This is a genomic window from Streptomyces sp. MBT53, assembly GCF_016654115.1.
In the GTDB taxonomy this organism is placed as follows: Bacteria; Actinomycetota; Actinomycetes; order Streptomycetales; family Streptomycetaceae; genus Streptomyces.
The window spans coordinates 1-56049 of the sequence record NZ_JAEQAZ010000056.1 but is presented as its reverse complement, the minus strand read 5'-3'; the positions used below and the strand labels follow the sequence as shown (position 1 = coordinate 56049).

Annotated in this window: 58 protein-coding genes, 1 tRNA gene and 1 pseudogene (1 of these 60 only partly in view); 18 read left to right on the top strand and 42 right to left on the bottom strand. The window is 68.3% G+C overall.

What is annotated here, in order from left to right:
* A protein-coding gene (locus JHN45_RS21950; RefSeq protein WP_201050145.1) for a hypothetical protein crosses the window boundary here: on the top strand, positions 1-431 show its 3' portion. It extends 271 nt beyond the left edge of the window; 431 of the gene's 702 nt are visible here — the last part of the coding sequence; its start codon lies beyond the left edge, outside the window; its stop codon occupies positions 429-431.
* A 639-nt stretch (positions 432-1070) separates the two neighbouring features.
* Here the strand turns inward: JHN45_RS21950 and JHN45_RS21945 are convergent.
* The 6 genes from JHN45_RS21945 to JHN45_RS21920 all read right to left on the bottom strand — a co-directional run bounded on the left by JHN45_RS21945 (position 1071) and on the right by JHN45_RS21920 (position 6948).
* Complete coding sequence (locus JHN45_RS21945; RefSeq protein WP_201050144.1) at positions 1071-2768, bottom strand: relaxase/mobilization nuclease domain-containing protein; 1698 nt, start codon at positions 2766-2768, stop codon at positions 1071-1073.
* 1 nt (position 2769) lies between these two features.
* Positions 2770-3411: a MobC family plasmid mobilization relaxosome protein gene (locus tag JHN45_RS21940; protein ID WP_201050143.1), complete on the bottom strand. Its 642-nt coding sequence runs from the start codon at positions 3409-3411 to the stop codon at positions 2770-2772.
* A gap of 40 nt (positions 3412-3451) precedes the next feature.
* Positions 3452-3898, bottom strand: a complete 447-nt coding sequence (locus JHN45_RS21935; protein WP_201050142.1) for a hypothetical protein — start codon at positions 3896-3898, stop codon at positions 3452-3454.
* 48 nt (positions 3899-3946) lie between these two features.
* Entirely contained in the window at positions 3947-5248 is a 1302-nt protein-coding gene (locus JHN45_RS21930) for a hypothetical protein (RefSeq protein ID WP_201050141.1), read from the bottom strand.
* Between the two features lie 84 nt (positions 5249-5332).
* Positions 5333-6031 carry an ATP-binding protein gene (locus JHN45_RS21925; RefSeq protein ID WP_201050168.1) on the bottom strand — a complete coding sequence of 233 codons (699 nt, stop codon included), beginning with the start codon at positions 6029-6031 and terminating at the stop codon, positions 5333-5335.
* Positions 6028-6948 carry a hypothetical protein gene (locus tag JHN45_RS21920; RefSeq protein ID WP_201050140.1) on the bottom strand — a complete coding sequence of 307 codons (921 nt, stop codon included), beginning with the start codon at positions 6946-6948 and terminating at the stop codon, positions 6028-6030. The genes JHN45_RS21925 and JHN45_RS21920 overlap by 4 nt, the downstream gene beginning before the upstream one ends.
* A 483-nt stretch (positions 6949-7431) precedes the next feature.
* Between JHN45_RS21920 and JHN45_RS21915 the strand changes: the two genes are divergently transcribed.
* The 6 genes from JHN45_RS21915 to JHN45_RS21890 all read left to right on the top strand — a co-directional run bounded on the left by JHN45_RS21915 (position 7432) and on the right by JHN45_RS21890 (position 12649).
* On the top strand, positions 7432-7689 hold the full coding sequence (locus JHN45_RS21915; protein ID WP_201050139.1) for a helix-turn-helix domain-containing protein: 258 nt from the start codon (positions 7432-7434) through the stop codon (positions 7687-7689).
* Between the two features lie 74 nt (positions 7690-7763).
* On the top strand, positions 7764-8141 hold the full coding sequence (locus JHN45_RS21910; RefSeq protein WP_374195633.1) for a helix-turn-helix domain-containing protein: 378 nt from the start codon (positions 7764-7766) through the stop codon (positions 8139-8141).
* Between the two features lie 48 nt (positions 8142-8189).
* Positions 8190-9707 carry a LacI family DNA-binding transcriptional regulator gene (locus JHN45_RS21905; RefSeq protein ID WP_201050137.1) on the top strand — a complete coding sequence of 506 codons (1518 nt, stop codon included), beginning with the start codon at positions 8190-8192 and terminating at the stop codon, positions 9705-9707.
* Between the two features lie 367 nt (positions 9708-10074).
* Positions 10075-11727, top strand: a complete 1653-nt coding sequence (locus JHN45_RS21900; RefSeq protein WP_307783158.1) for a hypothetical protein — start codon at positions 10075-10077, stop codon at positions 11725-11727.
* Complete coding sequence (locus tag JHN45_RS21895) at positions 11727-12125, top strand: hypothetical protein (protein ID WP_201050135.1); 399 nt, start codon at positions 11727-11729, stop codon at positions 12123-12125. The genes JHN45_RS21900 and JHN45_RS21895 overlap by 1 nt, the downstream gene beginning before the upstream one ends.
* A gap of 104 nt (positions 12126-12229) precedes the next feature.
* The gene (locus tag JHN45_RS21890; RefSeq protein WP_201050134.1) at positions 12230-12649 is read left to right on the top strand and encodes a hypothetical protein; all 420 of its coding nucleotides are present in this window, start codon (positions 12230-12232) and stop codon (positions 12647-12649) included.
* 438 nt (positions 12650-13087) lie between these two features.
* Here the strand turns inward: JHN45_RS21890 and JHN45_RS21885 are convergent, their stop codons facing one another.
* The 5 genes from JHN45_RS21885 to JHN45_RS21865 form a co-directional block, all read right to left on the bottom strand.
* Positions 13088-13654, bottom strand: a complete 567-nt coding sequence (locus tag JHN45_RS21885; protein ID WP_201050133.1) for a DUF2290 domain-containing protein — start codon at positions 13652-13654, stop codon at positions 13088-13090.
* A gap of 79 nt (positions 13655-13733) precedes the next feature.
* Positions 13734-15680 carry a DEAD/DEAH box helicase gene (locus JHN45_RS21880; RefSeq protein WP_201050132.1) on the bottom strand — a complete coding sequence of 649 codons (1947 nt, stop codon included), beginning with the start codon at positions 15678-15680 and terminating at the stop codon, positions 13734-13736.
* A 1195-nt stretch (positions 15681-16875) separates the two neighbouring features.
* A tRNA-Pro gene (locus JHN45_RS21875) sits at positions 16876-16949 on the bottom strand.
* Between the two features lie 54 nt (positions 16950-17003).
* Entirely contained in the window at positions 17004-17789 is a 786-nt protein-coding gene (locus JHN45_RS21870) for a Pr6Pr family membrane protein (RefSeq protein WP_200717542.1), read from the bottom strand.
* A 124-nt stretch (positions 17790-17913) separates the two neighbouring features.
* Entirely contained in the window at positions 17914-18840 is a 927-nt protein-coding gene (locus JHN45_RS21865; RefSeq protein WP_200714409.1) for a metallophosphoesterase, read from the bottom strand.
* A 103-nt stretch (positions 18841-18943) separates the two neighbouring features.
* Here JHN45_RS21865 and JHN45_RS21860 point away from each other — a divergent pair, with 103 nt between their 5' ends.
* On the top strand, positions 18944-19411 hold the full coding sequence (locus JHN45_RS21860) for a GatB/YqeY domain-containing protein (protein WP_200714408.1): 468 nt from the start codon (positions 18944-18946) through the stop codon (positions 19409-19411).
* 101 nt (positions 19412-19512) lie between these two features.
* Here the strand turns inward: JHN45_RS21860 and JHN45_RS21855 are convergent, their stop codons facing one another.
* On the bottom strand, positions 19513-21774 hold the full coding sequence (locus JHN45_RS21855) for a transglycosylase domain-containing protein (protein WP_200714407.1): 2262 nt from the start codon (positions 21772-21774) through the stop codon (positions 19513-19515).
* Positions 21775-22358: 584 nt separating this feature from the next.
* Between JHN45_RS21855 and wblA the strand changes: the two genes are divergently transcribed.
* Positions 22359-22697, top strand: a complete 339-nt coding sequence (wblA, locus tag JHN45_RS21850; RefSeq protein ID WP_019063745.1) for a transcriptional regulator WblA — start codon at positions 22359-22361, stop codon at positions 22695-22697.
* 71 nt (positions 22698-22768) lie between these two features.
* Here wblA and JHN45_RS21845 read toward each other — a convergent pair whose 3' ends face one another.
* Positions 22769-24157, bottom strand: coding sequence for an ArsA family ATPase (locus JHN45_RS21845; protein WP_201050131.1), 1389 nt, complete (start codon positions 24155-24157; stop codon positions 22769-22771).
* A complete protein-coding gene (locus JHN45_RS21840; RefSeq protein ID WP_200714405.1) occupies positions 24154-25131 on the bottom strand; it encodes an ArsA-related P-loop ATPase in 978 nt (325 codons plus the stop codon). The genes JHN45_RS21845 and JHN45_RS21840 overlap by 4 nt, the downstream gene beginning before the upstream one ends.
* A gap of 95 nt (positions 25132-25226) precedes the next feature.
* Here JHN45_RS21840 and JHN45_RS21835 point away from each other — a divergent pair, with 95 nt between their 5' ends.
* The 4 genes from JHN45_RS21835 to JHN45_RS21820 all read left to right on the top strand — a co-directional run bounded on the left by JHN45_RS21835 (position 25227) and on the right by JHN45_RS21820 (position 27635).
* Positions 25227-25385: a DUF4177 domain-containing protein gene (locus JHN45_RS21835; RefSeq protein ID WP_019063748.1), complete on the top strand. Its 159-nt coding sequence runs from the start codon at positions 25227-25229 to the stop codon at positions 25383-25385.
* On the top strand, positions 25382-25852 hold the full coding sequence (locus JHN45_RS21830; RefSeq protein ID WP_201050130.1) for a RidA family protein: 471 nt from the start codon (positions 25382-25384) through the stop codon (positions 25850-25852). Before JHN45_RS21835 ends, JHN45_RS21830 begins: the two co-directional genes overlap by 4 nt.
* Before the next feature lie 74 nt (positions 25853-25926).
* Positions 25927-26808: an NUDIX hydrolase gene (locus JHN45_RS21825; RefSeq protein ID WP_201050129.1), complete on the top strand. Its 882-nt coding sequence runs from the start codon at positions 25927-25929 to the stop codon at positions 26806-26808.
* Positions 26805-27635: an MBL fold metallo-hydrolase gene (locus tag JHN45_RS21820; RefSeq protein WP_200714402.1), complete on the top strand. Its 831-nt coding sequence runs from the start codon at positions 26805-26807 to the stop codon at positions 27633-27635. Before JHN45_RS21825 ends, JHN45_RS21820 begins: the two co-directional genes overlap by 4 nt.
* A gap of 22 nt (positions 27636-27657) precedes the next feature.
* On the opposite strand, the gene JHN45_RS21815 is transcribed toward JHN45_RS21820, so the two are convergent.
* The 3 genes from JHN45_RS21815 to JHN45_RS21805 all read right to left on the bottom strand — a co-directional run bounded on the left by JHN45_RS21815 (position 27658) and on the right by JHN45_RS21805 (position 30418).
* The gene (locus JHN45_RS21815) at positions 27658-28488 is read right to left on the bottom strand and encodes a nucleotidyltransferase domain-containing protein (protein ID WP_201050128.1); all 831 of its coding nucleotides are present in this window, start codon (positions 28486-28488) and stop codon (positions 27658-27660) included.
* 59 nt (positions 28489-28547) lie between these two features.
* Positions 28548-29612, bottom strand: a complete 1065-nt coding sequence (locus JHN45_RS21810; RefSeq protein WP_201050127.1) for a PQQ-binding-like beta-propeller repeat protein — start codon at positions 29610-29612, stop codon at positions 28548-28550.
* Positions 29613-29743: 131 nt separating this feature from the next.
* Positions 29744-30418: a Crp/Fnr family transcriptional regulator gene (locus JHN45_RS21805; protein ID WP_019063754.1), complete on the bottom strand. Its 675-nt coding sequence runs from the start codon at positions 30416-30418 to the stop codon at positions 29744-29746.
* 252 nt (positions 30419-30670) lie between these two features.
* Between JHN45_RS21805 and nth the strand changes: the two genes are divergently transcribed.
* From nth to JHN45_RS21790, 3 genes are all read left to right on the top strand, one after another.
* Positions 30671-31537, top strand: a complete 867-nt coding sequence (gene nth / locus JHN45_RS21800) for an endonuclease III (protein ID WP_374192792.1) — start codon at positions 30671-30673, stop codon at positions 31535-31537.
* A 75-nt stretch (positions 31538-31612) separates the two neighbouring features.
* Positions 31613-32302, top strand: a complete 690-nt coding sequence (locus JHN45_RS21795) for a CoA pyrophosphatase (RefSeq protein ID WP_200714399.1) — start codon at positions 31613-31615, stop codon at positions 32300-32302.
* Between the two features lie 13 nt (positions 32303-32315).
* Positions 32316-33515: a MarP family serine protease gene (locus JHN45_RS21790; protein WP_200714398.1), complete on the top strand. Its 1200-nt coding sequence runs from the start codon at positions 32316-32318 to the stop codon at positions 33513-33515.
* A 26-nt stretch (positions 33516-33541) separates the two neighbouring features.
* Here JHN45_RS21790 and JHN45_RS53100 read toward each other — a convergent pair whose 3' ends face one another.
* The 9 genes from JHN45_RS53100 to JHN45_RS21750 form a co-directional block, all read right to left on the bottom strand.
* On the bottom strand, positions 33542-33721 hold the full coding sequence (locus JHN45_RS53100; protein WP_078532502.1) for a hypothetical protein: 180 nt from the start codon (positions 33719-33721) through the stop codon (positions 33542-33544).
* Between the two features lie 152 nt (positions 33722-33873).
* Complete coding sequence (locus tag JHN45_RS21785; protein ID WP_200714397.1) at positions 33874-34824, bottom strand: alpha/beta fold hydrolase; 951 nt, start codon at positions 34822-34824, stop codon at positions 33874-33876.
* Complete coding sequence (locus tag JHN45_RS21780; RefSeq protein ID WP_200714396.1) at positions 34821-35306, bottom strand: phage holin family protein; 486 nt, start codon at positions 35304-35306, stop codon at positions 34821-34823. Before JHN45_RS21780 ends, JHN45_RS21785 begins: the two co-directional genes overlap by 4 nt.
* Before the next feature lie 59 nt (positions 35307-35365).
* Positions 35366-36805, bottom strand: a complete 1440-nt coding sequence (gene nhaA, locus JHN45_RS21775) for a Na+/H+ antiporter NhaA (RefSeq protein WP_201050126.1) — start codon at positions 36803-36805, stop codon at positions 35366-35368.
* 161 nt (positions 36806-36966) lie between these two features.
* On the bottom strand, positions 36967-38937 hold the full coding sequence (gene acs / locus JHN45_RS21770) for an acetate--CoA ligase (RefSeq protein ID WP_236583917.1): 1971 nt from the start codon (positions 38935-38937) through the stop codon (positions 36967-36969).
* Positions 38938-39298: 361 nt separating this feature from the next.
* Positions 39299-40339: a methyltransferase domain-containing protein gene (locus JHN45_RS21765; protein ID WP_307783161.1), complete on the bottom strand. Its 1041-nt coding sequence runs from the start codon at positions 40337-40339 to the stop codon at positions 39299-39301.
* A 95-nt stretch (positions 40340-40434) separates the two neighbouring features.
* Positions 40435-41319, bottom strand: a complete 885-nt coding sequence (locus tag JHN45_RS21760) for a radical SAM protein (RefSeq protein ID WP_201050124.1) — start codon at positions 41317-41319, stop codon at positions 40435-40437.
* Between the two features lie 139 nt (positions 41320-41458).
* Positions 41459-41923, bottom strand: a complete 465-nt coding sequence (locus JHN45_RS21755; RefSeq protein WP_307783157.1) for a hypothetical protein — start codon at positions 41921-41923, stop codon at positions 41459-41461.
* Positions 41920-42363 carry an ATP-binding protein gene (locus tag JHN45_RS21750; protein WP_201050122.1) on the bottom strand — a complete coding sequence of 148 codons (444 nt, stop codon included), beginning with the start codon at positions 42361-42363 and terminating at the stop codon, positions 41920-41922. Before JHN45_RS21750 ends, JHN45_RS21755 begins: the two co-directional genes overlap by 4 nt.
* 243 nt (positions 42364-42606) lie before the next feature.
* On the opposite strand from JHN45_RS21750, the gene JHN45_RS21745 reads away from it, so the two are divergent.
* Positions 42607-43470: a DUF5753 domain-containing protein gene (locus JHN45_RS21745; RefSeq protein WP_201050121.1), complete on the top strand. Its 864-nt coding sequence runs from the start codon at positions 42607-42609 to the stop codon at positions 43468-43470.
* A complete protein-coding gene (locus JHN45_RS21740) occupies positions 43467-43688 on the top strand; it encodes a DUF397 domain-containing protein (RefSeq protein ID WP_201050120.1) in 222 nt (73 codons plus the stop codon). Before JHN45_RS21745 ends, JHN45_RS21740 begins: the two co-directional genes overlap by 4 nt.
* A gap of 152 nt (positions 43689-43840) precedes the next feature.
* On the opposite strand, the gene JHN45_RS21735 is transcribed toward JHN45_RS21740, so the two are convergent.
* The 16 genes and pseudogenes from JHN45_RS21735 to JHN45_RS21665 all read right to left on the bottom strand — a co-directional run.
* Entirely contained in the window at positions 43841-44104 is a 264-nt protein-coding gene (locus JHN45_RS21735) for a hypothetical protein (protein WP_374195632.1), read from the bottom strand.
* On the bottom strand, positions 44101-44337 hold the full coding sequence (locus JHN45_RS21730; RefSeq protein ID WP_201050119.1) for a hypothetical protein: 237 nt from the start codon (positions 44335-44337) through the stop codon (positions 44101-44103). Before JHN45_RS21730 ends, JHN45_RS21735 begins: the two co-directional genes overlap by 4 nt.
* A 74-nt stretch (positions 44338-44411) precedes the next feature.
* Positions 44412-45323, bottom strand: coding sequence for a glycoside hydrolase family 25 protein (locus tag JHN45_RS21725; protein ID WP_201050118.1), 912 nt, complete (start codon positions 45321-45323; stop codon positions 44412-44414).
* Between the two features lie 77 nt (positions 45324-45400).
* The gene (locus JHN45_RS21720) at positions 45401-45826 is read right to left on the bottom strand and encodes a hypothetical protein (protein ID WP_201050117.1); all 426 of its coding nucleotides are present in this window, start codon (positions 45824-45826) and stop codon (positions 45401-45403) included.
* A 15-nt stretch (positions 45827-45841) separates the two neighbouring features.
* Positions 45842-49663, bottom strand: a complete 3822-nt coding sequence (locus JHN45_RS21715) for a hypothetical protein (RefSeq protein ID WP_201050116.1) — start codon at positions 49661-49663, stop codon at positions 45842-45844.
* 2 nt (positions 49664-49665) lie between these two features.
* Entirely contained in the window at positions 49666-51879 is a 2214-nt protein-coding gene (locus JHN45_RS21710; protein WP_201050115.1) for a phage tail tape measure protein, read from the bottom strand.
* A 42-nt stretch (positions 51880-51921) separates the two neighbouring features.
* Positions 51922-52131: a hypothetical protein gene (locus JHN45_RS21705; RefSeq protein WP_201050114.1), complete on the bottom strand. Its 210-nt coding sequence runs from the start codon at positions 52129-52131 to the stop codon at positions 51922-51924.
* Complete coding sequence (locus JHN45_RS21700) at positions 52128-52619, bottom strand: hypothetical protein (protein WP_201050113.1); 492 nt, start codon at positions 52617-52619, stop codon at positions 52128-52130. Before JHN45_RS21700 ends, JHN45_RS21705 begins: the two co-directional genes overlap by 4 nt.
* Positions 52619-53113, bottom strand: a complete 495-nt coding sequence (locus tag JHN45_RS21695; protein WP_201050112.1) for a phage tail tube protein — start codon at positions 53111-53113, stop codon at positions 52619-52621. The genes JHN45_RS21700 and JHN45_RS21695 overlap by 1 nt, the downstream gene beginning before the upstream one ends.
* 12 nt (positions 53114-53125) lie before the next feature.
* Positions 53126-53557, bottom strand: coding sequence for a minor capsid protein (locus JHN45_RS21690; RefSeq protein WP_201050111.1), 432 nt, complete (start codon positions 53555-53557; stop codon positions 53126-53128).
* Complete coding sequence (locus tag JHN45_RS21685; protein ID WP_201050110.1) at positions 53554-53904, bottom strand: hypothetical protein; 351 nt, start codon at positions 53902-53904, stop codon at positions 53554-53556. Before JHN45_RS21685 ends, JHN45_RS21690 begins: the two co-directional genes overlap by 4 nt.
* Positions 53901-54218, bottom strand: a complete 318-nt coding sequence (locus JHN45_RS21680; protein ID WP_201050109.1) for a hypothetical protein — start codon at positions 54216-54218, stop codon at positions 53901-53903. The genes JHN45_RS21685 and JHN45_RS21680 overlap by 4 nt, the downstream gene beginning before the upstream one ends.
* On the bottom strand, positions 54215-54604 hold the full coding sequence (locus tag JHN45_RS21675) for a hypothetical protein (protein ID WP_201050108.1): 390 nt from the start codon (positions 54602-54604) through the stop codon (positions 54215-54217). Before JHN45_RS21675 ends, JHN45_RS21680 begins: the two co-directional genes overlap by 4 nt.
* A 4-nt stretch (positions 54605-54608) precedes the next feature.
* Positions 54609-54737 (bottom strand): hypothetical protein, encoded by a 129-nt coding sequence (locus JHN45_RS54075; RefSeq protein ID WP_268982292.1) that lies wholly within the window; start codon positions 54735-54737, stop codon positions 54609-54611.
* Positions 54738-54755: 18 nt separating this feature from the next.
* Positions 54756-55613 carry a phage head protein gene (locus JHN45_RS21670; protein WP_201050107.1) on the bottom strand — a complete coding sequence of 286 codons (858 nt, stop codon included), beginning with the start codon at positions 55611-55613 and terminating at the stop codon, positions 54756-54758.
* Positions 55614-55653: 40 nt separating this feature from the next.
* Positions 55654-56049 (bottom strand): annotated as a pseudogene (locus JHN45_RS21665) (hypothetical protein); the annotation flags it as partial.

The following is a 56049-nucleotide window of genomic DNA, read 5'->3' as shown; positions in this document are numbered from 1 at the left end:
GCCCGGCGCTGGAGGAGCTCGGCGGTGACGCCGCTGTCGGCGACAGCCTCGACTTCCCCCGCAAGGCGAAGGCGTCCTTCACCTATACGGGCGGCAGCGACTCGGAGGTGGCCGAGGAGCTGTACAGCGACACCGCCGCGAAGCTGTCCAGGGGCGTGAGCCGGATCTTCGACGCGATGATCTCCTGCCCCACGTACCAGATCCTCGTCGGCAGTACCTCTGTCGACATGGGCACGGAGCAGATGGCCGCGCCGCCTCTCGGCGACGAGCAGTGGAGCCAGCTGCTCACCTACTCCGTCGGCCCGCAGCGCAGCGTTGTCCAGCAGACGGCGATCCGCATCGCCAACGTGCTGGTGATCGTTTCCGGCTCGCCGGGCCTTGTTGACGCGCACCTGGCGCAGGCCGTTGACAAAGTACAGCGCACACGGTGACTACGGGAGACGTGAAGGGGGCCGGTGACCGGGATGTCTTCCCGGTCACCGGCCCCCTTCCTCATCTGGGGATGCGGTCGGTGCCGCCGTTTGTCAGAAGGTGTACGGGGTGAACGGACGGACGGGTTCGGCCGCCGCGTTGACCAGCCGCTGGAGCTTCAACCGCTCGTTCTTGTTCATGATGTCGATGGCGTTGCCGAAGGACTTCTCGTCGAGCTGGTCCAGGAAGGGGGTGAGGAAGCGGTCCAGGGCCTCGGGGGCTTCGAGCCAGGTCTGCAGGTACTCGTGGTACCGGTCTATCTCCTCCTTCGCCTCTTTGACCTCGTCGATGGTGGGCGCGAGGGCGGCGGCCTGTTCCGCCTTGGTGAAGGGGCCTCCATCGTGGTGGGACCAGGTCTTGGTGCCGAAGTAGTGCTTGAAGTACGCGCCGCACAGCTGGGCGACGACGTGCCGGCGGGGTTCGATGAGGGGAATGTGGGTGCTCCTTGTCGAGGGGCGGGGCGGTGGGGCAACACATAGGGTCCGGAGAATCCCCGGTTTCGGTAACCGGGGATGTACAGCTACGACCCGTCGGCTTCGTATCGGTTCGTGGCTGCGCGTGGTGTCGTTCCTCGTCGCCTCCGCTTCAGGGGGTCCTGCTCAGCGGGACTGTCCTGGGCGGGATGCGGGCGGCGTGTACGCGCCAGGGAGCCCGGAATCGGTCTGAGTGCGAAGGCGGCGAGCCTGCGCGGTTCGTGCGCCGGGGCCGGGTACGTGCCGGTCGCCGAGGCGTTGGATGCGCCAGACGAGGACTTCGGATGCTGACTTCGCGTCGTCCAAGGGGCGGTGCTGGGCGGCCTGCTGGAGAACGGTGGCCGGGTTGTGGCCAGCGGCTTCGGCGGCGGCGAGGGTGGCGGTGAGTGCGGTCCAGGCGTTTTCGGTGAGGATCTGTTCGGCGTGGCGGGGCAGGACCTCGTGCAGGGTGAGGGCGTACCAGTGCACCGTGCTGTCCGAGGGATAGTGCCTGGCGAGTTCGGCGAGGCTGGTGGGGGCTATCTGGTCGTAGGCGGCTTGCAGGTGGGTGAGCGTCTGACGGGCGGCGGCCACCTGCTGGTCGTGGTGGTGCAGTGCGCTGTGGCGCTGGACTGCGAGGACGACGAGGATCGCGGCGTCCAAGAGCATGGCCAGCCCGGTGTGGTCCGCGGGCTGGTAGCGCATGGCCTTCAGCGCGCCCCTTAGTGCGCGGGCGTGCTGGTGGTCGGCGCGGGCGCGGGTGTGGGCGGCGTGTTCGAATGTGGCAGCCGCACGGTGGAGTTCGGCCTGGAGCCGGACAGGAGCATGGGCGGGCAGCGCGTAGAGGACTTCGCCGAGGACGGTCAGGTGGGCCTGGACGGCCCGGTCGTCGGCGTGGGCGAGGTGGTGGGGGATGCGTTCGGCGGCAGCGGTGGCCACGTGCCACGGGCTGGGGCAGTGCTGGCGGGCTGATGAGGCTGCGGTGGGCTGTGCCTCGGTGGCGGCCAGGCGCTGTCGGATCTGGGGGAGGGACAGGTCGGTGGCGAGGCTGGAGCCGGAGAACCAGATGGGCGTGCCGGCATCGGGCAGGGCTACCTTGTAGCCCTGGAGGTCACCGGAGGGCAGGGTGCGGGTCTCGACCTGTAGGCCGGCATCGGCGAGCAGGTTGAAGAACTCATTCAGATCCTTCGCGTGGGACAGCGCGGTACGCACGGTGTGCCGCAGCCGCTCACGCGCGGTCTTGTCGTGGCCCAGGCGCTTGGCCTTCTCCTCCTCGGCCCGGGTGGAGCGCTTCACCGCCGAGGTGCCGGCAGCAGCTTCGGGACCACGTGCAACCCGGGTGAGGCCGAAGTCTTCCTCGACGGCTCTGAGTTCGTTCATGGCGCGGTGGTAGTCGTTCCAGTTCCGCGGAGGGCGCAGATCACCGCGCACCTTGGTGGCGACGATGTGGATGTGGTCCTCCGCGTGACGTACAGCAACCCAGCGGCAGCCGTCCGGGTCGCCGTCGGGTGCGATGCCGGTCGCGTGCAGCACGCGCCGGGCGATGGTGGCCCACTCGGCGTCGGTGAGGATGTGGTCCTGGGGCGCGGCGCGGATCGAGCAGTGCCACACGTGCCCCTCAGGTGCCTTGTTGCCGGCTTGCTTGACCCGCAGATCCAGGGCCTGGGTGAGCTGGCCGAGCCTTTGCTTGTGGCCAGGGCTGTCCCAGGGGCCGGGGTCGGGGATGAAGTCGTCCCAGGAGGCGACGATGTGCTGGTCGGTGTGTTCGTTGGCGCGGCCTTTGTCGAAGAGGTAGGCCAGCACGCCGTAGGTGTGGTTGCCGGGCTTGACGATGTTCGCGATCACGTCAGACCGCCCACTTCTGCCCGGCTGCCCGGAAGGCGGCGTCGTCGATCGCCCGGACTGTGTCGTGGGCGGTGGTGAGCAGGCGGTCCGCCCGGTGGAGGATCGCGGCGTCCACAGGGTGTGGATCGCCGTCCGCATTGAGGCGGCGGGCGATCTGGTTGACGTTGTTGCCGATCCGGGCGATCTGCGCCCGCATAGCGGCGAGCTCGTCGACCACATCGTCGTAGACCGTACGCTCGGCAGCGACGGTGATCTCACCACGGACGCGGGCCATGGTGGCGTCGGCAATGTAGCGGGCCATGGTCACGTGAGCGGCCTTCGCCGACGACTGGATGTCGTGCTTCTCGTGCGGCGCGAAGCGCGCGGTGACGTGCTCGGAGCGCTGCGCATCGAGGTTCGCGCGGCGGTACGGCGCACGCTGCATGGCCCCAACGGAGGGATCGCGCGGCTGCTCGCCGGCGCCCACCCGTTCCTGCTCCGGCACGCCCTCGTGCCGGAGCTCCTCCTCCGCCACCCCCGGGGCGGAGGCGTCCGTGATGGACCGGCCTATGGACGGTCCATCGCCATTGCTTGCTGCGCGTGTGACGGGAGTGGTGACCATCTGCTCTTGGGAGATGGGGAGTTCGGGGTAGTGGTCGCGCACGACGCGATGTCCTTGTGTCGGGGTTGCGGGGGTGGTGGGTTCAGGCGGCACGCGGTTGCGTGTTGAGCTCGGCGAACTGCTCGGCTGCGAGGTCGAGCAGATCCACCAGGCGCCGCTCTGGGAGGCGAGCCGCGGAGGCCAGGACGCCGTCGATGCGCGGGTCAAGGGTGCTCACGGCATCCAGTCCGGCGGCGCGGGCGACAACCAGGCGCAGCTCGGCCTCGAGCCAAGTCCACTGCTCGATGGCGGGCACCGGGGTGTCGTCATCGATCTGGCCCAGGGGGCCGATCCTGAGTCGGCTCAGGTAGTGGCCGCAGCCAGAGAGGATGTCGGGAAGGGAGATCTCGTCCTGGGCCATCCATCGTCCGTGTTCCAGCAGAGTGAGGATGGCGCAGCGCAGCAGGGTCATCTCGTCGCGCCCAGGCGCGGTGCAGATGGGGCAGGACCAGTTGTGGCAGTCCCAGGCGGGCGTGGTCGAGCGGGACATGGCGGAAGGGCCTTTCAGCGATGTGTGGTTAGCGGTGCGGGGGAGAGTTCAGTGGGGGTGGCCGGTACGGGCTGAGTCCTGGTGCTCGGCCTTGACCGCGTTGACGATGCTCTGGGCCAGGTTGGTGCCGACCTGGTGGCCGTCGGCACGGACAGCAGCCTTGAGCGAGTCACGCGAGAGGCGACCCGTCTCGCGGTAGATGCCCTTCGCGTACGCGATGAGGGCATCCCGCGGCAGGTCGGGCTTGCGACCCGGGCGCTTCGGTTCCGGCTTCTCGCCAGGCTCGGCACCCACATCTCTGCCCGTACTTACCTCCGCGCCTGCATCAGTAGCGGATTGAGGGCGGACGATGGATTCCGGGCGGTGCGAGCGGTGTACGCCTTCCTCGCCCGGATTCAGTACGGCTTCCGGGCGCTCGGGCCTTGCCCGCTTCGCCGCGGCAGTGCGGGGCTGGCTGACTCGGTCTCCGGGCGTCTCCCACCGTTCGGGCAGCGGGAGCGAGGCCAGCCGTGTGGCCTGCTTTCGGGTACCGAGCTTCCGCAGCAGCAGTTCGTCCTGGTGAAGATCACCGTCGACGTCGGCCTTCTCCAGCGCTTCGTGCAGGCGCCGAGTCGCACGCCAGCCACGGCGCTTGTTGCGCTTCGTCTCGGGCATCGCTTCGATGCGGAGGATCAACGTGACGGCCCGGCTCAGGGCGCGTTCGCGGATGAGTCGTGCGGCATCGGCGTCCTGGTCGTGGATGCCCAGGCGTGCCAGCAGTCGCTCGCGTGCCTGCCGGCCGAGGATCGCGAGCAGGCTGCGTGAGGCGGCCTCGGGGGTGTGGTTGCGTAGCTCGATTCCCATGGCCAGGTGCCAGAGGACTGCGGCCATGACCGGGCCGATCAGGGCGCGGACCGTGCCACCGACGGGACCGGACTCGGCGTAGGCGGGGATGATCTGGCCTCCGGTGATCACCCATACCAGGACGCCGGGCGGCCCCGGCGCCTGCCTGGGGCCCTTCAGGTTCTGGCGTGCCATCAACGCCATTGCGAACAAGGCCAGTTCAGCGATGGAGAACATGAAGGCGCGCTCGACGGTGCTGCCCATGCCGAGGTAGTCGGCGGCGAAGCGCCAGCTGGTGTCCGCGCTGTAGGCGGTGCAGCCGATCGCGGCGACAGCGGCGACCCGGACGGCGGCGCTGCCACGCCGCTTCCCGTCGCCGCGCTTGCGGGCGCGCTGCCACAACCATCGAGTGACCAAGGCGAGGGTGATGGGCAGGACCGCGATGGCCGCAGGCACAGGGATCCAGTGCGGCAGGACGGGCATGCCGATGCTTTCGGCGCTGATGAGCGTGGTGGTGCCAGGTGTCATACAGAGGCTCTCCATGGGGCCCGCGCGTTCGAGGGCAGGCGGAATCGAGGGCGGGCGAGGTGGTGGGGAGGGAGCGCGTACTCGTCAGGCGGCGGGCGCGGTGCGGCGTCGGTCGGGGCCGGTGAGGATGACGCGTTCGGTCATCTCGGCGAGACGGGAGGCGACGCGGTCGCCGAGCGCGATGCGCAGCTCGGCGGTGGGGAGGTTGGTGGTGATGAGGGTGGGGAGCATGTGCTCGTACCGGTGGTTGATGAGCCGATAGGTGAGCTCCTCGGTCCATTCGCTGGTCTTGGCTGCGCCGAGGTCGTCCAGGAGCAGCAGGGGGCAGCGGGCCAGCGTCTGCAGCTCCCGTTCGCCGTCGTGGCCGGCGCGGGGACGGAGCCGCGCGTGCAGGTCGGCGCTGGTGGTGGCTTCCCAGCGCAGGCGCACCCCTCGCGAGAGGAGGGCACGGACGGCGCCGTACGCCTGGTAGGTCTTGCCGGTGCCGGTGGGGCCGGCGATCAGTAGCGACGGGCCCTCGGCGATACCGGGTCCGCTCGGGCCGGGGCGTCCGGCGCGGGCGATCTGGTCGGCCCAGGCGGTGATCTGGGGGTGGTCCGCCAGGGCACGGCGGTAGCGGGCGGGGATACGGGCGTCGGCGAGCTCCAGGGCGGTGACGGTCTCTGGCGCCGGCTCGTGGGCGGCAGCGGCGGTGGGGTCGATGCCGCGGTTGGCCAGGATGCCGTTGAGCCGGTCGGCGATCGGGCCGACCCGGTGGGGCTCGCGGGTGAGGGTGGCGGTCAGAGCTCATCTCCGTAGGCTGCGACGACGTCGGTCGGGTTCGTCCAAGTCCGGTGGGTGGCGGGCTTGGTGGGGGAGGCGGCGTTCATGACCTCGTGGACGAGGTTGGGCAGGACGCTCGGGGACAGACCCTTCGCCCGGTGGCGTTCGAGGGCGGCCCGGAGGTGGGTGGGGGTGATGCCCTCGTCGAGCAGCTTGCGCACCTGTTTGCCGAGACGGTTCAGGAAGTCTTCCGGCGGGCGGTGGTTGCACGCGGCGATGTACTCGGCAAGGAGCTGCTTGGCCGAGACGGTGTCGGGCGCGTGGGCGCTTGCGCCCCCAGAAGGGATATCTCCTAGATCCACGGTCCTAGGTCCTAGATCCGGACGGTGAGATGTCATTGTTGCCTCCCCGAGCACTCCCTGATCCCTCACGGAGGACTCCTTGAAGTGCTCCTGACCTGCTGCTTCGCTATCGCGCTCCGGATTCAGTGCGGACTCACGGAACTCGCCGGAGCCCTCAGGGAGGACTGCGCGAGGCGGCAGGGAAGACTCCGTGACACGGGCTCCAGCGTCAGGCACGGCAGCGACCGAAGCGTCATGAACCGGGCAGCCCGGGAGGCGGCTCTTGCTGGGCCGGTTGATCTTCTGATGCTGATGCCAGGTCACGACATGCAGGTACCGCTTGTGATCCGGGCCCTTGTAGCGGCAGATCAGTCCGGCGTCGGCGAGCTGCGCGAGGTCCGTCTCGACGTCGGACGGGGTGTGCTCCGGGCGCAGCACCCACAGCTGCCCGGCGACGATCGCGGCGTGGTCGCGGTGGCGGCCCTGGTCGTCGGCCTGGGTGAGCAGGCCGAGGAAGGTGCGCTCGGCGGTCAGGGAGACGGCGGCCAGGGACTCGGAGACGAAGGCTTCGGGCTTGATGGTGCGGATTCGTGCCAAGTGCGGGGAGGTCCTCACTCGGTGGCCTGTGCGTGGACATCGCGACTCACCGTCGGTCGGGGCGGGATTCGAGGGGTATTGGCGCGGACGCGCGCCGAGAAGCGATTGCGCTTCCCGGGGTGTCGTCAACATAGCCACACCCCAGTCGCGCAAGTCCAGCCCTGTCCGGCGCAATCTCTCACGGCAGAAAGGCCGCGAGAAACGGGGCTCGGTGGCGGGCGGGAGCAAAACCGTAAGGCACGATCCGCTGTTGACCAAATAGTTGCCCGGACCGCAGAGCCAGAAGCATCACATCGGTAAGCCGTTGACGGTCCGCAGGCGGGGAAGCTACAACACAACACTCCACGTCAGAGCCATGATTGACACGCTGTTCCGTGCCCCTTCCCGACTTCCGGGAACCGCGGCTCGGCGTACGACGCGAGCGCAACATAGACCACGATCGCCGGTTACCCAAACCGGCGAATGGACCTTTCAATTGGAGGCATGCCCCCACGCCCACTGGAAGTCGGACCCGCTGGAATACAGGCGGCCCGCACCATCGAAATTCTCCGAACCGAACGCGGCTTGTCACAACGCCAGTTGGCCGGCCGCGTGACCGCCCTCGGCCACCCGATGTCCAACACCACGCTGTCCCGCATCGAACGCGCCCAACGCCGATGTGATGCCGACGACCTCGTCGCGATCGCCGAAGCCCTCCTCGTCTCGCCTCTCGTGCTGCTGCATGGGCCGACCGTCACGTGACGAGGGCCGCTCAGCACCGCTGACCGAGCACGCCCCAACCCAGTAAGGACCCGCCCTTCTTGCACCACTCCGAGATACCCCCTGCCCTCGTGCGACTTCCCGGCACAGAGGGCGGAGCCCCTTTGCCCCGCCTCTACCGCCCCGAAGAAATCGCCGAGGCCCTCGGCTGTTCCGCCTGGTGGGTCAAGGACCGGGCCCGACGCGGACTCATCCCGCACACCCGCGTCGGCCGCGCCTACCGCTTCACCGCCGCCCACCTGGCCGAGATCGTCCGTCTCCACGAAGAGCGCCCGAAGCGATCCCTCAGCAGCGCGCCGACCGGTCCAGCAGTAACAAGTCCTCCCGCTGCACGAACTCGTGCCGCCCGGCCTCCTGAGCCGACTACGGCCTCGACGCCAGGGCGTCTGCGGGCTCGACCGCCGCGCCGTACCCAGTACGAGACCGTCGCGTAACGCGCCCGCGCCCAGTCACAAGCCAGGAGCAGGGGAGGAAGACGGAAGTTGGGTTTCGCGGAGAAGCGCGGCAACTACTGGCGCGGCCGGTACAAGACGGCGCCAGGCAAGCACCTCACGGTCGTCGACGACACCGGCAAGGCGATCCGGTTTGCCACCAAGGGCGAGGCCCAGCGCGCGGCGAGCGAGGCCGAGAACAAGTACCGGCGCGGCGACTGGCGCGACCCGGCACTCGGCCAGGAGACCTTCGGCGAGTACGCGAACCGCTGGTACGAGGCGCAGGATCTGGCCGCCTCGACCATGCAGAACTACAAGCGCCACATCGAGGAGCACCTGCTCCCCGACTTCGAGGACAAGGCGCTCGCCGGCATCCTGCGCACGGACGTCGACCTGTGGGAGAAGAAGGAGAAGGCCGTCTACGCGGCCTCTAGCGTCAAGACCTGGCGCTCGACGCTCCACCTGATCTTCGAGGACGCGATCGACGAGGGCCTGATCACGTCCAACCCTGCCGCCCGACGGCGCGGACGCGGCAAGCGTGCCGGCCGCTCCCGCGACCGCGGCCCGGAGAAGGTCGTCACCGACCCGCTCGGCATCCTGCTGACCGCCGAACGGGCCGCGCTGCTCTCCGGCCGCGACGACGAGTTCGTCGCCGTCGTCCTCAAGGGGTACACCGGCATGCGCTGGGGCGAAATCGTGGGCCTGGAGACGGAGTTCGCCCGCCCAGGCTCCGTGCGCGTCGAGTGGCAACTGTACGAACTCGACACCGGCGAGCTCGTGCGCTGTCCGCCCAAGGACGACAGCTACCGCAAGATCGATGCACCGGACTGGCTGTCGGGCCTGGTCGCCAACCACGTCGCCCGCACCAAGCCGAAACCCTGCCCATGTCACGGCAAGACCTACGTCTTCCGCGGCCAGGGCACGGCCCGCACCGGCGGCCACCAGGGTGCGAAACTCGTCGACGTCGCACGCCGTGCCGAAGTCTCCGCGGGCACGGTGTCCAACGTCCTCAACCACCCTGACCGCGTCACCGAAGCCAAGCGGGCGAGGGTGGAACAGGCCATCTCGGACTTGGGGTTCGTGCGGGGCGGCGTGGTGTCGGTGCACGCTGCCCACTGGCGTCGAAACGGCTTCGGGACCTGGCTGTTCACTCCTGCGGTCTCGGGCTGGTACCCGAAGAAGGCACCGCAGGAGCCCCGCCCTGTGCCGATCCTCGGCGAGCCATGGCCCGGCATTCCGGCGCGAGGACGTGGTGCCAGCGACCGGGCCGATGCCTGCTGGCTCCCGATCGCCAAGGGCCTCACACCCCACGGCCTACGCCACACCCACCGGACCATGATGGAAGACCTCGGCACGGAGAAGGTCCTCATGGACGAGCGCATGGGCCACATCGACGGCTCGGTGTCGGCGCGCTACGCCCATGTCACCGTTGGCATGCGCCAGCGATTGATGTTCGGGCTGACCGAGCAGTGGGAAGCATCTCTCGATGCTCGCTTGGAGCTGAGCCCCAGCTCACCAGTGATGGTGTTGGATGCGTTGCTGCGAGCTCGTCTCGGTTCGCGTCAATAGCCGCAGTTTCGGGAGTCGTTTCATGCGTCGCTGACGCCGTGCCTCCAGTAGGTACCAGGACGTATCGGCAGACGCGGTGCTGAAGACTCCTGCGGCACCAGGGGCCCGGCCTGCACGCCCGACGGACCGGAGGAAGTTTCGGCCAATCCTTAGCTATCCGGTCAAGTTATGCGCATTGTCGCGTTTGTGGTCTAGCGCTTCTTCCTGTCCACCGTGACGATGCCCGCCTGTCGATGAACGGGGGAGCGGGATGGCGGCTGGGTGGGGCGTGCGTGCTCGGGGGAGGGCACGGACGGAGGAGGCCGAGTGGCCTGCCGTCCCGGTCCAGACGAACCCTGTTACTTCTTGGGCCAACCGCCCTGCGGAGGTGGACCCCACATCGTCCGAGGTGACACGGTTGTTATGTCAGGCGGTCTATGCGCGTCCTGACCGGGTGAAGGCCGTGAAGGCATGGTGGCGCAGGATCCGGGGGAAAGCGGGGAAGGCCAAGAAGCCTCGGCGCAGTACGAGGCGGCCGATCTATCTGGAGGGCAGCGACGACTGCCCGCCTCTGGGCGAACCGACTGCACAATGGGTTGTCGACCACGTGCTGCACGGTCCGCCGCTGCCTGTGCCGTCATACGGCTTCGACCTCGTCCCGATGACCGCGCACAGCCTTCGTGCGAGGCGCCGCCGATGGGCGAGGCGCGCATGCATCCCGGTCCTGTGCGGACTGGTCGCCTATGCCGTGCCATGGCCTTTCGGGATCTGGGCTGCGGTCGTCATCGTCGCTTTGTTCCTAAGGTGGGCTGCCTTCCGCGCGATCCGCAAGGTCGGCCTGACGCGGTGGGCGCCTTCGCGGCGCCTGGCGTATGTCGTGCTGCTCGCGCCGTGGCTGCTCGCACTCCTGCCGTACGGACCCGTTGGCGGCGACGCGCTCGCGCTGCGACTCGAACTGGCGGTACTCCCCTTCGGGTTGGCGGCTGTCGTCGCCCTGGCGTATGCGGCCGACCGGCTTGTGGCCCGAGCTGCGCTGGGTCACCTGGCGCGGGAGGGCGTGTCGTCCGATGACCTGCCGTGGGTCGCTGCGAAGGCCAAGCGCAGGATGTCGGACATCAGCAAGGACCAGTGGCAGTTGGCGTTGCCTTACGACACCTCAGAGCAGTTCATCGGTGCTGGGCGCGATGTGTGGGGACCTGCTCGCATCAGCATCCCGCTGAAGCCCAAGGACGCCGAGGAGTCGGTCAAACCGTTCGGGGAGGCAGAACTTCTCCGACGCGTGGGCACCGCGCTCAACGAACTGGGCCGCGGTGCCAGGGAGATCACCGATCCGCTTCCCGGGTTCTCGATGGAGCGCATACTCGGCCTTCCTGCGGCTCGATGGCTGCAGCGCACTCGCGAGACGAAGGTGGAGCTGTCCGACCTGAGCGGTCTAGGACGCAGGTCCCCTTCCGGTGTGCCGGACCGGCTGTACCTGCGAGCCCAGTGCATCAGCTGGGACGGACAGATCGTGGTGAGCGTGTTCGTGCATGCCGCACTGGAGGCCGGCGAGCTGCGGCTGACGATCCGTCCACACGTGATGACGCCGCTCTACAACGAGCTGCGGGTGACTGCCACACCGGCGCGGACACGTGGAGCGCGTCTGCTCAGGTGGCTTGCCGCGCAGTCGCTCCTGGACACTGCCATGGGCCCTCTGGCGGTGTGGCGGCTGGTCGCCCGCCTCGGTGAGAAGGCCGACGGCCGCGTGGAGGAAGAAGACCCGGTGAGCCTGCGCGACCGGTACTCCACCGAGGAAGTCACCGACATGCATCAGAGCGACGATGCCAAGAGGCACGTCGTTCTGATTCAGTCCTGCGTCTTCCGGACCGTCGCCGAGTATCTCGACGAGCAGGGGATCGATCTGGCTGCGTATGAACGACAGGTCGCCACTGTGACCAACAACATCCTCGTGTATGGGGACAACAACGCCCCCATCCAGAACGTCGCCGGGAGCGGCATCAGCGGCGTCGGCCAGGACAACAAGAATCAGGGAGGCAAGTAATGGTTGTGGGACGGCGTCGCCCCGAACCGGACCCGGGCCACGGCTCGGGCATCAGTATCGGCGGCAGCAACAACGCACCGTTACAGAACGTGGTGGGACAGAACATCTCCAACATCCATCAGTCTGCCTCGGCGCAGGGCACGGTCGACATCGACGCTCTGCGCGGCCTCCTGGTCGCCTTCCGCGCGGACGTCGACCGCAACGCGGCGGACTTGCAGAACGCGACGGTGCTGCGCGCGATGGCGGACAGCGTTGACACCTCGCTCGCGACCCCCGATGCGCCGCAGGTCGGCACACTGCGTGGGATCGCGCAGGCGTTGCCCGCGCTTGTCGTGGGCACCGTGGTCCGGCAAGGAGGCGAGGCTCTCGCCAACGCCATTGGCGCGTTGGTGAGTTGAGTCGACTTGTTCCTTGAGCGGCCTGGGATGCGGCATGAACCGTTCCGGCCGCCGCCGGCGGTGTGCGTGGATACAGTGCTGCGACCAGTTGGAGGGGACACGAAGTGGACGAAGTGACGTTCGCGGCAACCACCATGGCCGCGGCCTTCCTCACTCAGGCGAGCCAGGAGGGCTACCTGAGGGTCCGTGAGGCCATTGGCCGTCTGTTCCGACGCAGCGGTCGAGAGGACGAGACAGCGGTTCAGCTTGAACGTCTGGACCGAGATCGGAGTGCTGTTGTCCAAGCCCAGGTGGGTGAGCGTGAGGCTGTCCTACGGGCCGCTGCGGTCACGTGGGCACCCGTGCTTGTACGACTCGCGGAATCGGAACCGGTCGCGTATGCCGAGCTGCTGGCTCTGGCCCAGCGGGACCACCCAACCTCCGTGGTCAACCAGCACAACCACGGAACAGGCACCTTCATCAACGGAAGTGCTCAAGGCGGCCTGACCATCAACCACGGCGTGGGGCATGGTAGACACGACTGACTTCCAGGGCCCAGGGCGGGCAACACAACCGCGCGCCCGACGTGTTCCTCGCAGGCAACGTGTACGGAGACGTCAACAACCACCAGACGTCACGGTCGGGCCATGAGTCTCAAACATCCCAGGAATACCAACGCAACGAGAGCGAACGTCCTGACGGCGATCAACCGGAGGAAGCGGACAAAGTGGGGCTGGGCGGGGCGCTGCTCGGCGGGATATGGCTGACGGTCTCGCTCTTTGGGATGTCGGGCGGACCGACCGTCGACTGGAGACCGTGTCGGAGGCGTTCTCGTCGCTGTGGGCTTGACCTCCGGATCCGATGGCCTTGTCCTTCGTGTTTATGGCTCTCGCAGAGGTCTGCGCCACTGGCACCGTCAACGCTGCTGACTCCGCGAGGAAGCGATGGGCACAGGGGAAGCGAGAATGTGCCTCGGTTGGATTTCACTCCCACCAGATATGTGGGCCGTACCTGTCCTCTTCGATAATGGTGCGAGCACCGATTTCCCGATGAGCACCTCTAGAGAAATAGTCCGTGTGACCGCTCCAAATATCAGCATAAAAGTGCCTGAAAATGAAGTCTATAAATCGACCGATGTGCAGAGGGGCGGCGCAAGCAATCCTGCAACTGGACGCGTTGATTGTCATATGGCTTGACGGGTGTCCAGGTTTGGCGTTTTCTGGATCATAATCGAACCTTACCGCAGACCTAAGAAGCATATTTGCTGGTTCAGTTGCCACATGGATGTCAACGACGTCCAGCAACGGATCCTGATAAACCATGTCCGGGTCCAGCCGGTACGGACAAGGGATATAGGCGAGTCGGTGGCCAGATATGTCCCCGCCGCTGACATCGTAAGTAATCTGAAGTAGAGATCCATCGAAGAGATGCGCAGAATATGCCCCTGAGGCGACCCAGTTGCGGTAATCTTGCAGGCCGAGATCCCCTCTGTTGACAAGGAAAGGAGCACTCGGATTTATGGAGTGCCACGAGACTCTGGTTTCAGACATGGAGACTACGCTTCTGTAAGCGGCAATCCCAGTCTGGGTAAGGTAGTCGAGAACATTAACTACCTCATCTCGGACCGCTCTAGTAGTCGTCACCCGGCGTCTCTTCTCGCATCTTCGCTACCAGCCGGGTGCGGAGTCCGGGTGGCACGTCATGCAGGTCGATCTCTCCTCGATCAACCGCCTCAAGGATTGCTTGCAACTGCTCTGTAGCCCGTTGGGCTGATTCTTGCGCGGCACCCGATCGATCTCGGTAGATGTGTCGAAGCGTCTTGAGTTCGATCGCGCTGGGGATCGGGAAGTCTAGCCGGAAATTCTTTTGTTTGACTGTTTCTACTTCCCTGGCGATAAGGTCCATGCTTGGGCCCCAGCCAGTGATGCGGACCCATGCGCGACTTCGGGTTATGGCGGTAAATAGAGTGTTCCTTTGTGTGACCGCATTATAGGAACTGGCCGCCATTTGGGAATCCACCACGTACACCATGGGTGCCTCGTTACCTTTGGCTCGGTAAATATGGGCGAGCGCGACTGAGTTCGGAACGAACACCTCGTCAACTCCCGTATTCACACCTACCAAGTGGGAATCAATTCCCTGAGCCTTTAGGGCCTGCTGGAGTCGTGGGGCGCGCGATTTAGCCCGCCTCACATCTGGCAGAACGATCAAAATATCGTCCGCTTCCAGCTCATCTTCCGTGAGATTCTTCTTGATTTGCATCGCCACCCAGGCGTCTTGCCCGATTTGATCCTCAAACTTCTGCAATACGACAGCATCATCTTCGTTGATTAGCTCTGGGAAGTATGCTGGATAGCTATCTTGTGACCGTTCGAGGGTTACATGCGCGCCTAGGCGTAGATCCCCGTGCACGACGTTGTATCCGATTTCTTTCCAGAGCTTTGGCTCATCGAAGTGCTGTAGAAGGCCGCCCGTACGATACACGCCAATCCCCAAGGCATGCGCAGTCGCCAGCGCCCACGGGGTGTTCCGATAGCACATATCTAGCACGATGTCTCGGCGAGGCTCATTTTCCCCGCTTTCAAGGCTGATGAGGCTCTCGCCAGACGGACCGGTGCCGAATAGGTCATCGGTTCCAGGCATGGCGGCCTCCGAAAGTTTCTGTAGCTCATCGAAACCCCAAACGATCCGCTTGGGATCCTTGGTGAGTAGGTAAACGAGCTGAAAAAACTCCGGTGGTAGATCCTGAGCTTCGTCGATCAACACTACATCGAAAACCGGTTCGGGATTCTGCTGCTTAGCTACGGACAAGAGTTCCTTGCAGATTCCCTGAAACTCATTTCCCTGTCCGTACGTAGATCGCGCATAATTATAGTCGCGTGGTGTTTCTCCCAGAGCCATCGCCATCTCGCTATATACGCCGGCCCGTGCGCTGGAGCCCCACGAGTGCATAATCTGAAGATGCTGTTCGTCGGGGCGATCATTGCTGTACTCAAACGTGAACCGAGTGATCAGGTCGTTGATCTGTTGGTAAAGCGCACGGGTGTGAAACGTGACAACGATACGCCAATCAGGATGCTGTGCGTGAAGGTAGGCGGCCTTCAATGCCAGTACAACAGTCTTGCCCGACCCGGCCAACCCGCGGATCCGTTGTGGACCAGTAGGCGTCTCGATGGCCGCTGTTTTCTGCCAACGGTCTAGATTTGCAATTCCTCGCTCAATTTCCTTGAGAACTGCTCCCCGGGATGTTTCTCGCTGTACGGAAGCCCTCTTCTTCGTCGGCTTGATCGTCGTCACTCGTTGCAGAGCGGCTTGCAGTGAATGCTCTATTTCTGGTTCGATCTCAGGAAGGTCTGCGACCCAGTTCGCAACCTCTTCGAATCCTAGGTATACCCCCTCCGATCCTGGAGGAGGAGAGTCGACATGACTTGCAAATACGGTCACCGTGTTGATATCGACGGCCAACCGCCTGCCATGCCTCAGGGAGTCGTGTTTCCCAAGCGTGCTTTCCAGGACAGCGTAAAGACGGTCCTGTGCTTCAACGAATTTCGACCAGTCGCCCCCAGTCTCCGGCATTTCGTCCGCGAGTAGAAAAGCGACTAGTCCATGGTCGGGACTTACCAGTAGAGCGTCCACTTCGACGCGGTTATCTGAGGTCGCGAGTACTGGGTACCCCAAGTAGATTGTTCCCGTCGCAACTCTGGGCTTCAGTACCTCGGCGAGTCGTGATGCAGTTGTGCGATCTCGGCTCTCACCATAGACAACATGCAAAGACATGAGGCGGATCCCTTATTCGCGACGAGCTTCGCCCCGCGCTCGCTGGGCTAGTCCGTAGGTAGCACTTGTCGGAGCCATCCTAGGGAGCGTGCCCGGCGGATGGCCATGACCTGGCATGTCGCGATAGGGGGGTCCGTGAGCTTGACATCGAACAGACGGAACAGCTGCGGTGCCCAGCCGTTGTGGGGTCTGCATGAGGCTGCAACGTGAGTGCCAGAGTGCCCTGCCCCGTGGCATCCGTTCGCGCGCATGTATGGTCAAAATAGCTGGTTCAGGCGGAAACCTGCAGGTTGAAAGCTTGCGCGGCAAGTCGGCAGGCGTGCCTCCAGCGCCGCGTGCCATCGGCGGTTGGGCCGTCTGTGGACCGGCTGAGGAGAGACGCCAACGACCAGGGACCGCCAACAGTGACGGGGTGCAGAGCTTTCGCGGCACGCTTCGGGGAGGGTTTCGTCTCGGCCGGAGGATCGGCAGTCTGCGGAGAACCAGCGGCAACCGGTGCCTCGGCTCCAGACACCGCCGCGCGAGGCTTGCGTGGAGCCAGCTCCGAACGGTCGGGATGATGACCGTGCTCCAGGTAGAAGTGACCCGCGTCAGTGATCTCCGCCTGCCACCTCCCCTTCTTCCGGGGCATGGTCACCAACCCCCGGTCCCTGAGCGCGCGAGCCGTGACGGCGAGCTCGGGGCTGTCCGACGTGACGGAGTCGTTCCGCCCCCGATGCAGGTGAGAGCGCGAGCTGCCGGTCATTTAACGGAGACCAGGGTGCATGGCGATCGTTGTGTCGTCTCAAGTCTGCTCGGCACAAGCTGTGCAACGACTCATTGGGGGACGCGCGGCGGACACCGCGCTGGGAGGAGCCGGAACGCCACTCCTCGGGAGCCAACCTGGGAGCCGGATCCCGAAGATCACACCCAGTTGGCTCCCAAATTGGCCCCTCATCACAAATCAGGCCCGGTGCTGATCTCTCAGCACCGGGCCTGACCTGGTGTTTCTCTGTCGGGGTGGCGGGATTTGAACCCACGACCTCTTCGTCCCGAACGAAGCGCGCTGCCAAGCTGCGCTACACCCCGATGTCACCGCTCATCTTGCGAGTCCTGCTGCTCATCGCGGCGACGTCGTTTACTTTAGCCCACCGGTGGCTGGAGACGAAATCCGGTTTTGGCGCGGTGGCGGATCGGGTTGGGGCGGGCGTGGTCGAGGGCCACGAGGAGGACGGAGAGGGCGTAGAAGGCGAGGCCGAGGAGGAGGGCGTTGCCGAGGACGCTCTTGTAGCCGTGGTGTTCGACGTCCAGGAACGTGTAGAGATAGCGGCCCGGTGTGCCGGGCAGGATCAGTTCGCCGCGGGCGAGATACACCGCGAGGTACGTCGCCGGGTACAGCAGCCACGTCGCCGCCATCCGCAGGTGCAGTCGGCCGGGTGCGGTCAGCAGCAGCCAGTCGAGTACCGCCGCGATCGGTGTCACCGTGTGGAGGATCTGGTTCGTCACCGCCTGCCACCCTGTGGGGGCCGTCGCGCCGCCCGTCATCGCGAACGGGCTCGACGCGTGCGTCAGGATCAGGTGGTACACCAGGCCCGTGATCGTGATGTACAGCAGGGCCGCGCCCGTCACCAGGGGGGAGAGGGGGCGGCGGGCCGTCCATGCCCGGCGGGCCGCGGCGATCATCACCAGGGCCAGCAGGATGTTGCTCTGGATCGTGAAGTAGGTGAGGACCCTGACGGGGCTGCCGAGGAACAGGTCGGCGGTCACCGCCGCTGCCGCCGCCAGCGCGACCAGCAGTCGGTACACGGCCGCCGCCGGGCGGCGGTAGGGGGCCACCACCGCGGTGGCGGGAACGGGTGAGGCGAGCAGCGCGGGCATGCCGGGTACCGCGGGGAGGTCCGGGATGTCCCTGGGTATCGGAGCGGTCATGCCCTCACGCTAGGCAGGGGGGACGAACCGGGCGATACGGGTGGGCCGCACGGGCTACGCGGCCCGCGGGACGCCCACTGCGGGACGCCCACCGCGCACCTGCTCCGTACCGTCGCCGTACTCCTTACTCCCGCCCCACCAACGTCATCAACGTGGCCTCCGGCGGACAGGCGAACCGCACCGGTGTGTACCGGCTCGTCCCGCATCCCGCCGACACGTGCAGGTATGAGGTGCGGCCTTCGGCCGTATGCGTGGAGAGGCCCTTCACGCGGTCGGTGTCGAGGTCGCAGTTGGTCACCAGGGCGCCGTAGAACGGGATGCAGAGCTGGCCGCCGTGGGTGTGGCCGCCGAGGATCAGGGGGTAGCCGTCGGCGGCGAACGCGTCCAGGGCGCGGAGGTACGGCGCGTGCACGACGGCCATCGAGAAGTCGGCGTCGTCCGACGGGCCGCCCGCCACGCGCGCGTACCGGTCGCGCTTGATGTGCGGGTCGTCGAGGCCGGTGAGTTCCACCGACGCGCCCTCGATCTTCAGCGTGCCGCGCGTGTTGGTGAGGTTGAGCCAGCCTCCCGCGTCGAAGCCGTCCCGCAGGTCCTCCCACGGGTTGTGGACGGCGCCCACGACGGGCGGGTTGCCGTTCAGACCGTGGCGGCCCGCGGTCTTTTCGAACAGGTACCGGGCGGGGTTGCGGAGTGTGGGGCCGTAGTAGTCGTTCGAGCCGAAGACGTACGCGCCGGGGAACTCCATCAGCGGGCCGAGCGAGTCCAGGACCTCGGGGACGGCCTGGGGGTCGGAGAGGTTGTCGCCGGTGTTGATCACGAAGTCGGGGCGCAGGCCCGCGAGCGAGCGCAGCCAGCGCTGCTTCTTGCGCTGGCCGCCGACCATGTGGATGTCGGAGACCTGGAGGACTCTGAGCGGGCGCATCCCGGCGGGCAGCACCGGGACCGTGACCCGGCGCAGGCGGAAGGAGCGGACCTCGAAGCCCGCCGCGTAGACCAGACCGGCGGCGCCTGCCGCCGCAATTCCCAGGGGTACTCCGTATCGCGCGCGCATGCCTCCATCGTGTCAGACCGCACTGACACGCCTGACACCCCGTCGGTCGGGGCCCGGTAAATCGGCGGGCGGAGCCGGTCGCGCACCTGCGAGAATCAAACCCATGACCACCACGCTCAAGGCGAAGCTGCAGGAAGACCTCAACACCGCGATCAAGGCGCACGACAAGCTGCGTTCCTCCACCCTCCGGCTGACGCTCACCGCGATCACCAAGGAGGAGGTCGCGGGCAAGGAGAAGCGCGAGCTCTCCGACGACGAGGTCCTCAAGGTGATCACCAAGGAGGCGAAGAAGCGGCGCGAGGCCGCGGACGCCTTCGAGCAGGGTGGTCGCCCGGAGCAGGCCGCGCAGGAGAAGGCGGAGGGCGAGATCCTCGCCGAGTACCTGCCCAAGCAGCTCGGTGACGAGGAGCTGACCGCGATCGTCTCCCAGGCCGTCGAGGAGGCGAAGGCGGCCGGTGCCGAGGGCCCGCGCGCCATGGGTGCCGTCATGAAGATCGTGAACCCGAAGGTGGCCGGACTGGCCGAGGGCGGCCGCGTCGCCGCGGTGGTGAAGAAGCTGCTCGCCGGCTGACCCACGGACAGGTTTCTACGACGACGGGGGCGCCCCTTTTCACAGGGGGCGCCCCCGTCGTCGTAGACGAAGAGCCTGAACGGCGCGCGGCCGCAGGGGAGTTATCCCCTGTTGCCGCCGTTCCCGTTGCCGTTGTTGCCGCCGTTCGTCGTGCCCTGGATGAAGCCGTCGGGGAAGGAGAACGTCGGGGTGGGGGTGGTGCCTCCGTCGGTGGTGCCGCCGTTGTCGTTGCCCCCGTTGTCGGTCCCGGCGTTGTCGCCGTTCTTGCCGCCGTCGTTGTTGCCCTTCTTGACGGGGTCGGGGATGTTGACGAGCTGGAAGGACTCGGCCGGCTTGCCCTCCAGGGCGCCGGTCATGGCGTCCTTCCAGATCGGGCCCGGGGTGTCGGCGCCGTAGACCTGGTCGTGCCAGACGCCGCCGATGCGGATGCTGGTCATCTCGATGTTCTGCTTGGCGCTGCCGACCCAGACCGCGCCCGCGAGCTGGGGCGTGTAGCCGACGAACCAGGCGTTCTTGCGGGAGTCCGTCGTACCCGTCTTGCCGGCGCTCTGGCGGTCGGTGAGGCCGGCCTCCTGGCCGGTGCCGGAGTCGACCACGCCGCGCAGCACGGTGTTGATGGTGTCGGCGGTCTTCTTGCTCATCGCCCGCGAGCAGGTGGACTTGGGGACGGCGAGCGACTTCTGCTCGTTGCCCACCTTCTGGGTGATGGACTCGATGGCGACGGGCGTGCAGTACGTGCCCTCGTTGGCGAAGGCCGCGTACGCGGAGGCCATCGTCAGCGGGGAGAGGCCCTTGGAGCCGAGCGCGATGGCCGGGACCTCGGGGATCTTGTCGCCGTTGCCCTGCACGACGCCGAGCTTGTTGGTCATGCTCACCACGGGGCACAGGCCGATGTCGGAGATCATCTGCACGAAGTAGGTGTTGACCGACTTGGCCATCGCCTCCTTCAGCGCGTACGGGCCCTTCTCGGACTCGCTCTCGTTCTCCACGGTCGCGCCGTCGGTGTTGACCCAGTTCTTGCCGCTGCAGGTCGAGACGGGGCTCGGGTAGTCCATCGAGTACGGCGCCGGGTACTGCTGCGTGGCCGGCAGGCCCTGCTCCAGTGCCGCCGCCGCGACGAACGGCTTGAACGTCGAACCGGTCGGGAAGCCGAAGTTCGAGCCGCCCATGTCGGCGTTGACCGAGTAGTTGTACTCCGTCTCGTTCTTGCCGTAGCCGTACGGCTTCGACTGGCCCATCCCGAGGATCTTGCCGGTGCCGGGCTCCACCAGGGTGGCCGCCGCGGCGACCGAGTCCGACTTGTAGATGTGGTCCTTGAGCGAGGACTGCACCGAGGCCTGGGCCTGCGGGTCCAGGGTCGTACGGATCGTCAGACCGCCCTGGTTCCAGATCTTCGCCCGGGCCTCCTTGGTCTTGCCGAAGACCGGGTCGCTCAGGAAGACCTTCTCGACGTACTTGCAGAAGAAGCTGGCGCCCTTGACCGCGGTGATGCAGCCGTTCTTCGGCTGGCTGACCTTGAGACCCAGGTCGGTCTTCTCGGCCGCCAGGGCCTCCGCCTTGGAGATGTCGCCGACCTCGGCCATGCGGGCCAGCACGGTGTTGCGGCGCTTCTTGGCCTCGGCCTCGTCGTTGATCGGGTCGTAGCGCGTGGGGGACTGGACGATGCCCGCCAGCAGCGCCGACTGCTGGAGGTTCAGGTCCTTGGCGTGCTTGGAGAAGTAGCGCTCGGACGCGGCCTCGACGCCGTAGGCCTGCTCTCCGAAGAAGGTGATGTTCAGGTAGTTCTCGAGGATCTTCTTCTTGCCGAGTTTTTCCTCGATCTGGATCGCGTACTTCAGCTCGCGGACCTTGCGGCCCAGCGTCTGCTGGGTGGCCTCGGCGACCTTCGTCGGGTCGTCGCCGGCCTCCTCCACGAAGTAGTTCTTCACCAGCTGCTGCGTGAGCGTGGAGGCGCCCTGGGAGACGCCGCCGCTCTGCGCGTTCTTGTTCAGGGCGCGCAGGACGCCCTTGAGGTCGATCGCGCCGTGCTGGTAGAAGCGCGAGTCCTCGATCGCGACGATCGCCTTCTGCATGTACGGCGAGATGTCCTTGAGCTCCACCACCGTGCGGTCACGGGAGTAGACCGAGGCGAGCTGGTTGCCCTTGCTGTCCAGGATGGTGGTGCGCTGGCTCAGCTGAGGGCTCTTCAGGTTGTCGGGGATGTCGTCGAACCCCTGGACCGAGCCCTTGGCCGCGAGCCCCAGCGCTCCGGCCGCGGGCAACGCGATTCCGGCCATGACGGCACCGGCGAGCACACTGACACCGAGGAACTTGGTGGCCTGCTGCAGAGGGGACAGACCACCACCCGAGCGCTTTTTTGGCATGGGGGCAGCCTAATCCCTCACCCGGGGCGTCCCCGGGGAGCGGGTGGGTCTCGGGATGTTCGGGTGCGGGATCGTGACATCCATGGGCGAGGGCCTTGTCGTGGGCAGTGGCATCGAAGGCTCTGCGACCGCGCGGTGAACGGTGGGCCCGTCCCGGGAACATGACGGCGCGGCAATAGGAGCCGTCTACGTTCTCATTCGCCGGACAGGTGTATAGGCCTTGGCCTAAGCTGCTCTCAACTGTCACAGCAGAGCGGTCACGTATCAATACGTCCGGCGACCCCGAATCGTTCCGGTCGTTCCCTGTTTTTTTGTGGGAGGCGTGTCCGAATCCGCCTCCTGTGTCACCCGGCGTCCGTTGTGACGCAAGACAACTGTCCCGTTCTGATGGGAAAGTCGCATATGTCGCGGGCTCACTCCCCCGGGTGATCTGCCGCTTACGCATAGTCCGTTCGGGCCATTCAAGATTGGGCCCGAAGGGGGTGTTGCGCTGTGCCCACCTTCCGTAACGTCCTCAACTGGCGGCGGTGAATATGCCGCTGCCGCCGTGGGGGAGCCTCGATTCGGGAGAGGACGGCGCCGGTATGGGCTGGGTAACCGACTGGAGTGCGCAGGCGGCCTGCCGCACTACCGATCCGGATGAACTGTTCGTTCAAGGAGCAGCGCAGAACAGGGCGAAGGCAGTGTGCACCGGATGTCCGGTACGCACGGAGTGCCTCGCCGATGCGCTCGACAACCGCGTCGAATTCGGCGTGTGGGGAGGCATGACGGAGCGGGAGCGCCGCGCACTGCTGCGCAGGCGGCCCACTGTCACTTCATGGCGCCGGCTACTGGAGACCGCGCGCATCGAGTACGAGCGAGGGGTCGGCATCATCCCCCTCGACGACGACGAGATCTACGAGAACTACGCGGCGGTGGGCTGACGCAGGCCCCCGTAGGGCCGATCGACCCCGGGCGATCCCCGGGGCCGCGCGTCGGACCTTCGTCCCGGGCGTCAGACCGTCGTCTCGGGCAGCTCCGGCCGACCGGCCGCGAGCCGGTTCCCGATGTCCCGCAGCCCCGCGAGGTCGTGCACATCGCCGGGCAGCGCGGCCACTTCGGCGACGGCCACCTCGGGGTGGCGCGCGGTGAAGCGGTCGCGTGTGCGCTGCTCGCGGGAGAGCAGCCGCATCCGGTCGGCATGCAGTCTGAGCAGGCCTGCGGAGAGTTGGTCGACGGACGGCTCGTCGTCGGGTCGCTTGTCGGCGGGGCGCTCGTCGTCCGTGGTGGCGGGGGAGCCTTCGTCACGAGCCGCTGCCCGGGAACCGGGAGATCCGGTAGCAGGAGATCCGGTACCGGAGGATTCTGAACTGCCGTACGTGTCGGGAGAGTTACGAAGTCCAGCTTTCCCGCCCACCTGATCGACAATGCGGGACTCCTCAAGATTTTCCGCGGCGGCCAGTGCCCGCTCGGCCGACAACCGGGCGGCACCACTGCCGTGCACCCGGTTGAGCACCAGACCGGCCAGCGGCATGTCCTCGGCCGCCAGCCGCTCCACGAAGTACGCGGCCTCGCGCAGCGCGTCCCGCTCCGGGGCCGCGACCACCAGGAACGCCGTCCCCGGCGCCTGCAGCAGCTTGTACGTCGCGTCCGCGCGGGTGCGGAAACCGCCGAAGGTGGTGTCCATCGCGGAGATGAACGTCTGGATGTCCTTGAGGAGTTGACCCCCGAGCAGCTTGCCGAGGGTGCCGGTCATCATCGACATGCCGACGTTGAGGAACTTCATCCCGGCCCGGCCGCCCAGCTTCGCCGGCGCGGTCAGCAGCCGGATCAGCTTGCCGTCCAGGAACGAGCCGAGACGTTTCGGCGCGTCCAGGAAGTCCAGGGCCGAGCGGGACGGCGGGGTGTCCACCACGATCAGGTCCCAGTCGTGCTGGGCGCGCAACTGGCCCAGCTTCTCCATCGCCATGTACTCCTGCGTGCCCGCGAAGCCCGCCGAGAGCGACTGGTAGAAGGGGTTGTTCAGGATCGCGGCGGCCCGCTCGCGGTCCGCGTGCGCCTCGACGATCTCGTCGAAGGTGCGCTTCATGTCGAGCATCATGGCGTGCAGTTCGCCGTCCCCGTCGACGTCCTTCACCCGCCTCGGGGTGTTGTCCAGCGAGTCGATGCCCATGGACTGCGCGAGCCTGCGGGCCGGGTCGATGGTCAGGACGACGACCCTGCGGCCCCGCTCCGCCGCCCGCAGTCCGAGCGCCGCCGCGGTGGTCGTCTTGCCGACCCCGCCCGAGCCGCAGCACACCACGATGCGGGTCTCCGGGTCGTCGAGCAGCGGGTCGACGTCGAGCACGCGCGCGGAGGACAGCCGACGGGCGCCGTCGCGCCCCTGCTCCTGGTCCGGGCTCATGACATTCCCTGCTTCCGCAGCTCGGTGGCGAGTTCGTACAGGCCCGCCAGGTCCATGCCTTCGGTGAGCAACGGCAGTTCGTGCAGCGGCAGGTCCAGCGCGCCCAGCACGGCCCGCTGGTCGTGCTCCAGGGCGTACCGCGCGGCGTACTCCTCCGCCTGCGCGAGCAGCGGATCCACCAGCTTCTCGGCATTGCCGCCGCGCCGCGCCCCGCCGAGCCCGGCGGCCGACAGCGACTGCGCCACGGCGGTGCGCGGCACGGCCCGTACGAGATCCAGCTCGGCCGCGTCCAGCACTTCGGGCCGCACCATGTTCACGATGATCCGACCCACCGGCAGCCGCGCCGCCCGCAGTTCGGCGATGCCGTCGGCGGTCTCCTGGACGGGCATCTCCTCCAGGAGCGTCACCAGGTGGACCTCCGTCTCGGGGGACTTCAGGACCCGCATCACGGCCTGCGCCTGATTGTGTATCGGGCCGATCTTGGCGAGCCCGGCGACCTCGTCGTTGACGTTCAGGAAGCGGGTGATGCGGCCGGTCGGCGGGGCGTCCATCACGACGTGGTCGTAGGCGAACCGCCCGCTCTTGTCCTTGCGCCGTACGGCCTCGCACGCCTTGCCGGTCAACAGGACGTCCCTGAGGCCGGGCGCGACCGTGGTGGCGAAGTCGATCGCGCCGAGTTTCTTCAGGGCGCGGCCCGCGCCGCCGAGTTTGTAGAACATCTGGAGGTAGTCCAGAAGGGCCAGTTCGGGGTCGATGGCCAGTGCGTACACCTCCCCGCCCCCGGGAGCGACGGCGATCTTCCGCTCCTCATAGGGCAGCGTCTCCGTCTCGAAGAGCTGCGCGATGCCCTGGCGACCCTCGACCTCGACGAGAAGCGTCCGCTTCCCCTCGGTGGCCAGGGCCAGCGCGAGGGCTGCGGCCACCGTGGTCTTGCCGGTACCGCCCTTGCCACTGACGACCTGGAGCCTGCTCACGTCTTCGAGCCTAACCAGTCCGCGCCCGAACCAAGCCAGAGGCTGTGGACAACGCGACCGCGGACGGCCGGTTCGCAGCCGCTAAAGTCGGCCGCATGACCAAGTGGGAATACTCGACTGTGCCGCTGCTCGTCCACGCCACGAAGCAGATTCTGGACACCTGGGGCGAGGACGGCTGGGAGCTCGTCCAGGTCGTGCCCGGGCCGAACAACCCCGAGCAGCTGGTGGCCTACCTCAAGCGGGAGAAGGCATGAGCGGCGCCGTCGAGGCCCGGCTGGCCGAACTCGGCCTGACCCTGCCGGCGGTCGTCCCGCCGCTCGCCGCGTACCAGCCCGCCGTGCGGAGCGGTGTCTACGTGTACACCTCCGGCCAGCTGCCCATGGTGGACGGCAAGTTGCCCGTCACCGGCAAGGTGGGCGCCGAGGTCACCGCGGAGGAGGCCAAGGAACTGGCCCGCACCTGCGCGCTGAACGCCCTCGCCGCCGTGAAGTCCGTCACCGGTGACCTCGATCGCATCGCGCGCGTGGTGAAGGTCGTCGGCTTCGTCGCCTCGGCCCCCGACTTCACCGGCCAGCCCGGCGTGATCAACGGCGCCAGCGAACTCCTCGGCGAGGTCCTCGGCGACAAGGGCGTGCACGCGCGGAGCGCGGTCGGCGTGGCGGTGCTGCCGCTGGACTCGCCGGTCGAGGTCGAGGTCCAGGTGGAGCTGACGCAGGCGTAGCCACGGTGTTCGCCGTCCCGGGGTGCGCGTTGTTGCCTCTCGAACATCCGCGCGCTACGGGATAGCCTCCGCCCATGGCGAACGGTCAGTGGTACCCGGCGGAGTGGCCCGAGCGCATCCGCGCGCTCGCCGACGGCGCGCTCACTCCGGTCGTGCCCAGGCGGGCGGCCACCGTGATGCTCCTGAAGGACACCGACACCGGCCCCGCCGTCCACATGCTGCGCAGACGCGCCTCCATGGCCTTCGCCGGGGGCGCGTACGCGTATCCGGGCGGCGGTGTCGACCCGCGCGACGACGACCGTCACGTCCGCTGGGCGGGCCCCACGCGCGCGTGGTGGGCGAACCGGCTGGGCGTCGACGAGACGGCCGCCCAGGCGATCGTCTGCGCGGCCGTACGGGAGACCTACGAGGAGGCGGGCGTCCTGCTCGCCGGACCCACCCCCGACTCGGTGGTCGGCGACACCACGGGTGAGGCCTGGGAGGCGGACCGCGCCGCCCTGGTCGCCCGTGACCTGTCCTTCGCCGAGTTCCTGGACCGGCGGGGTCTGGTGCTGCGCTCGGACCTGCTGGGTGCGTGGGCCCGCTGGATCACCCCGGAGTTCGAGACCCGCCGCTACGACACCTGGTTCTTCGTGGCGGTCCTCCCGGAGGGGCAGCGCACCCGCAACGCCTCCACGGAGGCCGACCACACGGTGTGGATCGCCCCCCAGGAGGCGGCCGCCGGGTACGACAAGGGCGACCTCACGATGATGCCGCCGACCATCGCGACCCTGCGCGGACTCATCCCGTACGGCAGCGCGGCCGAGGCCCTGTCGTCGGCCCCGGAGCGCGATCTGACGCCCGTCCTCGCGCAGGCCCGCCTGGAGGACGGCGAGATCGTCCTGTCCTGGCCGGGCCACGAGGAGTTCACCAAGCACATCGCTACCGACCTCCCGACCGGTGGAGCCCCCGCATGACCGACGCAGCCGCGCTTCCCGGCCAGCCACGGGGCGGGGTCCTCACCGGCCCCGCCACCGCGCGCGCAGTGAACGTCCTCGCGCCCAACGCGTCCGCGATGACCCTGGACGGGACCAACACCTGGATCGTCTCGGAGCCCGACTCCGAACTGGCCGTGGTCATCGACCCGGGGCCCCTGGACGAGGGGCATCTGCGCAACGTCGTCGACACCGCCGAGAAGGCCGGCAAGCGGATCGCCCTGACCCTGCTCACGCACGGACACCCCGACCACGCGGAAGGCGCCGTCCGCTTCGCCGGGCTGACGGACACGAAGGTCCGCGCGCTCGACCCGGCGCTGCGCCTCGGGGACGAGGGCCTCGCCGCCGGGAACGTCATCCGGGTCGGCGGCCTGGAACTCGTCGTCGTGTCCACGCCCGGGCACACCGGGGACTCCCTGTGCTTCCATCTCCCGGCCGATCAGGCCGTCCTGACGGGAGACACCGTCCTGGGGCGCGGTACGACCGTGGTGGCGCATCCTGACGGCCGCCTGGGCGACTATCTGGACTCGCTGCGGCGGCTGCGCTCGCTCACGGTCGACGACGGCGTCCACACGGTCCTGCCGGGTCACGGGCCGGTCCTGGAGGACGCCCAGGGTGCCGTCGAGTTCTATCTCGCCCACCGCGCCCACCGACTCGCCCAGATCGAGACGGCCGTGGAGAACGGCCACCGCAGCCCCGCCGAGGTCGTCGCCCACGTGTACGCGGACGTCGACCGCTCACTGTGGCCGGCGGCGGAACTGTCCGTACTGGCCCAGCTGGACTACCTGAAGGAACACGGCCTGATCTGACGGCCTTGTCTGACGGCCTGATCTACGCGGTGTCGTCCGGGCGCGGTGCCTTCACGCCGTGCACGCGCGCGTACTCGGCGGCCAGCCACGGGCCGAGATCGTCGACGTACGACCGCAGCACGCGCGTGTCGCCGGTCGGCTCGTGTCCGAGGAAGGCCGCCGTGCGCAGTTCCTCCGCCCGCCCGGGGTAGTACGCGCCGAACGCCCCGGCCATCTCCCCGAGGTCGCTGGTCCAGCCGTTCCAGCGGGGCATGACCAGAGTGAAGCCGGTGCGGACCAGGTGCCGGGACATGAAGCGGACGAGGGGTCTACGGGCTTCGTCGGTGTCCTCGGAGGCGGCGATCCGCTCACGCCAGCGGGGGAGCAGCAGCGCCAGGTCGCCGTTGGTCTCGCGCGCGAGCAGCGAGTCCGGGCGGTAGCGGGGCAGGTACTCGGCGAGGTCGTCCCCGAGCAGCGGTGTGCACAGGCACGCGACGAACCACCCCAGGTCGTACGTCTCCGGCTCGCTCAGCAGCCGTGTGCGGCCATACAGGAGGATGCCGACCCCGTCGATCTCCGGGAACTCCTTGTCGAGCGCCTCGCCCAGGCTGCGGGCCTCGTCCCGGTCCTCCTCGGTCGGCTCCCGCCGGGTCGCCACGAGCAGGTCCAGATCGCTGCGCCCCACGCGCGCGGTGCCGCGCGGGATCGACCCGTAGAGGTACGCGCTGTCGAGGCGTCCCCCGTAGACGTCGAGCAGCCGGTCCCGCGCCGCGGCGACGACCGGCCGGAAGACGTGCGGGACGCGCCCCAAGGAGCCCTCGCGCTCGATGTATCCCTGGGCGTCGAGCCCTCTGTGGTCAACGGTTGCGGCCATGGGATCACTGTGCCGGGAGATGGGCTCCGGGGCGGCCGGTTTCCGACTGCTGAACGGGTTCATCTCCAGCGGAATACGCGCAGCCGCCGAATGTCCCCGGGACTTCCGCAGCTCACCGCGATCAGCTCACCGGCGGCAGCGGCGAACGGCCAGATGGCGCCGCGCCCGCGCAGCCTGCGCCGGGCCACGACCCTGCCGTCGGCGGGATCGAGCACGCTGAACCGATGGGCGTACCGGTGCAGCACCAGCAGCCAGCCGCGGTGGGCGAGCACGACGGCCTCTTCGTGCCGCCACCCCTTGGTGTGCCACTCCCACAGCAGCTCGCCCGAGGAGGTGGAGTACGCCCCCACCCGGACCCCCTTGTCCCGGTCGCTCTCGTCGGCGGGCACCAGCTGTACGGCGAGGACGTCACCGGCCACGGCGACCTCCCTGCCGAACTTCTCGCAGTCGTCCGGCAGCCGGAGAGCCACGGCGTCCTTCCGGACGGCGTCCAGGACGAGCAGCCGGGGTCTGCCGCGCGCACCGCGGGCCTCCAGGTGTGCCACGAAGGGCTGGGCGCTGATGGCGGACGCGTTCTGGACGCGCCGGTCTTTGAGCGTGTGCTTGTACCGGACCCGGCCCGTTTCCACGTCGAGTGTGTGCAGCGTCACCTCGTCCCCGTTCCCGAACTCGTCCGTCTTCCAGGACTCGACCGCGGCCGCGACGAGGCCGCCGCCGACGGCCACGTCGGACGGGAGATACCCGAGCGGTTCCGCGTCCTGCTCCCGCTGCCGTACGACCTCGCCCGTGTCGACGGCCAGCGAGGTGAGACCGACGCGTTCCACGTCCAGGTTTCCGTCGTCGTAGTGCAGCACCACCCCCACGCCGTCCTTGGCGTCCGCCGACACCAGACCGACGACCTGCTCGCCGGGTGGCCGCCAGGTCCACAGGGGCTCGCCAGTGGTCACCCGGTAGGCCTGCACGTGGTCGAAACGGGCGACCGCGACGGTGTCGTCCGTCAGCCACAGGCCGAGCGGCTTTCCGCCCGCCTCACCCTTCTCGTACGGCGTCCGCCACAGCCGACGCGCCGATCTCCGCCACCGGGAGTGCTCCCAGACCGACTCCGGCGCCTTGTCCTCGTTCATCCCCACCCCTTGGGTCCCCACCCGGCGATACACGAAAGGCCCCGCCGCGACAGGGCCGACACACGAAGGACCCCGCCGTAGCAGGGCCCTTCAGTAAGAAGACGTGCGTCAAGAAGACGTGCGATTTCGATCTAGCGCGAGCGCTTCGCCAGTCGTTCGACGTCCAGCAGGATCACCGCGCGGGCCTCCAGGCGCAGCCAGCCGCGGCCCGCGAAGTCGGCGAGGGCCTTGTTGACCGTCTCGCGGGACGCGCCGACCAGCTGGGCCAGCTCCTCCTGCGTGAGGTCGTGCACCACGTGGATGCCTTCCTCGGACTGCACGCCGAAGCGGCGGGAGAGGTCGAGCAGGGCGCGGGCCACGCGGCCGGGGACGTCCGAGAAGACGAGGTCGGACATCGCGTCGTTGGTCTTGCGCAGTCGGCGGGCGACCGCGCGCAGCAGCGCGGAGGCCACCTCGGGGCGGGCGCTCAGCCAGGGCTGGAGGTCGCCGTGGCCGAGGCCCAGCAGCTTGACCTCGGTCAGCGCGCTGGCGGTGGCCGTACGCGGGCCCGGGTCGAACAGCGACAGCTCGCCGATCAGCTCGCCGGGGCCGAGGACGGCCAGCATGTTCTCGCGGCCGTCGGGGGAGGTGCGGTGGAGCTTCACCTTGCCCTCGGTGACCACGTAGAGCCGGTCGCCCGGGTCGCCCTCGTGAAAGAGCGAGTCCCCGCGCGCGAGGGTCACCTCACTCATGGAGGCGCGCAGCTCCGCGGCCTGATCGTCATCGAGCGCCGCGAAGAGCGGGGCGCGCCGCAGAACGTCGTCCACGAGTTCTCTCCTTGTCGACCTGCTCAGGGGATGGTGCTCCCCCTTGGTACCAGGGGACCGTGCTCCCCATTTTGCCGGACCGTCCAAACAGTGTGATCTGTCACAAGGATGCCGTACAGGTGTCCCGAGGTAAGCGGCAGGGGTCCAATTGGGGGCTGATCTTCGGGGTCCGGGGCGGATGTCAGTGGCGGGCTCTAGGCTGGCCGGGTGTCCAAATCGCCGGTGAGAGCACAGGCCAAGGGGGCTGGGCGGATGGTTGTACCTCGTGATTCCGCCGTGGGCGAACAGAGCCCTGACGGCGGCAAGAAAGCGGCAAAGGGGGCAAAGGGCGTGGCTGCTGTGAAGGGCGAGTCGCACACCGCCCTCGTCCGCCGTGCCCGCCGGATCAACCGCGAGCTGGCCGAGATCTATCCGTACGCCCACCCGGAGCTCGACTTCGAGAACCCCTTCCAGCTCGTGGTCGCCACGGTCCTGTCCGCTCAGACCACCGACCTCAGGGTCAACCAGACGACCCCGGCCCTGTTCGCCAAGTACCCGACCCCGGAGGATCTGGCGGGCGCCGACCCGGAGCAGGTCGAGGAGATCCTCCGGCCGACCGGGTTCTTCCGGGCCAAGACGAAGTCGGTGATAGGGCTCTCCAGGGCGCTCGTCGAGGACTTCGGCGGTGAGGTCCCGGGTCGGCTCGAAGACCTCGTCAAGCTGCCCGGTGTCGGCCGCAAGACCGCCTTCGTGGTGCTGGGCAACGCCTTCGGGCGCCCCGGCATCACCGTGGACACGCACTTCCAGCGGCTCGTACGGCGCTGGAAGTGGACCGAGGCGACCGAGCCCGACAAGATCGAGGCCGCCGTGGGAGCGCTCTTCCCGAAGAGCGACTGGACGATGCTCTCGCACCACGTGATCTTCCACGGCCGCCGCATCTGCCACGCCCGCAAGCCCGCCTGCGGCGCCTGCCCCATCGCCCCGCTCTGCCCGGCGTACGGCGAGGGCGAGACCGACCCGGAGAAGGCGAAGAAGCTGCTCAAGTACGAGAAGGGCGGCTACCCGGGCCAGCGCCTGAACCCGCCGCAGTCCTATCTGGACGCGGGCGGCAAACCGGCGCCGCCGCTGGGATCGGCGTGACGACGGCATCGGGGGCCGGATGACGGAACGATCTCGGAGGTACCGGGCGTTGATCGGTGTGAACGGGGGTGGGGGATGACGCGCGCGAGCAATGCCCAGGGTGTGGGGCTCAGCAAGGAGGGCCTGCCGGGCTGGCTCGACCCGGTGGTGCACGCGGTGGAGACGGTCGAGCCGCTCCAGCTGAGCCGGTTCCTGCCGCCGGAGGACGGCGCGGGCCGGCAGTCCGCGGTGCTGATCCTCTTCGGGGAGGGCGACCGGGGGCCCGAGCTGCTGCTCATGGAGCGGTCCAGTTCGCTGCGCTCCCACGCGGGGCAGCCGTCCTTCCCGGGCGGTGCCCTCGACCCCGAGGACGGCGACCCGACGGGCGACGGCCCGCTGCGGGCCGCTCTCCGCGAGGCCGAGGAGGAGACCGGGCTCGACCCCGCCGGAGTGCAGCTCTTCGGGGTGCTGCCCAAGCTGTACATCCCGGTGAGCGGCTTCGTGGTGAGCCCGGTGCTGGGCTGGTGGCGGGAGCCGACCCCGGTCGGGGTGGTCGATCCGAACGAGACGGCCCGGGTGTTCACGGTCCCCGTGGCGGATCTCACGGATCCGGCCAACAGGGTCACGGTGTCGCACCCCAGCGGCTTCCTGGGTCCGGCATTTCTGGTCGAATCGGCACTTGTCTGGGGTTTCACGGCCGGAGTCATCGACCGCCTGCTGCACTACTCGGGCTGGGAGCGCCCCTGGGACCGCGAGAAGCAGGTCCCGCTCGACTGGCGGTCATGACAGGGTGTCCGTCGTGAATGTGCTGGACATCCTGTTGCTGGTCGCCGCCGTGTGGTTCGCGATCGTGGGCTATCGCCAGGGGTTCGTCGTCGGCATTTTGTCGGTGATCGGCTTCCTGGGCGGCGGTCTCGTCGCCGTCTACACGCTGCCCGTCATCTGGGACGCGCTGACCGACAACGCGGAGGTCTCCACCACCGCGGCCGTCGTCGCGGTCGTCGTCGTCATCGTCTGCGCCTCCGTCGGCCAGGCCCTGACCACCCACCTCGGCAACAAGCTGCGCCGGTACATCACCTGGTCCCCGGCCCGCGCCCTGGACGCGACCGGCGGCGCCCTCGTCAACGTGCTCGCGATGCTCCTGGTGGCCTGGCTGATCGGCTCGGCACTCGCGGGCACCACCCTGCCGACGCTCGGCAAGGAGGTCCGCAGCTCCAAGGTGCTGCTGGGGGTGTCCCGGGCGCTGCCCGCGCAGGCCGACACCTGGTTCGCGGACTTCTCCTCGGTCCTCGCGCAGAACGGCTTCCCGCAGGTCTTCAGCCCGTTCGCCAACGAGCCGATCAACGACGTCCAGCCGCCCGACCCGGCCCTCGCCTCCAGCGCGGTCGCCACCCGCGCCCAGCAGTCCATCGTCAAGGTCATGGGCACCGCCCAGAGCTGCGGCAAGGTCCTGGAGGGCAGCGGCTTCGTCTTCGGCGACCGCCGCGTCATGACCAACGCGCACGTCGTGGGCGGCGTCGACGAACCCACCGTCCAGATAGGCGGCGTGGGCCGCAAGTACGACGCCAAGGTCGTCCTCTACGACTGGCACCGCGACATCGCCGTACTCGACGTACCGGACCTGAAGGCGCGCTCCCTGCAGTTCGCCACCAAGGACGCGGACAGCGGCAACAGTGCGATCGTCGCCGGCTTCCCGGAGAACGGGTCGTACGACGTCCGGGCGGCACGCGTGCGGGGACGCATCACGGCCAACGGCCCGGACATCTACCACCGCGGCACGGTCCGCCGCGATGTGTACTCGCTCTACGCGACCGTCCGCCAGGGCAACTCCGGCGGCCCGCTGCTCACGCCCGAGGGCAAGGTGTACGGCGTGGTCTTCGCGAAGTCCCTGGACGACCCCGACACCGGGTACGCGCTCACCGCCGACGAGATCCAGGAGGACATCGTCAAGGGTCGCAGTGCCAACGAGCAGGTGGACAGCGACAGTTGCGCGCTGTGAGCCAGGCTCGGTAAGAGGTGGGTGCGTCAGCCCCGTGGATGACGCAGCCGTACCGAGACCCAGCGGGCCCGGCGGCGCAGAATGCGCGGGATCCCCACCCTGAGGTCTGTGCCCTGGAGTTGCGGGGCGCCTCGCTGGTGGGAGCCCGGACCGTGGTCCGAGCGGCGATTGCGTGCTGCGTCACTGTAGTCGTGCGTCCAGCCCATACCCCGACGTCTGCCCCTGCCCCAAGGTCGATAACCACCCCCTGGGGGCCCAATTGGCGTATGCGCGAGGCAAGTAGCCGTTCGTAGTACAGGTGTTCAGATCCGGATACCGGGCGCGGCGGGACGGTCACTCATCACTCATCGCTCATCGCTCATCGATCGGGTTCGGGATCCTTGAGCCAGTTGACCAGTTCGGTCGAGAAGGCCACCGGGTCCTCCTCGTGCGGGAAGTGTCCGAGACCGTCGAACAGCCGCCAGCGGTACGGCGCTTCGACGTACTCCCCGGATCCCGCCGCGCTGCGGGTGCGCAGCACCGGGTCCAGCGAGCCGTGCAGATGCAGCGTCGGCACCCGCACCGGCCGCTTCATCCGCCGGTTGAACTGGATGCCGTCCGGACGCGCCATCGACCGCACCATCCAGCGGTACGGCTCGATCGAGCAGTGCGCGGTCGACGGGATCAGCATCGCCCGCCGGTACGCCTCGATCGCGTCGTCGTCCGGCAGTTGCGGGCCGGACCAGTCCCGGATCAGCTTGCCCACCAACTCGGCGTCCTCGGCGAGGAGTTGCCGCTCGGGCAGCCAGGGCCGCTGGAACCCCCAGATGTAGGAACTCGCCGCGGACTGTCTGACGTCGGACAGCATCGCGTTGCGCCAGCGTCGGGGGTGCGGCATCGAGGAGACGGCGAGTCGGCGCACCAGCTTGGGGCGCATCGCGGCGGCCGTCCAGGCCAGATAGCCGCCGAGGTCGTGGCCGACCAGAGCGGCGTCGGGCTCGCCGAGGGAGCGGATCACGCCAGTGATGTCGAGGGCGAGGTTGGCCGGGTCGTAGCCGCGCGGGGTGCGGTCGCTGCCGCCGACGCCCCGCAGGTCCATGGCGACGGCCCGGAACCCGGCGTCGGCCAGCGCGCCCAGTTGGTGCCGCCAGGTCCACCAGAACTGGGGGAAGCCGTGCAGCAGCAGCACCAGCGGCCCGTCGCCCACCTCCGCGATGTGGAAGCGCGCGCCGTTGGCCGCGACATCCCGGTGGGTCACCTCGCGCCCGCCGGGAATGTCGAGCCGTACGACCGAAGCAGGTTGTGCCCAGGGATGGGCGGGGTCCGTCATGAGGACGAGCGTGCCACAGCCTCGATGGCTTCGGGGACACGGTCCTCGATCGCCGGGCGCGGATGCGGCTTGGCGTTGCCCAGGACTCCGGCGGTCTCCTTGACCGAGGCGGCCACCTTCTGCGGGCCCTTGCTCTTGGCGGCCTTCTTCGCGAAGAGCACGCCGACCAGGCCGAGGACGACCGCGACGAGCACGTTCGCCGCGAAGGAGAGCAGGAAACAGAGCGCCATGTTCCAGCCGCTCCAGGTGCGGATGCCGTACGCCAGCGCGAAGTTGAGCATCGGCAGGGAGAACAGCAGTACGACCGCGGCGACAGTGAACGCGCCGCCGCTCATCACCCCGCGCTTGACGTCCTGCTTGAGCTGCGCCTTGGCCAGCGCGATCTCGTCGTGCACCAGCGCGGACATCTCGGTCGTCGCCGAGGCGAACAGCTGGCCGATGCTGCGTTCGGCGCCGACCGGGCTGCCGTCGGGTGCGCTCATCGCGTACTCCCTCTTCCGCATGTGTGTGTTCCGGCATGTGTTTGTACCGTCTCGTCAGATCATGCCGGACCGTCCTTGTCCGCGCCCGCCCCGCCCGCCACTTCGGCGGGCCCGCGCCGCTGTTCGGCGGCCTTCTCCGCGGCGATCCTGCGGTGCTCGGCGGCCTTGCGGTCGTGGAGTCCGGCCATGCGCAGGTGGTACGCCGGGTCGTCCTGCTCGTAGATGTCGGGGATGCCGTCGAGGTCCTCGTCGCGCTCCTCGTCCTCGTATATCCTGCGGTACCGGGCGTTGCGCAGCTTGAGCAACACGGTCGCGCCCAGGGCCGCGATCAGCGAGCCCACGAGGACGGCCGCCTTGACCTCGTCGGTGAGCACCGGGTCGCCGTCGAACGCGAGTTCCCCGATGAGCAGCGACACGGTGAAGCCGATGCCGGCCAGCGAGGCGACCGCGAACACGTCCGCCCAGGCGAGGTCGTCGCTGAGCGAGGCCCGGGTGAAACGGGCCGTCAGCCAGGTCCCGCCGAAGATCCCGACCGCCTTGCCGACCACCAGCCCGAGGACCACGCCCAGGGTCTCGGGCTTCGTGAACACGTCACCCAGCGCGCCGCCGGAGATCGCGACCCCGGCGCTGAACAGCGCGAACAGCGGCACCGCGAGGCCCGCCGACAGGGGGCGTACGAGGTGTTCGACATGCTCGCCGGGGGAGTGGTCCTCGTCCTCGCGCGTGGTGCAGCGCAGCATCAGGCCCATGGCCACGCCCGCGATCGTGGCGTGGACGCCGCTGTTGTACATCAGCGCCCAGATCACCAGCGCGAGCGGGACGTACACGTACCACCCGCGCACGCCCCGGCGCAGCAGCAGCCAGAAGACGGCGAGGCCCACGACCGCGCCCGCGAGCGCGGCGAAGTCGATCCGGTCGGTGAAGAAGATCGCGATGATCAGGATCGCGAACAGGTCGTCGACCACGGCGAGGGTGAGCAGGAAGGCGCGGAGGGCGCTCGGCAGGGAGGTGCCGATCACCGCGAGGACGGCGAGCGCGAAGGCGATGTCGGTGGCGGTCGGCACCGCCCAGCCGTTCAGGGAGCCGCCGCCGGTGAGGTTCGTCAGCGTGTACACGAGTGCTGGTACGGCCATCCCGCACAGGGCCGCCACGACGGGCAGGGCGGCGGCCTTCGGGTCGCGCAGGTCGCCGGCGACGAGTTCGCGCTTGAGTTCGATGCCGGCGACGAAGAAGAAGACGGCGAGAAGGCCGTCGGCGGCCCAGTGGGCGATCGAGAGGTGCAGGCCGAGGGCGGCGGGGCCGAGGTGGAAGTGGCTGACGCTCTCGTAACTGTCGTGCAGGGCGGGGACGTTCGCCCAGATCAGCGCGGTGACCGCGGCGAGCAGGAGCAGGACACCGCCGACGGTCTCGGTGCGCAGCGCCTCCGCGACGAAGTTCCGCTCGGGCAGGGACAGGCGTCCGAGCACCTTGCGGGCGGGGGTGGGGCGGGGCGCGGCCATCGGGGGAACCTCCGGTCGGTGGGCAGGACGGAACTACTCGCCGACCAGACTTCCCGGCACACCATGAGGGTCACGTTTTGCTTAGTTTACCTAAAAGGGGTGCCCGGCGCGCGTTTGCGCCGGGCACCCCTCATCGCTGGACCGCTGGGTTACGTACTTGCTCAGTCCTCGCTGGGCGCCGCCGGGAGCTTCGCCTGGATGAGGTCCATGACGGTGGAGTCCGTCAGGGTCGTGACATCACCGAGCTGACGGTTCTCCGCCACGTCGCGCAGCAGGCGGCGCATGATCTTGCCGGAGCGGGTCTTCGGCAGCTCTGCCACCGGGAGGACCCGCTTGGGCTTGGCGATCGGGCCGAGGACGGTGCCGACGTGGTTGCGCAGATCGGCCACGAGGTTCTCGTCCTCGGCGTTCGCCGTGCCGCGCAGGATGACGAACGCGACGATCGCCTGACCGGTCGTCTCGTCGGCCGCGCCGACCACGGCCGCCTCGGCCACGGACGGGTGGGAGACGAGCGCCGACTCGACCTCGGTGGTGGAGATGTTGTGCCCGGACACGAGCATCACGTCGTCCACCCGGCCGAGCAGCCAGATGTCGCCGTCGTCGTCCTTCTTCGCGCCGTCACCGGCGAAGTACTTGCCCTCGAACCGCGACCAGTACGTGTCGAGGAACCGCTGGTCGTCGCCCCAGATGGTGCGCAGCATGGACGGCCACGGCTCGGTGAGGACCAGGTAACCGCCGCCGCCGTTCGGGACCTCGTTGGCCTCGTCGTCGACGACCGTCGCGGAGATGCCGGGCAGCGGTGTCTGCGCGGAACCGGGCTTCGTCTCGGTGACGCCCGGCAGCGGCGAGATCATCATCGCGCCGGTCTCGGTCTGCCACCAGGTGTCCACGATCGGCGTCTTGTCGGCGCCGATGTGCTTGCGGTACCAGATCCACGCCTCGGGGTTGATCGGCTCGCCGACCGAACCCAGGATGCGCAGGGAGGACAGGTCGAACTTCGCGGGGATGTCGTCGCCCCACTTCATGAACGTACGGATCGCCGTCGGCGCCGTGTACAGGATCGTCACCCCGTACTTCTGGACGATCTCCCAGAAGCGGCCCTGGTGCGGGGTGTCCGGGGTGCCCTCGTACATGACCTGGGTCGCGCCGTTGGCGAGCGGGCCGTAGACGATGTACGAGTGGCCCGTGACCCAGCCGACGTCGGCCGTGCACCAGTAGACGTCGGTCTCCGGCTTGAGGTCGAAGACCGCGTGGTGGGTGTACGCGGCCTGGGTGAGATAGCCGCCGGAGGTGTGCAGGATGCCCTTGGGCTTACCCGTCGTACCGGACGTGTAGAGGATGAATAGCGGCTGCTCCGCCTCGAACGCCTCCGGGGTGTGCTCCGTCGACTGCCGGTCGACGACCTCGTGCCACCACACGTCCCGCTCGTCGTTCCACGCCACGTCCTGGCCCGTACGGCGGACCACGAGCACGTGCTCGATGCCGCTGTCCGGGCGGTCGACCGCGTCGTCCACGGCCGGCTTGAGCGCGGACGGCTTGCCGCGCCGCCAGCCGCCGTCCGAGGTGATGACGACCTTGGCGTCCGCGTCCTGGATGCGGGTCGCGAGCGCGTCCGCCGAGAAGCCGCCGAACACCACCGAGTGCGCGGCGCCGATGCGCGCGCAGGCCAGCATCGCGACCGCCGTCTCCGGGATCATCGGCATGTAGACGGCGACCCGGTCGCCCTTCTGAACTCCCAGCTCCAGCAGGGCGTTCGCGGCCTTGGAGACCTCGTCCTTCAGCTCGGCGTAGGTGATCGCGCGGCTGTCGCCGGGCTCGCCCTCGAAGTGGATGGCGACCCGGTCGCCGTTGCCCGCCTCGACGTGCCGGTCCACGCAGTTGTACGCGACGTTGAGCGAGCCGTCCTTGAACCACTTGGCGAACGGCGGGTTCGACCAGTCCAGCGTCTCGCTCGGCTCCTTCGCCCAGCTCAGGCGTCGGGCCTGCGCGGCCCAGAAGCCGAGCCGGTCAGCCTTGGCCTGCTCATACGCCTCCGCCGTGACATTGGCGTGCGCCGCCAGGTCCGCGGGGGGTGCGAACCTGCGCTCTTCCTTGAGCAAGTTGGATAGTGACGAACGCTCGTTGTCCACCATGTCGATACACCGTCCCAAGTGGTTTAGACCAGTCAGCCCCCCAATCTTCGGAGGGGTGTTGGGATGGGTCAACCCCTTCCCGAGTCGGGCGTCGCTCATCATCGCTCACGCGCAGCAGCCCCCAGGGGTTCACCCTAGGGGCTGCGCGTTCCCGAGCGCCTACGGCTCGCAACCGGACGCCGGGAGTTGTGTGGCCCACTCATGTACTCCTGCGCTCTGAGTGCTCCTTGTGTCACACCCAGTACCTCACGCACCATATCGAACGTGCGTGCGAATATGGTGAAGGAGCGGCCCCGGTACCTCACTTGCAGGTACCGGGGCCGTCGTTCGCGGAGGGGCCCGTTCCGTCCCTGCCGGGTGCCTACGACGTGAGCTTGACGTGCCACCCGCCGCGAGCCAGGACTGTTGTCCCATCTGGTTTGATGATGACGCGCGCTCCACGCACGGGCAGTTCGCCGTGGCTGAGCCAGTAGGCGCGGGCCTCGTCGAGCAGATCCCACAGACGGCGCGGCCCGCCCTGGTGAACGACGGGTCGCTCGTCTCCGACCGCGGTTGCTCGGGCCCATGATCCGTCGGCGTGCGCCATGACGGCAATTCGCTGGTCGCCGTTTGTGCGGTAGTCGTGCTCGATGCCGGGCGCCGTGAGGCTGAGCATGGAGTCGAGATCCCATGCGTTCGTCACGTCAACGACCGGATACGGGCCTGTTGTAACCTCCTCGCCTTCCTGCTCGCTCGCGGTGGTGAGTAGGACCGACAGAGCGGGCGGGTAGTCGGCGCCATGACGGGCGTGCATGAATCCGGCACGGTCCCACTCCACCCGTCCCGATGCGCCGCCGTCGGGCTGCTTGTCTGCGGTGACGAGTAGCGAGGTACCGGCGATGGTGGCGACCAGCCGGCCCCCGTTGGACATGGCCATGAGCCAGCTAGCGGGGATGCTGCGGACGGCGACCGTTGCGACGATGCGGTCGAACGTCTTCGGGAGGAAGGGCAGGGGGCCGGTCGCGTCGATGGCTTCGACGGTGGGGCGTAGACCCATCAGGTCGAGGCGGTCGCGTGCGGTCTCGACGAGGTATTGGTCGACGTCAACGCTTGTGACCGCGTCGGCGCCGAGACGGTGGGCGGCCAGGGCCGTTCCGTAGCCGCTGCCGGTTCCGATGTCGAGCAGTTCGTCGCCGTCCTCAAGCCGCGCGTGCTGAAACATCCCAACGACGAGACTGGGCAGTGTCGCTGAGGACGTCGGGCGGCCTGCCGGGTGATCGTCGGGTTTGGCGCAGTCCGCATGGAACCGTCCGACTCGCGTGACGAGTGAGCGGTCGGCGTATGCGGCGCGGAACCACTCGTCCTCGTTCCCCGGTTCGCGCAGGGTCCATTGCCCCTCGTCGACCTCCCACCACTGCGGCACGAACAGGTGTCGTGGTGTGCGTGCGACCGGTCCTCGCCATCGTGACGCTCTGTGGGTGACGCGGTTGGCGAGGTTTCCGGCGGCGGTTTCCCAGATCACGCGGTCCCTCCGAGGCTAGGCGTCGGGTCGGGGGCGAAGTATGCAGGGTCGCACGCTTCGGTACCGGCGGGGTCGCAGTCGCTCGAATCGTCCGGTCCGCAGGCGCTGCGGGGTGCCGGCACAGCCGTGATGAGTTCCTGCCATCGGTCGCTGTGCAGGATGGCGGCGAGGGGCTGCTCATGGACGTTTCCGGCGACCATGAACCGCGACAGGATGCAGCCGGACACAGCGCCGTTCGGGTCGATCGATACTCGGCGCCGGAAGCAGTTGCCGCACAGTTCGGACGTGCTTGGAATCGACGTTGCGGAGTCGGCGGCGCGGCCTACCTTGCGCATGCGGTCGACCTTGATCGCCGACACGCCGAGTTGGCGCAGTTCGGCTTGTGCCTGGTCGACTCGCTGTCCTTCCACTACCTCGACGATGCCGACGCGGAGCGGGATTCCGCGGTTCACAGCTTCGCTGATGTTGCCGCGGGTGCGCTGGTAGCTGCCGGGGCCGTTCGTGATCTGCTCGTGTTCCTCGGCGCGGTCGCTGTAGTAGCTGGTGGCGAGGCAGACGCCGGGGCGCTGGAACGCGGACCACAGGCCGGGGCGAACGTGGGTCAGGTTGGAGTACACCTCGACCTTGAGGCCGGCGGCGAGGGCGTGGTCGATGTACTCGGGCAGGTAGGGGGAGAGGGTCGGTTCGCCTCCGATGAACTGCACGGCCGGGATGCCGAGTTCGGCGATGTCCGTGATGACTTGCTGCCAGTCCTCGCGTGTCATGTCGCCGTGAGATGCCTTGGGGCCCGACTCGGTGCAGCAGTGCGTGCACCTGAGTTGGCACGTGCCGGTGATCTCAAGCTCGACGGACTGAATGGCTGTGCGTGTTGCTGTGGTCATGCCGTATTCCTCCCGTGGTGGTGGTGATCCGCTGTGTGTCCGGGAATGAGCGCAGGCACACAGCGGGGCTTGTACTCTCGACCGCGGCGGGTCGGCCCGGGGTCTACATCACTCCGGGGCGGCCCGTTCGGTGTGCTGGTCAGACGTGGTACGTCGTGCCCCAGCGCATCGCGCCCCGCGCGTGGCATACGAGTACGTGCTCGCTGACTGCGGTTTGCCCGGAGTCGGAGCCGAGGGGGTCGAACACGACCGTGATTTGGACCGGTCCGCCGGCCTCGACCACATCCAGCCACGACCGCGCCGCGGGCAGGCTGAGCCGTCTCGCGCCGTCGCCGTAGTCGAGCCACGGCGTGCCCTGCCGTATGCGGATGCGGTGCCCGATGTAGGGCGGGGGGCCGTCGTACGGGCCGAGGTGCAGCGCTTCGGCGAACGTCTCCATGCCCTCGCGGATGCTGTCTGTGCTCTCGTTTTCGGGGTGCGGCGGCCCGTGGTAGGCGAGCAGTTGGGCGACGGGGAACAGGTACTGCTGATGTATGCCGGTCGCTAAACAGATGCCGTCGACGAACTCGGCGCTAGGCGGCGCCTTTGCTTCGGGCACGGTCACGATGCCTTCACCTCTGCCCACACGGCTTTGCCGTCCCGAGTGTCTTCGACTCCCCAGCTACCGGGGCACAGGGCGTCGAGGATGATCAGGCCTCGCCCGCGGTCCCGGCGATCGGATTCCGGGCGAGGACGGGGGCGTCGTCGTACGGAGTCGTGAACCTCGACGCGCGTTCGTGTGTCGTCGGTGTCGAGTTCGATGCGTACGGAGTCGTCGGGCAGGGTGCCGTATCGAATCGAGTTGGTGACCAGCTCGCATGTGACCAAGACGACCGTCTCGACGTAGTCCTCGGACGCTTCGGGGAAGTAGTGCAAGACGTACTCACGTGCGAACTCGCGTGCAACTTTGGCTGACTTGGCCTCACTCGCCAGTAACAGAACCGGCGGGGGGCCGAGTTGGGCTGCATGGATGGCGGGCATGGTGTCCCGCCGTCGTTCGGTCATGGTGTCCCCTCACGGGCAAGTCCCAACACGAGCATGGCATTTCGTCGCGCGCGTGTGGGCACAATCGCATTTCTCTCCCCCAGGGTGCTCCTCAAACTCTCCTCCTCGCAAGGGCATCCATACTCGTGTAGAAAATTGCATATGACGCCAGGAGGGGGAGGCCGGATGGTAAGTCGGCAGGTGACAGGCGATGAGGGGGCACGGCAGACTGATGGACCAGACACCAAACCGGAGGGGGGAACCGTGAGTGCGCCTACCGTGCGCCGGCGGCGACTGGGTGCGAAATTGCGCGCCCTGCGCGGCGACCTCACCCTCGACGAGGTCGCGGACGGATCCGAGGGGACGTTCATCCCTTCGAAGCTGTCAAGGATGGAAACGGCCAAGAGCGCGGCCAAAGCGAAGGACGTCGAGGATCTGCTCGACCTGTACGCGCAGCTTGGGCGCGAGGTCAGTGACGAACTTCGCGCGGCCCTGGTCAAGCTCACCAAAGAGGGCGGGCAGCGCGGTTGGTGGCACTCGTACCGAGGTGTCCTCACTCCCGTGTACGAGGATCTGATCAGCCTTGAGGCCGAGGCCGAATCGGTCTCGACGTGGCAACTGGGCGTGATCCCTGGGCTCCTTCAGACAGCCGAGTACGCGCGCGAGATCATCCGCGCGACGGCGATGTCTGAAGCAATCGAGGCCCGGGTCGACGCTCTGGTCGAGGTGCGCCTCGCGCGGCAGGCCGTGCTTACGCGCGAGGAGCCGCTCGCGCTGTGGGCGATCATCGCGGAGCAGGCTCTACGTTCGACCTCTGATGACGCGAGCCTGATGCATGAGCAGTTGGGACGGCTGCTCTCAATGGGGAAGCGTCCGAACGTCAACATTCAGGTGCTGCGGTCGGACGCTCGGTTGCACGTTGGGCAGATGGGCACTTTCACCATCCTGGGGTTTGGTCCACACCCTGACCTCGATGTCGTACACGCCGAGTCGCTGACGTCGGCCTTGTACATCGAGGACCGCGACAAGGTCGCTACACACCGCGATGCGTGGCAACGCCTCTCGTCTTCTGCTGAGTCGGTCGAGGCTTCGGCGGAACTGATCACCGAGATAAGGAAGAGCACATGAGCCAAGTTGACGACGCCTCCACCCTCCCCGTGGAGTGGTGGAAGTCCTCGTTCTCCGACAGCGGGGCGCAGTGTGTCGAGTGCGGAATAGTCGATGACGAGACGATCGCCGTGCGGGACAGCAAGAACCCGCACGGGCCTGCGCTGCTGTTCACCCGCGAGCAGATGATCGCCTTCGTTACCGCTGCGGCCACGGGTCGGGTCGGCGGTCTTGAGTAAGAAGCCATGCCACGAATGACGGCCCGCCCACGCGTGATTCGGGGCGGGCCGTTTGCGTGCCAGCCGCCGCGCTGCCTGCGGCGAGCAGACAACGCGGAAACAACAAAACGCCCCCCTGTACGGCCATGTGCGGCCGTACAGGGGGGCGTTACTCATGAACGGGTGGCGAACTGCCAAAGGGACACGACCAGTCCGCACAGGGCGACCAGGGCGGCCAGGGACGGGAGCGGCCAGCGTGCCCGTTCGAGGGCGTCGAGCCGCTGGTCGTGGTCGGCGATCTGCCGGTCGGTCTGGTCGCCGCGCTGGACGAGCAGGGCGAGGGAGCCGTCGACGCGGGCGAATCCCTCGGCCATGGTGCCGCGTAGCTTCTCCAATTCGACGGCGACGGACTGGTCGGGCGGGGGCGGCATGGTCACGCGCTACCGCCCTGGTCGTCGTCGACCAGGCCGAGACCGACACGGTCGAGCAGCAGCTCGACGGCGGGCAGGGCCATGACACGCGCGAGGCCACCCGCGACCGCGAGGGCGCCGACGACCCACGGAAGGGACTCGGGGATGCCGGACGCGGTCACGATGGCGGGGAGCGCCACGGCGAACATGACGACGCCCTGAATCACGGTGCGGATGCTGCGCTTGTTGGCGGTCTTCATGGGGGAACTCCTCGTTTCTGGGAATGCGGATACAGGGGCCCGCCCCGGCGCGGTGCCGGGGCGGGCAGGGGTGGCTACTTGCCGTAGGCGAGGCGGAACAGGGCGGCCCAACCCTTCGGGCCGATGGCGGGGTCGGACTTCTTTCCCGCGGCGCGGTACTGCGGGTGCGCGTTGTGGAACGCGATCACTCCGGCCTGAGTCTTGGGCCCGTAGTTCGGCGACTCGGCAACGGACTTGGCCATGTAGCTGGCGGCCTTGAGCGCGCGCTGAAGTGTGACGGCCGACGGCTTGGCCTTGCCCGGAGCGAGGCCGGTCGGGAACTTCGGCGGGGTGTACGTCTTCGGCCCGTCGTCGGTGTCGCCCTTGGCCCACTCGCGCAGCGCGGAGGGGGACATGTAGGCGATGTTCCGGTCGAGCGGGGTCGACGCGAACTGCCAGATCGTCACCGTGCGGCCGGACGGCTTGGGGCGCGCGGCGGCCTCTGCTCGGGCGTAGGTTGCGGCGCCCCACGGGTATGCGGGGTACCACAGGGGAACGCCCGAGGAGACGTGCCCGGCGGCGATGTCCGAGGCGGATGTGTAGATGCCGACGACCTGCCCGGGGAATGCCTTCTCTACGGCGGCGATCCACGCGGTGGCGTACGCCTTGATCTGCGCGGCCGACCGTCCCTTGTAGTTTCGGCCGTCGCTGTAGCGCTCCAGGTCGAGCCAGTGCAGGAAGCCGGCGCCGGCGTACGGCTTCACGGCGGCGGTGTAGTTCGAGGCCTCCTTCGCCGCGGACTGGTTCGGCCACGCGAAGTGGTACGCGCCGGCGACCAGGCCGGCGCCCTTGATTCCCTTGATGTGGGTCGCGAACCGGGCGTCGCGGCTGTTCTCTCCCTCGCTCGCCTTGGCGAACGCGAAAGTCAGGCCGTCGGCCTTGAGCGCGCTCCAGTTCTGTGCGGACTGGTACGCGGACACGTCGAGGCCGCGCGAGGTGCTGGTCATATGGGGTGCCTCCTGGGCATGAAAAAACGCCCGGCGCGGTGCGCTCGGGCGTACGTGGTGGGCGAGTTGGGGGCTGGCTAGTCCTGAATGAAGGTGATGTGCAGGCGTAGATTCCGGCCGCTGCCGGCGGTGGTGGCCTCGCCGACGATCGGTTCGCCGTTGGTGGTGCGCAGCGTGGCGATGCCGTCGGTGCCGATGACGAAACCACCCTCGGCGGTGCCGTCGTCCCAGTTCCCGTTGATGGTGCCGCTGGTGGGCCGCCACCCGGACGGGACGGTGCAGCACGCCGTGTCGGCGAGGTTGCCGGCGCCCGAGACGGCGATCGTCGCCCCGGACCGGAACAGGTACATGTTCAACTCGATGTTGTGGCCGGTGCGGTAGCCGCGGAAGTCGTTGACCGTGAACCCGGTCGCGGCCACAAGTCCCGTTGCTGTGGTGAGAGTTGGCGGGCCGTCGTTGAGCCGGTCGTCGGTGATCCGCATACCGGGCTGCCACAGGGTCACGCGGGTGATGCCTCCTTACAGGGCGACGATGGCGGGATACGCGAGCCGCACGTCGGCGCCCGCGGCCTGTGCCTTGACGATGTTGTTGCGGCTGCGGACGACCGTGAAGACCTGCGGGTTGATGACGTCGACGTTGTCGTAGCGGATCTGCACGGTGGCCGCGTTGGTGTTGCTGGCGGTGCGGATCGAGCGGGTACCGATCTGGCCCGCCGCGGTCAGTGCCGTGTCGGTGACCTCGATACGCCAGTCGCTCGGCTCCGCGCTCGACGCGAGCCACCCCTTGACCCGCAGCGTCGTCCCGCGGCCCTGGAACCGCACCCTGACGAACTGCCCGGCAACGTGGGTGATCGGGACGGTGTAGGTCCCGAGTTCCGTGGTCACGTCGGCAACGACCTTGCGCAGGGACAGGACGACCGTGTTGGTCGTGCTGAACTGCACCCGGACCATGTACATGTTCGAGGAGTCCAGCATCCGTGCCGTGACCGCGCCGTACAGGCTGTCGCCCGTGGCCAGTGCCGAGGTGGTGAGGTCGGCGTAGACGTCGAAGTCGGCGTGTACCGCGGTGACCGCGGTACGGCGCGAGGTCTCGGTCGTCGACAGGGTGTGCACCCCGTAGCCGGAACCAACCGAGTAGTCAGACGTTGCCCCGCCCCCGACGGTGGACCAGGACGGGCCCGAGTCGGACACGCCCCAACTTCCCGCGACCGTGCGGCCGAAGCTGTCGAGCAGCCATGACGCCTTGGGCTGGGTGAGGCGGACGCCCCACACGTACCAGACGTCGCCGCTGGTCGGGGTTGCTCCGTGGCGGGCGCGGACGCTCGCCCGCGAGGCGTTGGCCGGAGCCGTCAACGACTGCTGGAGGAACGTCCATTGCCCTGCGGGCACGGCGACCGCGCTCCCAAGTCCCGTGCTCAGAAACGTGTTCGTGGCGTCGTACCAGTCGATGACCGGCCGTAGGTCGCTCCACCCCTTGGGGGAGTACGCCCACATGGACGCAACGTAGGTCCCGCCGGGCACGACCGCGCCCACGTCGCTGCGGGCGGCGACCGCGCCGCCGGACGTGCCGACCCCGTCGGGGGTGATCAGCAGGGAGCCGGCGGCCTGCGGGTGCAGGACCGCGGTCGAGCGGCCGACGGTGGCGGCCTGCCCGCTCCAGCCGCTTGCGTCGGTGGTGAAGAACGGGTTGGTGTTCAGCAGCCGGCCCGGCGCGGCGAGGGTCATCACCTCCCCGCCGACCCGCACGTCCCATGGGTAGTCGTAGGGGGTGCTCGTCCATGTCTGGCCGGCAGTGGTGAGCACGTTCACCGTGGTGGTGGTGTCCGTCGCCGCGGTGGCGAGCTGGGCGCCGCTGGTGTCGCACCACCTGAGCGGGATCTCGTCGACCACGCCCACCGACCAGGGGCCGGCGGGCGAGCACGTGAACGTGATCGACCATGTGCGGGGGAGGACGGTTTCCGTCCAGCCGTCGACCAGCAGCTCGACGACGCCGGAGCCGGTGAACCGCTTGGGCAGGTTGATGATGCGGATCTTGTCGCCCTCGCTGAGCGCGAGAACCGCGGGGATGAGTTCGGGGAACTTGTGCAAGAGCAGAGTGACCGACGGATACCGGTTCTCGTCCCACGTCGAGAGGTGGAGAAGCCAGTTCGCGACGGGGTCGGTCTGCTCGTCCGTGGCCAGGTTCAACGTCTTGGAGTCGTCGACCAGGCCGATACCGTCCGGCGGATCTTGGACGGAGAGCGGGCCGTCGTCGAGGACCGCGGTACCGGTAGAACCTCCCTTCCGCTGCACGGCCCACTCGTTGCGCACCGTGTCGTCCTCGACCGGCTCGAACGGCGGCGCAAGGTGACCGGCCGCGTAGTCGAGGACAAGGGCCGGCCGTTGGTTGTAGAGGCCGGCGCGGGTGCGGTACTTCAGTTCGCGTCCGGCCATCGTCTCGCCGAAGATCCCGCCGTCGGCCTCGGCGCACTCGCGCAGCAGGTCGAGCAGCGGAGCGGGACTCTGCGCCCCCACGGGCACCGTGTCGTCCGGGTCACCCACGATGCTGAGCAACACGCCTTCCTCTTGGGCCAGTCGGCGCATGCGGGCGCCGGCGGTCTCTCCGGACCACGCGTCAACTGCGTTGACGTAGGCGGCTGTTGAGTCCGTGGGCCAGACCGAGAGGTGACCGAGGGCGAGACCGTTGAGGGCCGAGGCGTAGCCGTCCGCGGGGGAGGCGACGGCGGTCGGCCGGCCGATGGTGCCAGGAGTCGTGAAGTAGACGCCTCCGGGGTCGCCGCCGACGTCGGTCCACACGATGCCGAACTTCACGTTGGCGCCCTGCTGGGCGACGGTGAAGTTGACGCGCTGCCACCGGTTGAAGATGTCCGCGCCCGTGGCGATGTCCTGCGTGGACAGCGTGTTGCCGTCGTCGTCCTTGGCGATGATCCGGCTACTGAGCCCGTTGGTCGTCGAACCGAACTGGATCAACCATTCCCGCACCGTGCCGCCGGTGCTCAGCACGCGCATGAACGTCCACCGGGTGGTGGGCAGCGTGTCAAGCCGGTACATCCACTGCACCGACCACGACGTAAGCGCGCTACTCGGCGCCGGAACGCGGCCCATCATCGCCGACAACTGCCCCGCACTGGACGCGAGGACCGGCAACGGAGCAGACGAAGCAAGGGTGTTGGCCTGCGCCCACGTCACATTCGACAGACGCAGCGGGCCCACGCCAGCGACCGGCGAGGACGCCTGAGCCGAACTCGCACCCTCCTCCATCGGCCAGTACGCGAGCGGCTTGTACGAGGGGATACGGCGGCGCAACGCGGACGCAAGCGGCTTCGCACCCTGACCAAGGCGGCGCAGGATGCCCGCGGCCGTAATCGGCGTCCACGCGTCCTTTTCCGACGTCGACCACTTCGGCGGCCACTCAGGCACCTCACCCTCGAACCGCACGATGCGATCCGTAACCGCCGACCCTGCGGCCAGCGTCCATATGCGGCCGGCCGAGTCCGTGAACGCGGTCGTGCCGGCCGGCTGCACGGTGAAGTCCGGCGCGGCCACGAGTGTGCCGTCGATGCCGCTACGCACCTCGGCCCGGTAGACCGTGCCGGTGACCGCGCGGCGCGGCGGGGTGACGTCGGTCTGCTCGGGCGCGATCGATAACGGTGCCGTGCCGCTGAAGATGGAGACCGGGGCCGAACTGGTCAGGTCGCCGCTGAACTGCGTCCACGGGCCGGCGAGCGTGGGCGCCCAGTACAGGCGCACAGTGAACCCGCCGGCCCCGTTGTCGACGTCGAGCGTGCCGCGCACGGCGGCATGGCGCGGCAGAGCTGCGGGCAGCGCTGCGAACCCGCCCCCGTCGACGGTCGTTCCGCCGCTGGTGGTGTTCAGGTACAGCACGCCCGCCCGCACCAGCAGGTAGAACGAGCGGTTACCGGCCGCGCCCCACTTGCCGATCAGGAACTGAGTGGCGGCCGAGAACCAGTTCGTCTCTCCCTCCCACCGGATATCGAGGTCCCCGGTGATGTCGAGGGCCGCAACGTCGGGGGTCGTGGCGCGGTCGGGAGTGCCGGGCATTTCCAGGTGGAGCGGGCCGCCAGGCAGCGTGTAGCGGAAAGGGGTGTAGCGGTTGAACAGGCCGAAGTAGCGGCCCTCGGCGTTGCGGGGGGTGTACGTGCCGTCGAGGTTGCGGATGGTGGCCGCGCACGCGGCGGGATCGGCGGCGTTCGACTTGTACGGGCGCCCGCGGGTGTGGGTGATCGGGTCACGCGTGTAGAGGTCGCCGGTGATGTCCTGCCACGCGGAACCCATGCGCAACTCGCCCTTGAGGCCGAGCGGCTGGTCGGGGAACGCCACGGTTACGCACCCCTTCCAGTGACGGCGAACTGGACGTTTCCGCCACGGACGTTGACCGCGTCCCGGAACACCGAGAGCAGGAAGTCGCCGACCCTGCTGCCGTCCGAGGTGAACGTGACGACCGGCTGACCGCCCCCGCCGCTCGTGGCGGTCGCGGTCTGCGCGGCGACATTCGCCGCGGTCGCCTGTCCGGCTGTGGGCACGGACACGAGATTGGACATGGCCCGGTCGACCGCGCCGGAGCCGGATTCGATGCCGTCGACGACGCCGGCCGGAATCCACCGGCCGACCTCACGCGCCATGACCTTGGACGGCGACGCAATACCAAGTGCCTTTGCGACCGGCCCCGGAATGACTTCCTTGGCCCAACCCGTGATCTTATTTCGGAGCCAGCCGCCCATGGACATGATGCCGTTCCACAGGCCTTGAACGATGTTCTTGCCCTTGCCGACGAGCAGCCCGGACAGGTTGTTTCCAATGGCCTGCGAGAGGCGCCCCGGGAGTCCGCGAATCCAGTCGACCATTTCGGTTGCCTTGCCGACGGTCGCGTTTTTGATCGCGGTCCAGTTTTTGATGATCAGACCGAGCAGCGTCCAGTTGAGGAACAGGTTGTACAGGCGTCCGGGAACTCCCTTGAGCCAACCAACGATTCCGTTCCACCACGACACGGCGGTATCCCGGATCGAGGACCAATGACTGATCAGCAGACCGATCAGGGTGAAGTTCATAAACGCCTGAACCATCATGTCCTTGGCCCAGATCAGTTTCCCGACGATCCAGTCCCAGACGGCGAGCGTCCACCCCTTGATCTGATCCCAGTACGTGATGACGAGCACGACCAGGGCGGCTATGGCCATTCCCGCCCAGCCGACCGGGCCGAGGCCGGCGATCCAGGCGGCGGCCATCTCCGCGCCCGCGATCGTTGCCGCAACACCGATCGCGGCGAACGCTGCACCGATGACTACGGCGGCGAGGGTGAACTCGGCTCGGTGCTTGCCGACGAATCCGAAGAACGTGGTCAGGACCGGTACGACGTTGTCGCCGAGGAATTCGACAAGGTTCTGTTGCATCGAATTCTTGAAAGCGGTCAGTTGCGCCCCGGCATTGTCGCGCAGGGTGTTGCCGAGTGCGTCGGCTGCTCCGCCGACCTCGCCGAGACCCTTTGCGGCGGTACTCGGGTCCATCGCGTAAAGCGCTTTTCCGAGATCTTCGGCCTGAGTGCCGAAAAGTGCGGTTGCCGCTTGCGACTGCTGGATCGGGTCCTTTATCGCCCGGAGCCGGTCGAGGGTGGTGTCGAGTGCGGCCGTCGCCGAGGTGCCGCCCTTGCCGAACTTGGCGGCCATGTCGTCGGCATTCAGGCCGAGAGCCTGAAAACCTGCCGCAGTGCTCGCCGAGCCGTTAACGGCCCGGAGACCGAATTCCTTGATGGCGTCCGCGGCGATATCGGAATCTCGGGCGCCTGCCTGGATGGCCTGGTTCATCAGGCCGACGGCCGTTGCGCCGTCCAATCCGGCCTGACGGAATTGCGTCCCGTATTCGTTAAACGTGTCGACCAAGTCATCGGCTTTATTCGCGGACGACTGGAATCCCTTGGTGAGGACGTCGAACGCCTCGTCGGCGGAGGAGACGAGACCGGTCCGCAGCATCTGCGAGACCGCGTTCGTGACCCCGCCGAGGTCCTGCTCGAAGGTGTTGGAGAGGTCGGCGACCTTCGTCGATATGGATTGGATCTGAGAGTTCGTCGCGTCCGGCGGGAGCAGGCCGGCGCCCATGGTCGCCTTGATCGCCTCGGCCGCGCCTTGGAAATCCTCGACGACCGCGTTTGAGTACAGCTCGCCGGCGACTTCGCCGTACCGCTTCGCCTCGGCCGGTGTCGCGCCGAGCTGCGCGCCGAGCTTGGCGGTGATCTGGCCTTGGCCGATGGCCTCGGACAGTCCGGTCATGAGGGCTGCGCCGAGCGCGCCCCCGATGACGCCCATGGCGAGACCCTTGAGCTTGCCGGTGAGGGTGTTGCCGGCTTCCTCGGCGCCGTCGCCGGCGGCTTCGTCGAGGCCGTCGCCGAGCGCGCTGCCGGCGTCCTCGCCGCCGGCGCGGGCGCGCTGGGTGATGCGGGCGAGGGCGGCTCGCAGGCGGTTTTGGAAGCTGTCGAGGCCCTGCTCGGCCTCGCTGTCGTCGACGGTGATCGTCGCGGCGAGTTCGCCGACAGTGAGTGCCATGCGCGGGCCTCCTCTCAAGGGGGCCGCGCGTGGCGCGCGGTGTTACGACCGCCGGGGCTTTTTGGGCTCCGGTGGGGGGTTGAACAGGCGTTGAATGCGGGAGTCGGCGGAGAGGAGGCCGAAGATGCGTACGCGCAGCCATCGCCACGACCGCGCTTCCAGCAGGCCGGGCGCGCCGACGTCGATGCCGTAGACCTCGTGTAGGTCGGCCTCGACGAGCGGCCACTCGTCGAGGAGTTGGGCCCACGTCACTTGCGGCGCGCGCCGCTGCTGCCCTTTCCGCTTCGGTGCTGCGCCGGGTGGGGCTTCGTACCACTCGTAGAGCCCCGAGACCGGGTCTTGTTCGCCGCATCCGATGTACTGCGGCGCTGCTGCCGGTTCGGGGCCAGTTGAGAAGGGTCGCCGCCGGTGTTCCAGTACGCCTCTGCGCGGTCCTTGCTCTGGATGATCCACACCATGGCGGTCACGGCGGCGTGCTTGAGCATCGGCCACTCGACGTTGTCGGCGACCATCTCGGCGTGCGCGGTGCCGAGGACGTCGGCGTACATGTCGCGCTCGGCCGCGTCCGCGAGGACTTCGCGGTCGGCCTGTCCGCCGTCGGCGGCTGTGGCGGCGGCCTGCATGATGGCCTGCACCCGCAGACCGATCAGCGCGGGTGGGGCGGGAATCTTGTAGAGCTTGCCCTTGATCGGCAGCGTGAGGGAGCCGTCGAGCAGGTTGTCGACTTCCTGAAAGGCCATTACGAACCACTCCCCGCGAGCGGGTTGGTGATTGCGGTCTTGGCGCCCTTGCCGGTGAGCGTGACCCCGACCGAGTCGAGGTCGTCGGTCGCTCCGCCGTCCGGGTCCCACGTCACCAGGGCGCGGCCCTCGTAGGCGTCGGCGCGGGCCTCGCGGTCGTACCACCGCACGTGGACGGTCGCGCCGCTGCCGAAGCTCTCGGCCGCGAGCCGCAGCTTTTCCTGCGCCGCGTTGAACGCCTTCGTGGTCGGGTGGTAGCGGTGCAGCATCGTCAGCTCGACGGACCACGCGAGTTGGGTGACGGTGCTGTCGGCCCAACCGCCGTCCTCGTAGGTGGTGGAATCCTGCTGCGTGGGGTCGACGGCCGGGTCGAACTCCTGGATGCCGGGCACGATCACCCACGAGGGGGTGCTCGTCGCACTTGTGTCGAGTTCGAGGCGGTAGCGGCGTGCGAGCGCGGTCTCGGTCTCGGCCGGCTGTACGGGGGTGGACATGGGACGGTTCTCCTACTCAAGTCGGGGGTGGGGCCGGTGAGCGCGCAACGCGTAGTTGCTGGTTCGCTCAAACCGGCCGGCCGAGTCGGCGCCGAGCGGGGCGGCGGACTGGCGGGTGATCAGCACGACGCGGGCCGTGCCGAAGAGGAACGGGCCGGAGTTGTGCAGCACCTCGAACACGGCGTCGTCGAGGGCGGCCACCTCGCGCGGGTCGACGCCGGCGCGGGTACGGGCCTGCACGAACACGGTGGTGTCGGTGAGGTTCTGCGCGTTGGCTGTGTCGTAGGCGGTGAGCACAACGGCGCGGTCGGGGCCGTCCGGCATCACGGTGTCCGTGATCGCGGTCTCGCCCGCCGCGTACACACCGTCGGGCCGGTAGGTGGCCACTTCGGCGGCGTCGAGCAGGCGGGCGAGGCCGTCGACGATGTCGACAAGGAAGCTCACCGCAGCGACCGCCGGACCTGGGCGGCGATGATCTCCGTAATGGTGCCGTTCTCCTCGTGCAACGGCGCTTCCAAGTACTTCGCCGTACGGCCGTCGTCGTGGCGGTAGGTCAGTTCCTCGTGCTGGCGCACGGCATACGGGGTGTCGTAGGACACGGCGGCCGTCACGGACTGCTCGTCGACGGAGACGACCCCGGAGCGCTCCAATGTGCCTTCTTCGATCGGCACCCGCTGTCGGGAGACTTCCAACAGGTGTTCCGCGCCCAACCGCACCCCGCGCAGGGCGCCTTGACGCATGGCCGCGAGGGCGGTGTTCCCGTTCCATCTGATCCGGGCGCGCTGGGTCACTCGCACATCACCTCCGTGGACGCGGGCACGGGCAGACCGGGCGCGGTGTGGTGGGCGACGCTGATCACGGTGGTGGTGCGGCCGGTGGGCAGCGTGACCCGTGATCCGGTCGGGCAGTTGAGGCCTGGGCCGGCGTAGATCTGCGCGGTCGAGACGACCTCGGCGCCGGTCGCATCCCGTACGCGCTTGATCGCCTCGGCGACCAGGGCGGGCACGCCCGCGGCGGGTGGCCCGTACTTCGGTCCGTACGCGCTGGTGCCGAGGTACGGCTCGATGGTGATCCGGTGGCGGAGTAGCCAGCGGGGCACGTTCACCAGATCACCCCCGGCAGCAATCCGGCCCGTTTCAGGGCGCGGTGCGCCCGCGGGGCGAGGTCGACCTCGTTTGCGGCGGGCGTGCTGTCGCGGCGATCGGACAGGGATACGGGGCCGATTGAGACGCTGCCCCATCGGCCGGCCGCTCCGGTGCCGTCGTCGCCCGTGGCGAGCTGGTATTCGACCTGTGCGCACGTCGCGTCCGTGAGGGCCTGCACGATGGCGGGGTCGGTCGGCATGCCGGCCGTGTCCGTGACGTACAGGGCGCACAAGAGGGCGTCGTCGATGTCCTCGGACGCGCGGGCGAGCAGGTGCTCGGCGCCGTCGGGGGCGGGCTGCCCGGTCCACGCGCTCAGTTGCTCGGGCGTCGCGTAGATCCGGGGCACGGGGTTATTCCTCTTTCTTCTTCGGCTGGGAACGCGAACGCCCCGCGGGCTTGTCTGCCTGCGGGGCGTCGGGCTCGGTCTCCGTGCCGTCCGGATCGGTGCCCGGCGGCTCGTGGTAGCGGCGCAGCATCACGGCGGCGCCCTCCTTCTCTTAGGTGGTGGCGAGGGTGCCGACGCAGACGCCCTTGTCGTCGAGGCGCTTGACGGCGTAGTGCAGGGTCGTGGTTACGACGGTGGAGCGGGCGAGGATGTCGCGGTCGGATTCGACCAGCGGCCGGCGCTTGTAGAGCAGGCCGAGCGCGCCCCGCTTCATGAGCAGGAACTTGCCGGCGACGACACGGTTCGTCAGGAACACGGACACGCCACCGATGCGGCCGATGCTGCCGGACACGGCGGCGGACGGGCCGTTGCCGAGCTTGGCGGCGTCGACGAACTGCGCGTCGGCGAGGGCGTCGGCGTACTGCGCGCTGTTGATGTACAGGCCGGCGAAGTCCTCCGGCTCCCACTCGTCGCCGAACGTGGCGATCGTGGGCACCATGGCGCCGAGCCACGAGAACTTCGTGACGCCGGCCCCGGCGGTGAACTTGAGCGGGTTCGCTCCGCCGAGCGCGGTCTCGTCTGCCTGCGCCTGCTTGATGAGGTCGGCGTCGACCTTGCGCGCGGCCAGTACGCCGAACTGCCGGCGGGCCTCCGCCTCCGGGTCGCCGAGACTGACGAGCTTGGCCTTGTCGGTGATCTCGACGGCCTTACCGACCTCCTTGATCACGGCCTTGGCCGAGCTGGTCGACATGGCCACGGGGGTCATGGGGGTTGACTCGTCGAGTTCGTCGAGGTCGCCGAGCGCACCCCACTTCGGGAACTCGATCTCCTCGCCGGGGGCGCCCTCAAGGGTGTTGTCCTCGACGACGGCGGCCGATCCGCCTACGCGGACCTTTCCGACGAATGCGGCCTGTGCCATGTCGCCCCAGACCTCGGGGACGATCATTGCGGCGGCGGTGGTCTTGGGCATAAGTCACTGCTCACTTTCTCCGGCGCGGTCGCCGGACGGGTCAGGAACCGGCGAGGCGCCGGTAGGTCTCGGGGTCGGACTGGTGGAGGGCGACGCGCTCGGCGTAGGACATGGCGGCGAACTGCTCGGCTGTGACGGCTCCGGGGCCCGTGCTGCCGAAGTCGGCGCCACCCTTCGCCGGGGTCTGCGGAACCGCGGCAAGGTGCTGGTGCGTGGCCAGAACGGAGGTGATCGCCTGCGTCACCGCGGCGCCGTCGGCCGGGTTGACGGCGGCGAGTACGCGCATGGCGGCCTGCGAGTCGAGCAGGCGGGACACGTCGGCGCCCGCGGCCGGGGCGGCGGCGATCACGGCCGTCTGCAAGGCGAGCTGCTGCGCTGCGCCCTGTCCGTCGGTCACGGCACGCTGCGCCCACTGCGGGAGTCGGGCGACGTCGCC

Bases quoted from the DNA above. Each gene is read 5' to 3' on its own strand.
- JHN45_RS21825 (WP_201050129.1), top strand. From the start codon at position 25,927: ATGGCGAACGGTCAGTGGTACCCGGCGGAGTGGCCCGAGCGCATCCGC.
- JHN45_RS21750 (WP_201050122.1), bottom strand. From the start codon at position 42,363: ATGACCGAACGACGGCGGGACACCATGCCCGCCATCCATGCAGCCCAA.
- JHN45_RS21915 (WP_201050139.1), top strand. From the start codon at position 7,432: ATGCCCCCACGCCCACTGGAAGTCGGACCCGCTGGAATACAGGCGGCC.
- JHN45_RS21815 (WP_201050128.1), bottom strand. From the start codon at position 28,488: ATGGCCGCAACCGTTGACCACAGAGGGCTCGACGCCCAGGGATACATC.
- JHN45_RS21820 (WP_200714402.1), top strand. From the start codon at position 26,805: ATGACCGACGCAGCCGCGCTTCCCGGCCAGCCACGGGGCGGGGTCCTC.
- acs (WP_236583917.1), bottom strand. From the start codon at position 38,937: ATGGTGGACAACGAGCGTTCGTCACTATCCAACTTGCTCAAGGAAGAG.
- JHN45_RS21760 (WP_201050124.1), bottom strand. From the start codon at position 41,319: ATGACCACAGCAACACGCACAGCCATTCAGTCCGTCGAGCTTGAGATC.
- JHN45_RS21835 (WP_019063748.1), top strand. From the start codon at position 25,227: ATGACCAAGTGGGAATACTCGACTGTGCCGCTGCTCGTCCACGCCACG.
- JHN45_RS53100 (WP_078532502.1), bottom strand. From the start codon at position 33,721: ATGGGCTGGACGCACGACTACAGTGACGCAGCACGCAATCGCCGCTCG.
- JHN45_RS21855 (WP_200714407.1), bottom strand. From the start codon at position 21,774: ATGCCAAAAAAGCGCTCGGGTGGTGGTCTGTCCCCTCTGCAGCAGGCC.
- nth (WP_374192792.1), top strand. From the start codon at position 30,671: ATGGTTGTACCTCGTGATTCCGCCGTGGGCGAACAGAGCCCTGACGGC.
- JHN45_RS21880 (WP_201050132.1), bottom strand. From the start codon at position 15,680: ATGCCGGAGACTGGGGGCGACTGGTCGAAATTCGTTGAAGCACAGGAC.
- JHN45_RS21730 (WP_201050119.1), bottom strand. From the start codon at position 44,337: ATGAAGACCGCCAACAAGCGCAGCATCCGCACCGTGATTCAGGGCGTC.
- JHN45_RS21700 (WP_201050113.1), bottom strand. From the start codon at position 52,619: ATGGCCTTTCAGGAAGTCGACAACCTGCTCGACGGCTCCCTCACGCTG.
- JHN45_RS21785 (WP_200714397.1), bottom strand. From the start codon at position 34,824: ATGACGGACCCCGCCCATCCCTGGGCACAACCTGCTTCGGTCGTACGG.
- JHN45_RS21845 (WP_201050131.1), bottom strand. From the start codon at position 24,157: ATGAGCCCGGACCAGGAGCAGGGGCGCGACGGCGCCCGTCGGCTGTCC.
- JHN45_RS21810 (WP_201050127.1), bottom strand. From the start codon at position 29,612: ATGAACGAGGACAAGGCGCCGGAGTCGGTCTGGGAGCACTCCCGGTGG.
- JHN45_RS21935 (WP_201050142.1), bottom strand. From the start codon at position 3,898: ATGTCCCGCTCGACCACGCCCGCCTGGGACTGCCACAACTGGTCCTGC.
- JHN45_RS21710 (WP_201050115.1), bottom strand. From the start codon at position 51,879: ATGGCACTCACTGTCGGCGAACTCGCCGCGACGATCACCGTCGACGAC.
- wblA (WP_019063745.1), top strand. From the start codon at position 22,359: ATGGGCTGGGTAACCGACTGGAGTGCGCAGGCGGCCTGCCGCACTACC.
- JHN45_RS21930 (WP_201050141.1), bottom strand. From the start codon at position 5,248: ATGACACCTGGCACCACCACGCTCATCAGCGCCGAAAGCATCGGCATG.
- JHN45_RS21870 (WP_200717542.1), bottom strand. From the start codon at position 17,789: ATGACCGCTCCGATACCCAGGGACATCCCGGACCTCCCCGCGGTACCC.
- JHN45_RS21780 (WP_200714396.1), bottom strand. From the start codon at position 35,306: ATGAGCGCACCCGACGGCAGCCCGGTCGGCGCCGAACGCAGCATCGGC.
- JHN45_RS21860 (WP_200714408.1), top strand. From the start codon at position 18,944: ATGACCACCACGCTCAAGGCGAAGCTGCAGGAAGACCTCAACACCGCG.
- JHN45_RS21670 (WP_201050107.1), bottom strand. From the start codon at position 55,613: ATGCCCAAGACCACCGCCGCCGCAATGATCGTCCCCGAGGTCTGGGGC.
- JHN45_RS21865 (WP_200714409.1), bottom strand. From the start codon at position 18,840: ATGCGCGCGCGATACGGAGTACCCCTGGGAATTGCGGCGGCAGGCGCC.
- JHN45_RS21725 (WP_201050118.1), bottom strand. From the start codon at position 45,323: ATGACCAGCACCTCGCGCGGCCTCGACGTGTCCGCGTACCAGTCCGCA.
- JHN45_RS21885 (WP_201050133.1), bottom strand. From the start codon at position 13,654: ATGTCTGAAACCAGAGTCTCGTGGCACTCCATAAATCCGAGTGCTCCT.
- JHN45_RS21740 (WP_201050120.1), top strand. From the start codon at position 43,467: ATGAGCCAAGTTGACGACGCCTCCACCCTCCCCGTGGAGTGGTGGAAG.
- JHN45_RS21695 (WP_201050112.1), bottom strand. From the start codon at position 53,113: ATGTCCACCCCCGTACAGCCGGCCGAGACCGAGACCGCGCTCGCACGC.
- JHN45_RS21830 (WP_201050130.1), top strand. From the start codon at position 25,382: ATGAGCGGCGCCGTCGAGGCCCGGCTGGCCGAACTCGGCCTGACCCTG.
- JHN45_RS21795 (WP_200714399.1), top strand. From the start codon at position 31,613: ATGACGCGCGCGAGCAATGCCCAGGGTGTGGGGCTCAGCAAGGAGGGC.
- nhaA (WP_201050126.1), bottom strand. From the start codon at position 36,805: ATGGCCGCGCCCCGCCCCACCCCCGCCCGCAAGGTGCTCGGACGCCTG.
- JHN45_RS21895 (WP_201050135.1), top strand. From the start codon at position 11,727: ATGGTTGTGGGACGGCGTCGCCCCGAACCGGACCCGGGCCACGGCTCG.